Origin of the sequence: Granulicatella sp. 572.rep1_STHE (genome assembly GCF_001073445.1) — a bacterium.
In the GTDB taxonomy this organism is placed as follows: domain Bacteria; phylum Bacillota; class Bacilli; order Lactobacillales; family Aerococcaceae; genus Granulicatella; species Granulicatella adiacens.
On the sequence record NZ_JVBO01000012.1, the window covers coordinates 1 to 48311 of the forward strand.

The 48311-nt window shown below is 37.5% G+C and carries 39 protein-coding genes, 1 pseudogene, 1 riboswitch and 1 other annotated feature; of the genes and pseudogenes, 33 read left to right on the plus strand and 7 right to left on the minus strand.

Translation table 11 applies throughout. From position 1 onward, the window contains the following. Positions 1 to 220: IS3 family transposase (locus tag ADH99_RS01405; protein ID WP_049555916.1), on the plus strand; the 220-nt coding region annotated here is incomplete at its 5' end. A gap of 95 nt (positions 221 to 315) precedes the next feature. On the opposite strand, the gene ADH99_RS01410 is transcribed toward ADH99_RS01405, so the two are convergent. Continuing rightward, positions 316 to 660, minus strand: coding sequence for a hypothetical protein (locus ADH99_RS01410; RefSeq protein WP_049555801.1), 345 nt, complete (start codon positions 658 to 660; stop codon positions 316 to 318). A 230-nt stretch (positions 661 to 890) separates the two neighbouring features. Between ADH99_RS01410 and ADH99_RS01415 the strand changes: the two genes are divergently transcribed. From ADH99_RS01415 to pepF, 16 genes and pseudogenes are all read left to right on the plus strand, one after another. Then, positions 891 to 1217, plus strand: a complete 327-nt coding sequence (locus ADH99_RS01415; RefSeq protein ID WP_005605006.1) for a hypothetical protein — start codon at positions 891 to 893, stop codon at positions 1215 to 1217. Then, positions 1204 to 3168, plus strand: coding sequence for a V-type ATP synthase subunit I (locus ADH99_RS01420; RefSeq protein ID WP_049555800.1), 1965 nt, complete (start codon positions 1204 to 1206; stop codon positions 3166 to 3168). The genes ADH99_RS01415 and ADH99_RS01420 overlap by 14 nt, the downstream gene beginning before the upstream one ends. Positions 3169 to 3185: 17 nt before the next feature. Further along, entirely contained in the window at positions 3186 to 3668 is a 483-nt protein-coding gene (locus ADH99_RS01425) for a V-type ATP synthase subunit K (RefSeq protein WP_005605008.1), read from the plus strand. A 14-nt stretch (positions 3669 to 3682) separates the two neighbouring features. Beyond that, entirely contained in the window at positions 3683 to 4267 is a 585-nt protein-coding gene (locus ADH99_RS01430; protein WP_049555799.1) for a hypothetical protein, read from the plus strand. An 11-nt stretch (positions 4268 to 4278) separates the two neighbouring features. Next, the gene (locus tag ADH99_RS01435) at positions 4279 to 5280 is read left to right on the plus strand and encodes a V-type ATPase subunit (protein WP_049555798.1); all 1002 of its coding nucleotides are present in this window, start codon (positions 4279 to 4281) and stop codon (positions 5278 to 5280) included. After that, positions 5270 to 5581 (plus strand): V-type ATP synthase subunit F, encoded by a 312-nt coding sequence (locus ADH99_RS01440; RefSeq protein WP_049555797.1) that lies wholly within the window; start codon positions 5270 to 5272, stop codon positions 5579 to 5581. The genes ADH99_RS01435 and ADH99_RS01440 overlap by 11 nt, the downstream gene beginning before the upstream one ends. Positions 5582 to 5612: 31 nt before the next feature. Continuing rightward, on the plus strand, positions 5613 to 7394 hold the full coding sequence (locus tag ADH99_RS01445) for a V-type ATP synthase subunit A (RefSeq protein ID WP_049555796.1): 1782 nt from the start codon (positions 5613 to 5615) through the stop codon (positions 7392 to 7394). After that, positions 7387 to 8763: a V-type ATP synthase subunit B gene (locus ADH99_RS01450; RefSeq protein ID WP_005605013.1), complete on the plus strand. Its 1377-nt coding sequence runs from the start codon at positions 7387 to 7389 to the stop codon at positions 8761 to 8763. Before ADH99_RS01445 ends, ADH99_RS01450 begins: the two co-directional genes overlap by 8 nt. Before the next feature lie 5 nt (positions 8764 to 8768). After that, positions 8769 to 9401 carry a V-type ATP synthase subunit D gene (locus ADH99_RS01455; RefSeq protein WP_082160303.1) on the plus strand — a complete coding sequence of 211 codons (633 nt, stop codon included), beginning with the start codon at positions 8769 to 8771 and terminating at the stop codon, positions 9399 to 9401. A 217-nt stretch (positions 9402 to 9618) separates the two neighbouring features. After that, a pseudogene (locus ADH99_RS01460) lies at positions 9619 to 15789 on the plus strand (SpGH101 family endo-alpha-N-acetylgalactosaminidase); the annotation flags it as partial. Between the two features lie 151 nt (positions 15790 to 15940). Beyond that, positions 15941 to 16166: a binding site (T-box leader), on the plus strand. 70 nt (positions 16167 to 16236) lie between these two features. Beyond that, the gene (gene ileS, locus ADH99_RS01465) at positions 16237 to 19026 is read left to right on the plus strand and encodes an isoleucine--tRNA ligase (protein WP_049555795.1); all 2790 of its coding nucleotides are present in this window, start codon (positions 16237 to 16239) and stop codon (positions 19024 to 19026) included. Positions 19027 to 19153: 127 nt separating this feature from the next. Continuing rightward, positions 19154 to 19831 carry a 5-bromo-4-chloroindolyl phosphate hydrolysis family protein gene (locus ADH99_RS01470; protein WP_049555794.1) on the plus strand — a complete coding sequence of 226 codons (678 nt, stop codon included), beginning with the start codon at positions 19154 to 19156 and terminating at the stop codon, positions 19829 to 19831. 1 nt (position 19832) lies between these two features. After that, entirely contained in the window at positions 19833 to 21026 is a 1194-nt protein-coding gene (locus tag ADH99_RS01475) for a toxic anion resistance protein (RefSeq protein ID WP_049555793.1), read from the plus strand. Positions 21027 to 21240: 214 nt separating this feature from the next. Next, a complete protein-coding gene (locus ADH99_RS01480; RefSeq protein ID WP_049555792.1) occupies positions 21241 to 21732 on the plus strand; it encodes a helix-turn-helix domain-containing protein in 492 nt (163 codons plus the stop codon). 14 nt (positions 21733 to 21746) lie between these two features. Then, the gene (locus ADH99_RS01485; protein ID WP_049555791.1) at positions 21747 to 22238 is read left to right on the plus strand and encodes an endolytic transglycosylase MltG; all 492 of its coding nucleotides are present in this window, start codon (positions 21747 to 21749) and stop codon (positions 22236 to 22238) included. 129 nt (positions 22239 to 22367) lie between these two features. Beyond that, positions 22368 to 24161, plus strand: a complete 1794-nt coding sequence (gene pepF, locus ADH99_RS01490) for an oligoendopeptidase F (protein WP_049555790.1) — start codon at positions 22368 to 22370, stop codon at positions 24159 to 24161. 46 nt (positions 24162 to 24207) lie between these two features. On the opposite strand, the gene ADH99_RS01495 is transcribed toward pepF, so the two are convergent. Beyond that, positions 24208 to 25161, minus strand: coding sequence for a type I phosphomannose isomerase catalytic subunit (locus tag ADH99_RS01495; RefSeq protein ID WP_005605031.1), 954 nt, complete (start codon positions 25159 to 25161; stop codon positions 24208 to 24210). Between the two features lie 11 nt (positions 25162 to 25172). Continuing rightward, positions 25173 to 25901 carry a GntR family transcriptional regulator gene (locus ADH99_RS01500; RefSeq protein WP_049555789.1) on the minus strand — a complete coding sequence of 243 codons (729 nt, stop codon included), beginning with the start codon at positions 25899 to 25901 and terminating at the stop codon, positions 25173 to 25175. Between the two features lie 157 nt (positions 25902 to 26058). Between ADH99_RS01500 and ADH99_RS01505 the strand changes: the two genes are divergently transcribed. The 8 genes from ADH99_RS01505 (at position 26059) to ADH99_RS01540 (ending at position 33193) form a co-directional block, all read left to right on the plus strand. Continuing rightward, positions 26059 to 27468 carry a glycoside hydrolase family 1 protein gene (locus ADH99_RS01505; protein ID WP_049555788.1) on the plus strand — a complete coding sequence of 470 codons (1410 nt, stop codon included), beginning with the start codon at positions 26059 to 26061 and terminating at the stop codon, positions 27466 to 27468. A 17-nt stretch (positions 27469 to 27485) separates the two neighbouring features. Then, positions 27486 to 28781: a PTS sugar transporter subunit IIC gene (locus tag ADH99_RS01510; protein ID WP_049555787.1), complete on the plus strand. Its 1296-nt coding sequence runs from the start codon at positions 27486 to 27488 to the stop codon at positions 28779 to 28781. 4 nt (positions 28782 to 28785) lie between these two features. Beyond that, a complete protein-coding gene (locus ADH99_RS01515; RefSeq protein WP_049555786.1) occupies positions 28786 to 29088 on the plus strand; it encodes a PTS sugar transporter subunit IIB in 303 nt (100 codons plus the stop codon). A gap of 1 nt (position 29089) precedes the next feature. Beyond that, positions 29090 to 29410, plus strand: a complete 321-nt coding sequence (locus ADH99_RS01520; protein WP_049555785.1) for a PTS lactose/cellobiose transporter subunit IIA — start codon at positions 29090 to 29092, stop codon at positions 29408 to 29410. Positions 29411 to 29920: 510 nt separating this feature from the next. Next, positions 29921 to 31048, plus strand: coding sequence for a 5-formyltetrahydrofolate cyclo-ligase (locus ADH99_RS10095; protein ID WP_050755079.1), 1128 nt, complete (start codon positions 29921 to 29923; stop codon positions 31046 to 31048). Next, on the plus strand, positions 31041 to 31739 hold the full coding sequence (locus ADH99_RS01530) for a rhomboid family intramembrane serine protease (protein ID WP_005605053.1): 699 nt from the start codon (positions 31041 to 31043) through the stop codon (positions 31737 to 31739). Before ADH99_RS10095 ends, ADH99_RS01530 begins: the two co-directional genes overlap by 8 nt. A 45-nt stretch (positions 31740 to 31784) precedes the next feature. Then, the gene (locus ADH99_RS01535; protein ID WP_005605054.1) at positions 31785 to 32753 is read left to right on the plus strand and encodes an ROK family glucokinase; all 969 of its coding nucleotides are present in this window, start codon (positions 31785 to 31787) and stop codon (positions 32751 to 32753) included. Between the two features lie 59 nt (positions 32754 to 32812). Continuing rightward, on the plus strand, positions 32813 to 33193 hold the full coding sequence (locus ADH99_RS01540) for a rhodanese-like domain-containing protein (protein ID WP_005605055.1): 381 nt from the start codon (positions 32813 to 32815) through the stop codon (positions 33191 to 33193). 43 nt (positions 33194 to 33236) lie between these two features. Here ADH99_RS01540 and ADH99_RS01545 read toward each other — a convergent pair whose 3' ends face one another. Continuing rightward, complete coding sequence (locus ADH99_RS01545; protein WP_005605056.1) at positions 33237 to 34775, minus strand: helix-turn-helix domain-containing protein; 1539 nt, start codon at positions 34773 to 34775, stop codon at positions 33237 to 33239. Beyond that, complete coding sequence (locus ADH99_RS01550) at positions 34756 to 36426, minus strand: sensor histidine kinase (protein WP_005605057.1); 1671 nt, start codon at positions 36424 to 36426, stop codon at positions 34756 to 34758. Before ADH99_RS01550 ends, ADH99_RS01545 begins: the two co-directional genes overlap by 20 nt. A gap of 197 nt (positions 36427 to 36623) precedes the next feature. Between ADH99_RS01550 and ADH99_RS01555 the strand changes: the two genes are divergently transcribed. The 5 genes from ADH99_RS01555 (at position 36624) to ADH99_RS01575 (ending at position 42997) form a co-directional block, all read left to right on the plus strand. Further along, positions 36624 to 37541 (plus strand): ABC transporter permease, encoded by a 918-nt coding sequence (locus ADH99_RS01555; protein ID WP_005605058.1) that lies wholly within the window; start codon positions 36624 to 36626, stop codon positions 37539 to 37541. An 18-nt stretch (positions 37542 to 37559) separates the two neighbouring features. Then, positions 37560 to 38456: a carbohydrate ABC transporter permease gene (locus tag ADH99_RS01560; protein ID WP_005605059.1), complete on the plus strand. Its 897-nt coding sequence runs from the start codon at positions 37560 to 37562 to the stop codon at positions 38454 to 38456. A 10-nt stretch (positions 38457 to 38466) separates the two neighbouring features. Further along, the gene (locus tag ADH99_RS01565) at positions 38467 to 40029 is read left to right on the plus strand and encodes an extracellular solute-binding protein (RefSeq protein WP_049554725.1); all 1563 of its coding nucleotides are present in this window, start codon (positions 38467 to 38469) and stop codon (positions 40027 to 40029) included. 105 nt (positions 40030 to 40134) lie between these two features. Beyond that, a complete protein-coding gene (locus ADH99_RS01570; protein WP_263090887.1) occupies positions 40135 to 40797 on the plus strand; it encodes a DUF624 domain-containing protein in 663 nt (220 codons plus the stop codon). Continuing rightward, positions 40784 to 42997: a TIM-barrel domain-containing protein gene (locus tag ADH99_RS01575; RefSeq protein ID WP_039848728.1), complete on the plus strand. Its 2214-nt coding sequence runs from the start codon at positions 40784 to 40786 to the stop codon at positions 42995 to 42997. Before ADH99_RS01570 ends, ADH99_RS01575 begins: the two co-directional genes overlap by 14 nt. A gap of 88 nt (positions 42998 to 43085) precedes the next feature. Here ADH99_RS01575 and ADH99_RS01580 read toward each other — a convergent pair whose 3' ends face one another. Continuing rightward, positions 43086 to 43742, minus strand: coding sequence for a DUF6287 domain-containing protein (locus tag ADH99_RS01580; protein WP_005605067.1), 657 nt, complete (start codon positions 43740 to 43742; stop codon positions 43086 to 43088). Positions 43743 to 43848: 106 nt separating this feature from the next. Next, positions 43849 to 44004, plus strand: a riboswitch (M-box (ykoK) riboswitch). A gap of 143 nt (positions 44005 to 44147) precedes the next feature. Between ADH99_RS01580 and mgtA the strand changes: the two genes are divergently transcribed. The 3 genes from mgtA to ADH99_RS01595 all read left to right on the plus strand — a co-directional run bounded on the left by mgtA (position 44148) and on the right by ADH99_RS01595 (position 47924). After that, complete coding sequence (mgtA, locus tag ADH99_RS01585) at positions 44148 to 46850, plus strand: magnesium-translocating P-type ATPase (RefSeq protein WP_082160233.1); 2703 nt, start codon at positions 44148 to 44150, stop codon at positions 46848 to 46850. 92 nt (positions 46851 to 46942) lie between these two features. Continuing rightward, positions 46943 to 47371, plus strand: coding sequence for an OsmC family protein (locus ADH99_RS01590; protein WP_053091344.1), 429 nt, complete (start codon positions 46943 to 46945; stop codon positions 47369 to 47371). Beyond that, complete coding sequence (locus tag ADH99_RS01595; RefSeq protein WP_049554723.1) at positions 47364 to 47924, plus strand: GNAT family N-acetyltransferase; 561 nt, start codon at positions 47364 to 47366, stop codon at positions 47922 to 47924. Before ADH99_RS01590 ends, ADH99_RS01595 begins: the two co-directional genes overlap by 8 nt. 43 nt (positions 47925 to 47967) lie before the next feature. Here the strand turns inward: ADH99_RS01595 and ADH99_RS10490 are convergent. Then, the coding region (locus ADH99_RS10490) for a hypothetical protein (protein WP_049555917.1) at positions 47968 to 48311 on the minus strand (344 nt) is incomplete at its 5' end.

The window sequence follows — 48311 nt, forward strand, 5'->3', positions numbered from 1 at the left end:
TCGAAAAGGAAATTGTTATGATAATTGCATTATAGAAACGTTTTTCGCCAGAATGAAGAACGAAATGTTCTATGGTTTGGAAAAGGAATATTCTACCTTTAAGGAATTTCAAACGGCAGTTAAAGATTATATAGATTATTACAATAACAAAAGAATTCAAGAAAAAACAAAATGGATGTCCCCTGTTCAATACAGGGAAACATCCATGCGTTCAGCTTAATTATTAATGTGTCCAGGAATCTGGGTACATATCATGTTTGTGAGTTCCTTTTTCAGTTTAACTGAAGTAGAAAAATACCATATATGGTATTTTTGTTAATCGATTTCCATGCAAGCAACGATTTGTTCTACATTGAGAATATGGGTAATCCCAGTTTCTTGCTCTAAGAAAACAAAGTGATTATTCATTTGGATAGGACTTTTAATCAATCCGTTTTTAGTAAAAGTAATCAAATTCCCAGCCTTGTCATATTTTTCGAAGTGAAGAACAATCGGTGTCTTAAAATAATAACTATGGTGAATTTGTTCCACTACATCAATCAGTGGCATGATAGTTGGTTTAAAGAAGATGTCTCGTTCTTCATATTCTTCTTCAGAAACGTGTAATTTGTTTAATAATGGTTTGATAAATGATGTGAATGGTGTTTTGCGTTGTTCCATTTTCGATACCTCCGAACATTTGTTTGCATATTTATTATACGAACAAATGTTCTAAAAAGCAATAGAAAAGAAAAAAATTTCAAAAAAAAGATGTGTTTCTTCCTATTTATAAAGTTTCATTTTGCCCGAGAATACTGGTAAATTATCGTTTGATACCTAGCAAAAGAAAGTTTATAATGGTAAGGAAAGCATTTTACTATTCGTGAAAACGAATGGATTGGAGGTGTCACATGAGTCAAGAGATTCTAAATTCTGTTTTAGCGATTGAATCTGAAGCGAAAGCGTTGAAGGAAAAATTCGACGAAAAGCTTTCTGAAACGAAAGCAGCAACAGATCAAAGAGTGAATGAAGCAAAATCGAATATGGAACAATCGTTAGAAGTTTACGCTAAGGAGTTGAAAGAAAAAAATCAACAAAAGAGAGTGGCTTTTGAAGCGAAAGTGAAAGAGGAAGAAAAAGCAGAAATTCATGCGTTAACAGAACGTTTCAATAATCTGAAGCAGGATTTAGTTCAGGATACTGTGAAGGAGGTGTTGAAGAGATATGGCGATAGCTAAAATGAATAAAGTCATGTTAATTGCTCCTACAGAAAAGCAAAATGACTTATTAGATGCTATTCAAGAATTACAATCTTTAGAAGTAACCTCGCTAGAACAGGCAAAAGAACTATTTATACAAAAATCCATCGTTTTAAAAGATGCTGATGAACAAGAAGTAAATACTCTTCAACAACAGTTCGAAGGAATTAATGCAGCGATTGCTTTTGTTGAAAAAAATCAAAAGCAACCTTCAATGATTCAAAAGTTAAAAATTGCAAGAGAACAGTTTACACTCTCTGAACTTCAAGAGGAAGTTTCAAAGTGGAATACGGATGAGCTCGTTCAACATGTTGAAAATATTCGTTCTTCTTTACGCAAAAAAGAGGATGAATTAAAAGAACTGAGAGAAAAAGAAACGCTGTTACGTAAGTGGAGTGTTCTTGATTTTTATCCAAAAGATATTTTCAAACATCCTTATACGAAGACAAAGATGGGTGTCATTCCTCAAGCAGTGGATAATGCATACTTAGAAATTTTGAAGAATAGTGATCTGATTTCTGTTCATGAAGTGTATCATACGCGTGAGGAAATCGGACTTCTTGTGACCTATCCAAGAAAGGCACAATTAGAAGCCAAAACAGAACTTGCTAAAGCACATTTCAGTATTGTATGGTACGCCTTTGAGGAAGCTCCTTCTATTGAGTTAAAGAAAAATCTGGAAACGCAAAAAGCCGTTGTTGAGGCTAAAAAGAAAGTGTTAGACGACTTACAAGAAGAAAAAGATCTTCTTCGCAAGTTACAGCTTTCTGCCGAAGTTACCTATAACGAATTACAAAAAGAACAAGCCAAAAATGAATTAGTGAATGGTCAACATGTATTCGTGCTTCAAGGATGGTTAACTACAAGAGCAGTCGATGACGTTGAAGTTCAACTCAAGGAAAAATTAGGAGAAGGCGAATATGTCTTCTTACCACTCGAGATTGCTGAAGAGGAATACGAAGAAGTGCCAACGGTTTTAGAAAACAATGCCTTCTTACAACCATTCGAAAACCTAACAGAAATGTATGGATTACCAAAATACGGAGAATTAGATCCAACTCCTTATACTGCGCCATTCTATCTTGCATTCTTCGGAATGATGGCAGCGGACTTAGGATACGGAGCACTTCTCTGGTTGGGAACATTCATCATGTTGAAGTTCTTCCATTTTGATAAAGGAATGAAACGCAACTTGAAGTTCTTCCACTTATTAAGCTACCCCGTTATGATTTGGGGGATTATATTTGGATCAGCATTTGGTGCGGATTTACCATTCCAGCCACTATCACTCTCAAATGACCTTATTACGATTATGATCTTATCGATTATCTTCGGGGTTATTCAGATTATGGTCGGCTTATCACTAGGGGCTTACTCAAATCTAAAGAAAAAAGCATATGCCGATGCTTACACGAGTCATCTTGGATGGTTAGCCATTATTACAGGTATCATTCTTTATGTATTAGGCTCAATGGTACTCAATATTTCTTGGATTGCGACAATCGGTTCATCGATTGCGATTATCGCAGCCGTTGCGATTGTAGTCGTAACTGTCCTAACGAGCGAAAACAAGTGGGGCGGTTTAGCGAGCGGTCTATATAACTTGTACGGAATTAGTGGATACGTAGCAGACGTCGTGAGTTACACGCGTTTAATGGCTCTAGCTGTATCAGGGGGAAGTATCGCAAGTGCGTTCAATATGTTGGTAGGATTCCTTCCACCAGTTGCACGTTTTACAGCAGGTATCTTCTTAATCGTAGCCTTACAAGGGTTGAATATTTTCCTTTCATTCCTTGGAGCTTACGTTCACGGCTTACGTCTACAGTTCGTTGAATTCTTTGGTAAATTCTACGACGGTGGCGGACACGCATTAAAACCGTTCAAAACATATGAAAAATACGTTGATATGAAACAACAGAAATCAGAATAAATGGAGGAAATATAATTATGACAAACTGGTTAACATTTTTCGCTGAAAATGGTGGAGGGCAAATCTTTGCTGCTCTAGGGATGGCAATTGCCATTATCTTCTCAGGGATTGGATCATCGAAAGGGGTAGGGATTGCCGGTGAAGCAGCTGCTGCCTTAATTAAAGAACAACCTGAAAAATTCGTTCAAGCATTAATCTTACAACTATTACCTGGTACACAAGGGATCTACGGATTTATCGTTGCCTTCTTCATCATGATTAACATGTCAGCTTCAATGACTTTAGCAGCTGGTTTATACTTATTCATGGCAGCTTTACCAATCGCATTCACTGGTTTATTCTCAGGGATTGCCCAAGGTAAAGTAGCAGCAGCAGGTGTACAAATCTTAGCGAAAAAACCTGAAGAATCAACTAAAGGGATTATCTTTGCCGCAATGGTTGAAACTTACGCAATCTTAGGATTACTTGCTTCTATCTTAATTATCATTAACAAAGGTTAAGAGGAGGGGTATTCTTGAAAGATTTAGAGCAACTAAAACAACTTATTCTAGCGGATTTAGAAAAAGAATCAAAGCAGCGAATTGAGGTTGCTACTAAAGAACAAGAAGAACGTATCAATCAAATGAATGCACAATATTCGCAACAAGAAATGGCGAAGAAAACTGCATTAAAACAAGAAGCAAAATCACAATACGAAAAAGAGCAACAGACTATTTTGAACGCAAGTAAAAAAGAAGTCTTGCGCGTTAAACGTGAACTTCTTGAGAGTGTATTTGAGGACGTTCTACAAGTAATGTCTACCTGGAGCGGGGAAACATTACGTCTCTTTATCGAGTCAGCTATTCGCAAATTACCAAAAAAACAACAAACAACACTTACTTTTGGAGAGGAAACTGTTTCTCGTTTGAGCGAGGAAGACAAAACTGCGTTAACTTCGCAATTTAATTTCGTTCACATCGACGCAGCAACTCTTCCAAAGAAAGCAGGATTTGTGTTGAAACAAGAAGGTATCGAATATAACTATTTATTCGAAGCATTAATTGAAGATTTAAAAGAAGAATATTCACCTATCTTAGCTAGAAAAGCATTCATTGGGTAAGGAGGGATGGAATGAATGATTTAGCCTATTCAGGAGTGAATACGACCGTTCGTATTCTTGAACAGCAATTACTGTCCAAGGAACAATTGAATGGGATTCTCGTATCTAAATCCTTACAACAAGCATTAGAAGCCTTGCAAAAGACAAGTTATGAGGTAGATGTACAAGAAGTTCTCGAATCAAGACAGTTCGATCCAGTCTTAGATGCCCATTTGAAGCGCAACTATGATGAGGTGTTAGAACTCATTCCGGATGCATCACTGCTTGATGTATTCTCGATTCGTTACACTTACCATAATTTAAAAGTTCTTCTGAAATCGAAGTTCTCTGGAAAAGACTTAAAGCATTTATGTGTTCCGTTAGGTCGTTATTCTTTCGAAACCTTAAATCAATTAGTCGAAACTCAAGATTCACTCGATGTACCAGATATTATGATTGAAGGTGTTCGTGAAGCGTATGCTGATTTTGAAAACTTTGGCCGCTTAGAAGCTGCCGATGTATTTATGGATCGCTACTATTTCAAACATCTTCGACTCATCGACCGTACTATGAATCAAGAAGTCATCCATCAAATCGTGAACATTATGATTGATTTGGAGAATATCACTATCTTAATCCGTGCTGCAAAGCAAAAACAATCACGCTCATTCTTAATTGGGGTATTGTCTAGCGAAGGAACAGTCGATAAGACATTATTAATCGACGAAGTGCTTGAAAAGGGCACAGGGGCTCTTATTGACCTATATCGTCATGTTCCATACTATGACAAGATTGTTGCGATTTTAGAACAGGAAGAACATCCAGTTTTTGCATTGGAATTATTAAAAGAAGAATTGATTTATCACATTCTAGAAGAAGCAACTTTTGAACCATTTGGACCACTGCCAAGTCTTGCGTATATTCATGCGTTAGAGATGGAAGTGAAAAACCTTCGTCTATTACTGGTTGGTGTGGACAATGAGTTTACTGAAGAACAATTAAGAGAAAGGATGCGACCAGTTTATGTCTCATAAAATTGCCGTAGTGGGCGACAAAGATTCCATCCTTCCTTTTAAAATTTTAGGGTTTGACGTGTATCCTTGCCATGAAGCGCAAAGTGCACGCAAGACGATTGATGAACTTGCTGGAGATCAAGTTGGGATTATTTATGTAACGGAAGCTATTGCTAGTCAGATTCCGGAAACAATTCGTCGTTATGATGCAGAAATTTCACCAGCCATCATCCTTATTCCAAACCATAAAGGATCTTTAGGAATTGGAAAATCAAGAATTCAAGAAAATGTTGAAAAAGCGGTTGGACAAAACATCTTATAACCAACCAATTAAACCTAAGGGAGGTACCTCAGTGAAGATCGGAAGAATCGTAAAAGTATCAGGTCCTCTTGTGACTGCTGAAGGAATGGAAGATGCGAATATTCAAGATATTTGTCGAGTAGGACATTTAGGCCTTATCGGTGAAATCATCGAAATGCGTAAAGATATCGCATCGATTCAAGTATATGAAGAAACTTCAGGAATTGGACCAGGAGAACCCGTCGAAACAACAGGGGAAGCATTATCTGTTGAATTGGCGCCAGGGATTGTATCTCAAATGTTTGATGGGATTCAACGTCCCCTCAATAAATTTAAAGAAGTATCACAAAGTGACTTCTTAGTCCGCGGTACAAACGTGGATCCACTTGACCGTGAAAAAGAGTGGGAATTCATTCCTACACTAGCTGTGGGTCAAGAAGTAGAAGCCGGAGACATTATCGGTTATGTACAAGAAACAAAAGTTGTACAACATAAAATCATGGTGCCTTATGGTGTTAAAGGAAAATTAACGAAAGTGGAAGCCGGAAACTTCAAAATTGAAGATACAGTGTACCAAATTGAAACAGAATCAGGCGTACGTGATTTCAACTTAATCCAACGTTGGCCAGTACGTCGTGGTCGTCCTTATAAAGTAAAGAAAAATACGGAAGTTCCAATGTTAACAGGACAACGTGTTATCGATACTTTCTTCCCAGTAACAAAAGGGGGAGCAGCAGCTGTACCAGGACCATTCGGAGCTGGTAAAACAGTGGTGCAACACCAAATCGCAAAATGGGCAGACGTGGATATCGTGGTATACGTAGGTTGTGGAGAACGTGGAAACGAAATGACTGACGTATTGAATGAGTTCCCAGAATTGATTGACCCAACAACGGGCGAATCGATCATGGAACGTACCATCTTAATCGCAAACACTTCTAACATGCCTGTAGCGGCTCGTGAAGCGTCTATTTATACAGGTATCACGATTGCGGAATACTTCCGTGATATGGGTTATAACGTAGCTATTATGGCGGACTCAACCTCACGTTGGGCAGAAGCGCTTCGTGAAATGTCTGGACGTCTAGAAGAAATGCCAGGGGACGAAGGTTACCCAGCATACTTAGGAAGCCGTATCGCAGAATACTACGAACGTGCTGGACGTGTTGAAACATTAGGTAGCGATGGCCGTGAAGGTACCATTACAGCAATCGGTGCCGTATCACCTCCAGGGGGAGATACTTCAGAACCTGTAACACAAAATACATTGCGTGTAGCTAAAGTATTCTGGGGATTAGATGCAACATTGGCCCAAAAACGTCACTTCCCATCTATGAACTGGTTAACATCTTACTCATTGTATGATCCAGAAGTGGGTAAATACATGGACGAAAACGTTCATGCAAACTGGTCTGAATATGTGCAACATGCCATGAACACTTTACAAGAAGAAGCAAGCTTAGAAGAAATCGTTCGTTTAGTTGGTCTTGAATCATTATCTGAACGTGACCGTTTAACAATGACGATTGCGAAATCTCTTCGTGAAGACTTCTTACAACAAAATGCATTTGACGATGTCGATACATTCACCTCTCGTGAGAAACAATATCGTATGTTAGAACTCATCTTGACATTTGAAAAAGAAGCGCGACGTGCGATGAAACTCGGTTCATACTATGCTGAGATTATCGACGGAACAGAAGATGTGCGTGACCGTATCGCACGTTCAAAATATATTCCAGAATCTGAAATTGCTCGCTTCGATGAAATCAGAGAGCAAATTAAAACAGATATCGAAAAAACAATTCAACATGGAGGGATGACACATGCTTAAAGAGTATCGTACGATTAGTGAAGTTGTTGGCCCTTTAATGATGGTTGAACAAGTCGAAGGCGTTAAATATGATGAGTTGGTTGAAATCCAATTACAAAATGGTGAATTACGTCATGGACAAGTACTGGAAGTAAACGAAGATAAAGCAATGGTTCAAATTTTCGAAGGACCTAGCGGTATCAACATTCGTGATACAAAAGTACGTTTCCGCGGTAAACCATTATCATTAAACGTATCTGAAGACATGATTGGTCGTATTTTCGATGGGATGGGGAACGTCATGGATGACGGCCCAGAAATCCTTCCAGAAGCGACTTTAGACGTAAACGGACAAGCGATTAACCCAGTTTCTCGTGACTATCCGGATGAATTTATCCAAACAGGGATTTCTGCGATTGACCACTTGAACACTCTTGTTCGTGGACAAAAATTACCAGTATTCTCTGGTTCAGGGCTTCCTCACAAAGAGTTAGCAGCCCAAATCGCACGTCAAGCGACTGTATTAAATAGCGACGAAAAATTCGCGGTAGTATTTGCTGCAATGGGGATTACTTTCGACGAAGCAGAATACTTCATGGAAGATTTCCGTAAGACAGGGGCGATTGACCGTTCAGTCATGTTCCTAAACTTAGCCAGCGACCCAGCGATTGAACGTATTGCGACTCCAAAAATCGCATTAACAACAGCTGAGTACTTAGCCTTTGAAAAAGGAATGCATGTACTGGTTATCATGACAGACATGACCAACTATTGTGAAGCGCTTCGTGAAATTTCAGCGGCTCGTCGTGAAGTTCCAGGACGTCGTGGATACCCAGGTTACTTATATACAAACCTTTCTACTATTTACGAACGTGCAGGACGTATCGTTGGAAAACCAGGATCAGTAACGCAAATTCCAATCCTTTCAATGCCTGAAGATGATATTACTCACCCAATTCCTGACTTAACAGGATATATTACAGAAGGACAAATCATTTTGGACCGTGCTCTTGATAAACAAGGGATTCAACCTCCAATTAATGTATTACCTTCATTATCTCGTCTAAAAGATAAAGGTTCAGGTGAAGGAAAAACTCGTAAGGACCACGCCCCAACGATGAACCAATTGTTCGCGGCTTATGCGACTGGTAAACAAGCTAAAGAACTTGCAGTTGTATTAGGAGAATCTGCATTATCAAAAACGGATAAGAAATATGTAGAATTCACAGAACGCTTTGAACGTGAATATGTTGGACAAGGTTTCTACACGAACCGTTCAATCCAAGAAACATTAGACCTTGGATGGGAACTTTTATCAATCCTCCCTCGTACGGAATTGAAACGGATTAAGGATGAGTTATTAGATGAATACCTTCCGGAAGGGGAGTGATTCCTTTGACACGATTGAATGTCAAACCAACCCGAATGGAATTGACGAAATTAAAGCATCGTCTTGTCGTGTCAAAAAGGGGGCATAAACTCCTAAAGGATAAACAAGATGAGTTAATGCGTCAGTTCATCGAATTAATTCGAAAAAATAATGCGTTACGTGATGCGGTTGAAACTCGTCTCGTAGAAGGAATGAAGAGCTTCGTTCTTGCAAAGGCAACATTAGAAGAAGCTTTCATAGAAGAGCTTGTGGCGATTCCACCCCAAAGCGTATCCTTAGATCTTCAAGAAAAGAACATTATGAGTGTATATGTTCCAGAAATGAATTTCACTGTGAAAGATGAAAATGAGGAAAGTGACTTCAAATATGGTTACTTAAACTCAAATAGTGAGATTGATGATTCTGTAGAGCAAATCTCAGATGTGTTAAATGATCTACTAGAGTTGACAGAGATTGAAAAAACTTGCCAACTTCTTGCAGATGAAATTGAGAAAACAAGACGTCGTGTAAACGCCCTTGAATATCGATTGATCCCACAATTAGAAGAAACGATTTACTTTATCGAAATGAAACTTGAAGAAAATGAACGAGCAAGCATTACCCGTATTATGAAAGTCAAAGATATGGGACAAAAATAAAATGAGGTCCTTAGCACTATTTGTGCTAAGGATTTTTTTTGCGTTTAAGTTTTGTTAAATAATAAACAAAATGGAAGCGGTTTAAAAAAGAGCAAAAAAGTATAAGTAAAGAGCAAGAACGTTCATGTGCCAAGATTATTAAAATGCTAAAATTATTTATGGAAACGTTTTTATAATATTAAGGAGGGGTATTATGTATAAACACAAAAATATGGAGAAGAGACAGCGCTTCTCTATAAGAAAGCTCACGGTCGGAACTTGTTCTGTGATTATTGGGGCTTTCTTTTTTGGCACACTTCAACCTGTTTCTGCTACTGAAGTAGCTGGAACAGAAGTCGTTGCAACTGCAACTGAAAATGCGCCAAATCATGAAGCTGTACAAAATACTGAGGAGAAATCAGGGGAAGCGGTATCTGAAGTAACAGCAGCAGACACGCAGACACCTAAGAATAGCTCCGAAGAAAAACCGGTTACGGAAGCTTCTGCCAAGGAAGGTACTGAAGCAACTTCTCAAGGAGGAACTGGAGAAGTAACCAATAAAGAAGAAAAAGCTACTGAAGCAACAGCAACTGAACATGTTGAAACGGGTAAAACTGAAACAGGTGCTAAAGCTGAGGAAGCAAAAGAAAAAGAAGATAAAACAGTAGAGAAAAAATCTGAAGAAGAAAAAGCTGCAACAGCTGCTACTGGAGAAAATAAAGAAGCAACTGAAAAAACAGCTCCAACGAAAGAATGGGATTCTTCTAGTAGAGTAAAAGGGAAAGTAGAGGTTGTTGAAGAAGGTGGCGTTCGTTACAATAAATTAACTTCAACATCATCTAATGACAACGGAGCCAATGAAGCTTTATTCGAAAAACAAGGCTTACAAGCAGATGAAGAAGGAAATGTCAACATTGATTTAACCTTTAAAGCCAATACAGCACCTGCTGAAACTCGATTTGGTGTCTATCTAAAATATAAAGATAATGACAACAATATCTTTGTAGGATACGATAAAGGTGGTTGGTTCTGGCAATACAAAGGACCAGGTGTAAACACTTGGTATAGCAAGACTCGTGTAGAAGCGCCTGCTATTGGTGAAGAAAATCATCTTTCTATTGTTTATAAAAAAGATGGTCAATTAAACGCAACGAATAATGGACAAAACTTATTTAGTACTGAGGTTGTCCCAGAGGCAGTGAAAAATTCTTTAGCGGGTATCAAAAAAGTTTACTTAAAAGCAGGTACTTGGGGATCAGAATTAACTTCAGTATCGATTAAAGCTGATAACCAAGAAAATGTAAGACAAGATAATGAACCAAATAATCCAGTGGATGATGGTCTTGCTAGAAACGACCAAGATGTTCATTATGAAACGCTACAATCTGAAACATTAAAAGCGATTATTGATACTGCGTTTCCACGTGTGAAAGAATATGAATTAGATGGTAAGACATTAACAGGTCAAGTTCAAAAGATTGATAAAATGTCTATCAATGGCGTTTTAGTAAAACCAGAAGTTCAATATCGTAAAATTGACGATAAAACAGCTGAGTATGTGATGACAGTAAGAAATGATGATGAATTCATCAATGCTGAGATTACTGTTAAATTACAATTAGTTGGAAACGAAATGCATTTTGACGTTACTAAAGTAGTCAATAAAAATAACGTTGAAATGGGCAAACCGGTAGACAATGTTCGTAAACTTATTCAAACCATTGAATTCCCTGGAAATACACTTGTTTCAGTAGGCTCTAACAAACAAAATGCCAAATTTGATGGGGCTCAAATGTCTACAAACACTCATAGATCTGGAGATTACCATTTAGATTTACACTCTGGAAAAATGAATGAGTATACTTATGGATTTATGTATGGATTTGTTTCCTCAAATGAATTGTCAGCATCTGTTTGGAGTAACTCACAATTCACTTATCAAGGAAATGACTTTGCACGTCTAACTACTGCATTACAAAGAGTAGAAGGTGTGAACTACTTAGGAATTCAAAGTTCACCTTATTGGTATCAACGTGCTTATAAGAATTTGGTATATCCTGAATATACTTTAGAATTACCAAGTTCAAAAGTTGTTATTACAAAAGATTTAAATAAAGATAATGTCGTGGACTGGCAAGATGGTGCGATTGCATATCGTAATATCATGAACAATCCAAAAGGAGCAGAATCTGTTCCAGATTTAGTCGCTTATCGTATTGCGATGAACTTCGCTTCTCAAGCGCAAAACCCATTCTTAATGACTTTAGATGGTATTAAGAAGATTAATTTGCACACAGATGGCTTAGGTCAATCAATCCTTCTTAAAGGATATGGTAGTGAAGGTCATGACTCAGGTCACTTAAACTATGCAGATATCGGTAAGAGAATTGGTGGAGTTGAAGACTTCAAGAAACTGTTAGCAAGAGCAAGAGAATACGGTGCAAAAATCGGTATTCACGTAAACGCTTCTGAAACATATCCAGAGTCTAAATACTTTAGTGAAGCGATTCTTCGTAAGAATCCAGACGGAACTTACATGTATGGTTGGAACTGGTTAGACCAAGGGATTAATATTGATGCTAGCTATGACTTAGCTCACAACCGTCTCCAACGTTGGAAAGAATTGAAAGAAAAATTAGGAGAAGGACTTGATTTCATTTATCTAGACGTATGGGGAAATGGACAATCAGGAGATAACTCTGCTTGGCCAACTCATATCATCTCTAAAGAAATTAATTCTCAAGGTTGGAGAATGACAATTGAGTGGGGTTATGGTGCGGAATACGATTCAACATTCCAACACTGGGCAGCTGACTTAACTTACGGTGGATATACACTGAAAGGAATCAACTCAAATATCACTCGATTCATCCGTAACCACCAAAAAGATTCATGGGTGGGAGACTATCCAAGCTACGGTGGAGCAGCAAACTATCCATTACTTGGTGGATACAATATGAAAGACTTCGAAGGATGGCAAGGTCGAAGCGACTACGAAGGATATATTCGTAACCTCTTCGAAAATAACATTATGACGAAGTATTTCCAACACTACAAAGTATCTAAATGGATTAATGGAAACCCAGTTGCAATGAGCGACAATGGTCAAAATTATAAGTGGACACCAGAAATGGAAGTACATTTAACAAATGACAAAGGGGACGAAGTGAAAATCGTTCGTCAATCTAATGATCCAAATAGTCCAGATTACCGTAAACGTGTGACGACATTAAATGGCCGTGTCATCGAAAATGGTGGTAGCTATTTAGTTCCATGGAACTGGGATGAAAATGGTAAACCTTTAACAGGTGACAAAGAAAAAATGTACTTCTTTACAAACACAACTGGAACAACAGAATGGACACTTCCTGAAGATTGGACTGGAGATAAAGTATACCTCTATCGTTTAACAGACCAAGGAAAACAAGATGTTGTTGAATTAACAGTTGGCGCAGATCGTAAGGTTCAAATTACAGGGGACGCATACCAACCATATGTACTTTATAAAGCTCCTCAAGGCAAAAAGACAATGGTATGGAGTGAAGGATTACACATCTACGACCAAGGTTTCAACAGTGGAACATTAGATCATTGGGAAAAAACAGGAGATGCAGAACATGCAGAAATTGTGAAATCTCAAGGTGCAAACGAAATGCTTCGTATTCAAGGAAACAAACAAAGAGTAACCTTGAAACAACGATTAACTGATTTGAAACCAAATACGAAATATGCAGTTTATGTAGGGGTAGATAACCGTAGTGATGCTCGTGCAGATATTACAGTTCGCGTTGGCGATAAAGTAATTTCAAATTACACGAATAAATCAATTGCGAAAAACTATGTTCAAGCACATGCTCATAACACATTGAAAAAGAATGCAACAATCGATAATACAAGTTACTTCCAAAATATGTATGTATACTTTACTACAGGGGATGATGTTTCTAACGTAACATTAGAACTTGGTCGTGATGCTGATGAAAAAGCAACTTACTTCGATGAAATTCGTGTGTTTGAAAATAAATCAGTCATGTATGGTGATAACCACGATACAGGTTCTGGTAAATTCAAACAAAACTTTGAAGAGGTGCCTCAAGGAATCTTCCCATTTGTAGTTGGGGATGTAGAAGGGGTTCAGGATAACCGAACTCACTTATCTGAAAAACATGAACCATATACTCAACGTGGATGGAATGGTAAGAAAGTCAACGACGTAATTGAAGGGGATTGGTCATTGAAGACAAATGGTTTATCAGGATATGATAAACTTGTTTACCAAACAATTCCTCAAAACTTCCGCTTTGAAGAAGGTAAAACTTATAAAGTAACTTTCGATTACGAAGCAGGATCTAATGGGGCATACTCATTCGTAATTGGTAATGGAGAAAATAGTCGTCGTAGTAAATTAACAAAATACGATTTAGAAAATACTTGGGAAAAATCTTCAAAACCTAAGAGAGTAAGCTTCTACGTAACAGGTGAAAAAGGTGGAAACACTTGGGTTGGTATTTACTCAAATGCTCGTGGTGCCGATACAAAAGGTGACACAAATAATAACGAAATCAACTTCAAAGGTTATAAAGACTTCATGATGGATAACCTTGAAATTGAAGAAATCAAACTAACTGGTAAGATGATTGTTGATGATGCATTTGAAAAGAACACACCTGTCGTTAACGGAAATTACAAATCTGAATCTCTAAATGCGTATAAAGATGCAGTTGCTGCTCTATTAGAAGCTGAAGATGATATTAGTATTGAAGATGCAAAAGCTTTAGTACAAAGAGTGCAAGAAGCAAAAGACGCTCTTCAAGAAAAACGTACAAGTCCTACTTGGGATGATATTGCCGACGGAGGAATTGAAGCTCCTTATGAAAATGTAGATAATCCTTACTATGCATTTGATAACAATCCAAATACATTGTGGCATACACCATATGGAGTGGATAGCTTAGGACAATCTCTTAAAGTAACATTTAAGAGTCCACTTGAATCAACTCGCTTTGAATATGTACCAAGACAATCTGGTGCAAATGGACGTGTGATGAGCGGAAGTTTAACAGTTATTGATGAAAATGACAAAGAACATCACTTTAGCTTCCAAGGTTGGAGAAATGATGCTAAGACGAAGGTTGTTAACTTTGGTGCTCCAATTAAAGTGAAGAAAGCCATCTTTACTGGTAATGAAACTTATGGGGACTATGGACATATTTCTGCTGCAGAATTACGCTTTGTATTACCAGTGGAAGCCGATACTCCAGTAGATGAGTCAGCGCTTAAAGCAGAAATCGATCGAGTAAGTAAAATTGACCGTAAAGAAGTGAAAGAATACTTAGCTGGACTCATTGCTTATAAAGAAGGACTTGCTGAACAAAATCTATTGACACCAAATGCGGTTCAACGATTAGTGGAAGAGTTGAAAGAAGTGAAGGAAACGGAAGAGCCTCAACCAAATCCGGACCCAGAGAAGCCAACTCCAGATCCAGAGAAACCAACTCCAGATCCAGAGAAGCCAACTCCAGATCCAGAGAAACCAACTCCAGATCCAGAGAAACCAACTCCGGATCCAGAGAAACCAACTCCAGATCCAGAGAAGCCAACTCCGGATCCAGAGAAGCCAATTCCAGATCCAGAAAAACCAACTCCAAATCAACCAAATATCGAATTACCTCTATACGAAACAGAAGGTGTGAAGGTAACGATTGATAAGAAGACAGGTATTGCGAGATTTGAAGACGAAAATGGAGATACTCCAGTAGTTGTTGAAGTTCCAACTAAATACTTGGATAAGAAGATTAAGATGCTTAAGGTTGAAAAAGTAAGTGGAACGATTAAGAGCCTTGACGGAAAAGAATACCAAGCTTATGAAATTACTTTTGCGGCAAAAGATGGAAGTGCTGTAGCGGTAAATGGAGAAGCAAAAGTTACTTTCCCAGTAGATAAAGAAGTGGATAATGCATACTTTGTAACTGATGATAGAGAAACTGCTAGCCCAATTAAATTTACTAAAGGGGAAGCCAATTCTGTAACATTACATGTAGGTCACTTTAGTTTATATGCAGTAACATTTAAAACTGCATCGCCTGCTACACCAAGTAATCCAGTAGTACCTTCTAACCCTTCAACACCAAGTAATCCGACAGCACCAGTGAATCCATCAGCGTCAGATAGTTCTTCTGCTCAAGTAGATTCTGGCACTCAAGCAAATCGTGGTGGTGTAGTAGCTGCAGCAAACGAAGGTGGTAAAACACCTGCAGCTCCTGCTCAACAAGCAAGTGCTAAATCTGAAAAAGAAGCTTTACCAAATACAGGTATTGAGGATGCAACTCCTGGTCTAGTAGGAGCAATCCTAGCTTCACTCGGTGGATTAGGATTAATCTTTACGAAAAAAGGTAAAAAAAGAGAATAGGAAAGAAACAATCATTGCCTATAAGGGCCCACCTAACCAGCCCTTATAATCATGAAAAATAGTCTGCCCTCAAACCGGTTCACAATGTGAGCCGGTTTTCTCCTTTAAAAAAGCAAAATGTTGCAAAATCATTTGAAATAGCGTAAAATTTATCTATTCGATGAAGAGAACAACTTGTATAAATATACTTTGTAGAGAGCCGATTGTAGGTGGAAGGTTGGCAGTCCCTATTTATAACGAGAATCATCTCTTGGAAACTTTTCTGAAATACATGATAGATTAAGAAGGGTCGCTTAAATGGCGTTAGCAATTTACCTAGGCAAATGAATATCATTTGTAAATATGGGTGGTACCGCGGAATTGATTTCGCCCCTGCTGTTTGCAGGGGCTTTTTTATATTTTGCGGAACAATGATTGTAAAAGAAGTCTAATTAAGGAGGAAAATTGATGAAAATGAAGGAAACCTTACAAATTGGGAAAACAGAATTTCCAATGCGTGGGAACTTACCAACAAAAGAAGTAGAATATCAAAAAGAATGGGAAGAAGCTGATGTATACGGACAACGTCAAGCGAAGAATGAAGGGAAACCATCATTCGTTCTTCATGATGGCCCACCTTATGCTAATGGTGCACTTCATATGGGACATGCCTTAAACAAAATTTCAAAGGACTTTATTGTTCGTAGTAAATCAATGAGCGGATTCCGTGCGCCGTATGTTCCAGGATGGGATACACATGGACTTCCAATCGAGCAAGCTCTTGCGAATGCTGAAGGGGTTGACCGTAAAAAATTATCGATTGCTGAATTCCGTAAATTATGTGCGGAATACGCATTACGTCAAGTGGACAACCAACGTGCGGAATTTAAACGTTTAGGGGTTACAGGGACATGGGATAATCCGTACCTAACACTTCAACCAGAATTCGAAGCAGAACAAATTCGTGTATTTGGTAAAATGGCGGAAAACGGCTATATTTACAAAGGGTTAAAACCTATTTACTGGTCTCCATCAAGTGAATCTTCACTTGCCGAAGCTGAAATCGAATATAAAGACGTAGAAAGCCCATCTATTTATGTGGCGTTCAAAGTCAAAGACGGAAAAGGTGTTGTACCTGATGATGCGTCATTCGTTATTTGGACAACAACTCCTTGGACACTTCCAGCAAACTTAGGAATCTTCGTACATCCTGACTATGTATACGCAGAAGTGAAAACTGAAAAAGGTACTTTTGTAGTAGCAAAAGAATTAGTGAACTCACTTGCTGAAACTCTTGGTTGGGAATCAGTGGAAGTAGTAAAAGAATTCCGTGGAAATGAATTGGAATATGCAACAGCATGGCATCCATTCTACGAACGTGAATCACTAGTGATGCTAGGGGACTACGTAACGCTTGATGCGGGTACTGGTTTAGTTCACTCAGCTCCTGGACACGGGGAAGACGACTTCTACTATTCACGTAAATACAACTTAGATGTATTATCACCAGTGGATAACCAAGGTCATTACACGGCGGAAGCTCCTGGTTTTGAAGGAATGTTCTATGCTAAAGCAAATAAAGTCATTACAGACATGTTAGCTGACAATGGTTCATTACTAAAACTAAGCTATTTCGTGCATAGTTACCCACATGACTGGAGAACGAAGAAACCAGTAATCTTCCGTGCAACTCCACAATGGTTTGCGTCAATCGATGCTTTCCGTCAAGATATTTTAGATGTGATTGAAAATGATGTGAAATGGTACCACCCATCAGGTCAAGTCCGTATTTATAACATGGTTCGTGACCGTGGCGACTGGGTAATCTCTCGTCAACGTGTATGGGGTGTTCCACTTCCTGTATTCTACGCTGAAAACGGAGAACCAATCATCACTCCAGAAACAACAGAACACGTTGCTAAATTAGTGGAAGAATTCGGTTCTGACGTATGGTTCGAACGTGAAGCAAAAGACCTATTACCAGAAGGATTTACACATCCAAGCAGTCCAAATGGTACATTTACAAAAGAAATGGACATCATGGACGTATGGTTCGACTCAGGTAGCTCACACGCTGGTGTATTAAGCATTCGCCCAGAATTAACATTCCCAGCTGATTTATACTTAGAAGGATCAGACCAATACCGTGGATGGTTCAACTCAAGTTTAACAACAAGTGTAGCGGTTCATAAACAAGCGCCTTATAAAGCAGTTCTTTCTCAAGGGTTCGTAATGGACGGGGAAGGCAAGAAGATGAGTAAATCTCTAGGAAACGTCATCTCACCTGCAAAAGAGATGCAAACAAAAGGGGCAGACATTATTCGTCTATGGGTATCTTCTGTGGACTATGAATCAGACGTACGTATCAGTACTGAAATCTTAAACCAAGTCTCTGAAGCATACCGTAAGATTCGTAACACAATGCGCTTTATGTTAGCGAACACTACAGACTTCGAACCATCTAAACATGCCGTAGCGTTTAAAGACCTACGTAGTGTGGACCAATACATGATGATTCGTTTCAATGATGTTGTGAAAACTATTGAAGAAGCGTATGAAAGCTACGAGTTCTCAACTATTTACCAAACAGTGATGAACTTCTGTACCGTTGATTTATCACAATTTTACTTAGACTTTGCAAAAGACGTTGTGTATATCGAACATGAAGATAACTACGAACGTCGTGCAATGCAAACAGTCATCTACGATATTTTAGTGAAATTAACGAAATTACTAAGTCCAATCTTAGTTCACACGAGTGAAGAAGTTTGGAAACACTTGAAGGAAGAAGAAGCTTATGTTCAATTAGCTGATTTCCCAGCAGTTGAAAATTACGAAAACAAAGAAGAAGTATTAACACAATGGGCTGAATTCTTCAAAGTTCGTAACACTGCTTTGAAAGCTTTAGAAGAAGCTCGTAACGAGAAATTAATCGGTAAGAACTTCGAGGCAAAAGTAACGCTTTACCCATCTAATGAAGTTCGTGCTTTATTAGAGGGCTTAAACACCAATGTCGCTCAATTATTCATCGTCAGTGAATTAGAAGTGGCTCAAGAAGGAGTTGAAGCTCCATCGAATGCTGTTGAAGGCGAAGGCGTGAAAGTCGTTGTTGAACATGCCAAAGGTGAAACTTGTGAACGTTGCCGTGCTGTGAAGATTGAAGTAGGAACATTAGAAGATGCGCCAACTTTATGTCATCGTTGTGCAGCAATTGTGCGTGAACACTTCCCAGAAGCATTAGTTCCGGAAGCAGAATAGTAAAATTTTAACTGAGACTGAGAAATTCGGCTCAGTTTTTTTGAATAAAAATCATATAAAAATCGGCCTTAAGTACCATGTTTAACAAGATGAGAATGATACAATAATGCTATAAGGAGGGAATGCCATGAAACAGTGGTTTAGACTAATAAAATTGAGCTTTTTTATCTTGTTAACGTATAGATTGGCGGATTATGTGGATGGCTCAATGAAAAAAGGGATAGTAGTAACTGTTTTATTACTTGCCATTTTCTTTTTTGTTCTATTTCCTCGAGAGATGGAGGTTCAATCATTTTTTGAAAAAACAAAGAAACCTTTGAAAAAGACTTCCACTAAAGTACAAGAAGGGTATGAACAATCTGGACTTTCCAAACAGGATATTGAATATTTCAGACAAAAAATGGCGGTCGTAAAAGATCAAATCAACGAAATTGAGGACAATATCCAAGGATATACAAAACTCAGAATTATTGCGAATCGCTATAATACTTCAATAACAATGAAGGATTACTTTAGAGAACTTGTGGCAAATCCAGAGAAATTACCAGATGCAGATTTGTTTGTGCATACTTGTGTACCTTCGCTAAAAGAAATGACCTCAGCTTACCGGAAGATGAGTGAGCAACCCGTTAAAGGAAGTGAAACTTATCAAACGTTGCAAGAATTGGCTGAAAAGATTGAACTCACTTGTGAGAAGTTAGAAGAAGATTATTTACATTTCCAAGAAGATAGAATTCAAAATTCTGAAGCAGAAATGGACTATGTCTCTCGAAAGATTCTAGAAAAAGGTAAAGGAGCAAAATAAAATGACAGAAGAAAAAACTAGCATGGTAGATGCCCTCATTCAAAATCCCTTTGGTGAGGATGTTGTGAAAAATACAAGTTTACAAGATGTTTCGGCTGATTTTCCACAAGAACAAGTGGAACCACAAAAGGCTTTGGTGGATTCATTGCCTGAGAAACAACAAGAACAGGCTCGAGCTTTAGCGAAACAAATCGATGAAAAAAATATGCAAGCCATTATTAGTTATGGTGCGGGAGCTCAAAAGCAATTAGGGGAGTTTTCACATTCAATGCTTGCCCATGTTCAAAATAAAGATACTGGCGAAATTGGCGACACCTTAAATGAATTGATGATGCGCCTCAACGAGACGAATCCACAAGATTTAGTGGCAGAGGACTCTAATATTTTCCGTAAAATTTTTGGACGTGTGAAGAAATCTATTTACGAAATGCAATCGAAATATCAAGAAGTTGGATCTCAAGTGGATAAGATTGCTGTGAAATTAGACCATGAAAAAAATGGCTTATTAAATGATAATTTATCTCTTGAACAGCTCTATCAACGGAATAAAGAATTTTTTGAAGCATTAAGCATCTATATTGCTGCAGGGGAATTGAAAATTGAAGAAATGCAACAACAATTAATTCCTGAAGCCATGAAGAAAGCACAAGAAACTGGAGATCAAATGGATGTACAAACCGTTAATGATTTGCATCAGTTCCTTGATCGTTTGGAAAAAAGAAATCATGACTTGAAATTAACGCGCCAGATGACGATTCAACAAGCTCCACAAATTCGCTTAATTCAAAATACGAATCAAACATTAGCAGAAAAAATTCAATCTTCTATTACAACAACGATTCCTTTATGGAAAAATCAAATTGCGATTGCAATGACATTACTTCGTCAAAAAGATGCGGTTACAGCGCAACGACAAGTGTCTGAAACAACGAACCAATTAATTCAAAAGAATTCGGAAATGTTGAAAATTTCGACGATTGAAACAGCTCGTGAAAATGAACGAGGTATTATCGATTTAGAAACACTTCAAAAGACACAACAAGACTTAATTGAAACGTTAGAAGAAACGATCTTGATTCAACAAGAAGGTCGTCAAAAACGTAGAAAAGCAGAATATGAATTGACACAAATGGAGCAAGAACTTCGAGAAAATTTATTAGTATTAAGTCAAAAAGAAAAACGAATCAATCAATAAATAACGGATTCGGATAAATGAAAAATCTTTACCTTCTCATTCCATTCGGATGAAATAAGGTAAAGATTTTTATTTTTCAGTAAAGTATCGATTTATTTCACATTATGACAAATGCTTAACAAAATGATAAACTCTGCCGTGAACCTTGATATTTTCTCTAACATTATTTAAAATAGGATGAAAGGAAAAAAATATTATTTAATGAGGTGAAAAAATGCACGTATGGGTTGTAGTTCTAGCGTTATTAGCATTAGCAGTATTTTTCTTATTCATTTCACTATTCTTAAAGGATAATCAAAATGAAGAGGAGATTGATGAATTAGCGGAAGGTTTATTAGAATTAAATCGTGAAGTATATTCATTAAAGAAAAAAATTCAAGAATTAGAAGGAACAACTGTTTACAAAGGACCATCAGTTGAGCCAACTTACGAAGAAGCTCGCGCTGCAAAACAAGCAGAAGTTCGTGTAGCTGAAAAACCAGTTTTAGAAGTAGTTCAAGAAACGACTCCTGTTGAAGAAGAAGTAACTACAGTAGAAGAAGTAGCTGTGGAAGAATCTGGTCGTCTACACAATGTAACTAAACAACAAATTATTACATTATTTAGCCATGGAAATTCAGTAGAAACAATTTCTGAGCAATTGAATGTGCCTGTTTCAACAGTACAATTAGTGATTGATAATTATTTTGAAGCAGATGCGAAATAAGGAGGAAGAAGAACATGAGTAAAACGAAATTTCGTTCTTTAGGAATGGGCTTCTTAGTAGCAGCGTTAATTTTAGCATTGGTAACAGTGATTTGGCCATTAGTTCCACAATCATTGAAAAGCCAATTAGATGCAGTGAATTTGCCAATCGTTACTGAAGGAGCAAATGAAGCAAGCTATAAAGCCGCTTACGAATCTTTATTAGCTGAAAAAGAATCAAGTAGTAAAGCATCAACAACAAGTGCTTCAGCTACGACTCAAGCTTCAACAACAGAAGCAGCAACTACTCAATCTTCAAAACCTGTATCTATTACAGTTGAAGAAGGTGAATCATCAAATGATGTTGCTGAAAAATTAGAAAAAGCTGGATTGATTAAGAGTGCCAAAGAATTTGTTGATTACTTAACAACAAATAATATTGCAGAAAACATCTGGACTGGAACTTTCGATATTAAACCAGGAAGTTCTAATGAAGAAATCGCACGTGCTATTGGTGCGTTACGTTAATAAGAAATGCAGAGTGTTACAGTCTCAAGGCTGTAGCACTTTTTTTATTGAAATAAATTAAAATTTTCTGAAAATTAGATGAAAACTATGGTACAATGAAAGTACGATTTTAGAAAGTGAAGTGAGAGTATGATTGAAAGAAGTCAAGTAGATGTAAATCAAACATGGGACTTATCGCATTTGTTTGAAACAGAAGAAGCTTTTAACGAAGCGTTAGAAGACTTAAAAGGAAAAGTAGATGGTTTCCAAAAAGAATACGAAGGAAACATTACAACAGCACATCAAGTGAATGCTGGTTTAGCAACCTACCGTACCTTATTAGAACAACGCGGTAAAATTTCTGCGTATTGCAACCTTGCTGTGAGCGCAAATACAAAAGATAAAGAGGCACAAACACGTGCTGCTCAAACACGTACAGTATTAGCAGGACTAGACGCTAAATTAAGTTTCTTTGAATCTGAATTAAGCCAATTGGATGATGCAGTATTAGAAGAAGCGCGCTTGAATAAAGAAGATGCCTTATATATTGAACGTCTCTTAGAAGATAAAAAGCATTTATTATCAAAAGACGTCGAAGCAACTCTAGCCGCTCTTGGAAATACCTTAGATGCTGGCTACCAAGCGTACAACGATATCAAATTTAAAGATATGCACTTCCCAGATGTAGAAGCAGACGGACAAGTGATTCCGATGACATACAATAGCTTCGAAGGCCGTATGCAATCTGAACCAAATACAGCAATCCGTCGTGAAGCCTTTAAAGTATTTAGCGACACATTACGCAAATACCAACACAGTACAGCTTCAGCATATAACACACAAATTCAAAAAGAAAAAACAATGGCAACATTGCGTGGATTCGATTCAGTGATTGATTATTTATTAGACCGTCAAAAAGTTTCTCGTGAATTATACGACCGTCAAATCGATGTGATCATGGAAGAATTAGCGCCACATATGCGCAAATTTGCACGCCTCATCAAAGAAATTTATCAATTAGATGAAGTACGTTATGAAGACTTGAAACTAGAAGTAGATCCAACATACGCTGCCAAAGTAACGTATGACGAAGCAAAACAATACATCTTAGAAGGGCTAGAACCTCTAGGAGAAGATTACCTCAAGATTATGAAGGAAGCCTTCGACAATCGTTGGATTGACTACGCTGAAACAATCGGTAAACGTACTGGTGCGTTCTGTTCATCACCTTACGGGGCAAATTCATTTATCTTAATGTTCTTTACAGAAGATATGAATGACTGCATGACGTTAGCGCATGAATTAGGTCACGCAGGGCACTTCCAATTGGCGTATAAACACCAAAATATTCTAGATGGTCGTCCAAGTATGTACTTTGTGGAAGCTCCATCTACAACAAACGAATTATTAGTTGAGTTCTACTTGAAGAACAAAGCAGGCGATGACTTACGTATGAAACGTTGGATTATTTCTCAAATGGTCGCTAAAACGTACTACCACAACTTTGTGACTCACTTATTAGAAGCGTACTTCCAGCGCGAAGTATACCGCTTAGTGGATGCAGGTAAGAGTTTAGACGCAGATACGTTAAATGATTTATTTAGAGAAACTCTTGCGAAATTCTGGGGACCAGAAGTGGTTCTTACCAAAGGAGCAGAGTTAACATGGATGCGTCAACCGCACTATTACATGGGACTTTACTCATACACTTACTCAGCTGGTTTAACAATTGGTACACAAGTGGCGAAAATGATTCAAAAAGATGCAAGTTTAGCAAACACTTGGGTAGAAGTATTGAAGATGGGCGGAACGAAGAGCGCAGAAGAGCTTGCGAAAGCAGCAGGCGTGGATGTCTCAACAGATGCACCACTGAAAGATACGATTGCAACCATCGGTGGCTTAATCGACGAAATCGTAGATATTACAAAACAATTGAATGCATAAAAAATTAAGGTCAGCAAGGAAATCCCTTGTTGACCTTTTTTCGTTTTTATTGGTTTGATTGAGACACAATCAGTTGTACAGATCCGTTGATTTGAAGTGTAGGTGTTCCAGAAGGAAGAATAAAGGAATCTGCTTTTTGGATTGGATACTGTGTTCCATCGACTGTGAGCGTTCCTTTTCCGTCTAACACCGTCACAAGATGATAAGTAGAAGAGAGGGCATCGCTGTAGTCGCCGTCGATATCGTATTTCCAAACGGTAAAGAACTTGTTCTCTACAAAAGTCGTTCTTGTTCCCTTGTCAGTCGTCACCACTTGTTGGTTAGTTGTTGGGACACTATGCGGAATCGTTGTGACATCTTTTGTTTGTTGAATATGCAGAGGACGAGGGTTACCAGTGTCGTCAGTGCGTTTGTAGTCATAGACGCGGTAAGTCGTGTCTGAATTTTGTTGCGTCTCAAGAATCACAATACCGCCACCAATGGCATGAATCGTTCCACTTGGAACATCGAAGAAATCGCCCGCTTTCACAGGAACTTCGGTAAATAGGTCGCCCCATGCTTCATTGTCGATTTTCTCTGCAAATTCTTCAGGAGTCATCGCTGTATGTCCATAGACAATTTTTGCGCCTGGCTCTGCTTGTACGACATACCAGCATTCATTTTTTCCATATTCGCCTTCATGTTCCAGCGCATATTCGTCATCTGGATGCACTTGAATTGATAAGTCATCGGATGCATCTAGTAACTTAATCAGAAGAGGGAAGCTTGCTAATTGTTGCCCATTGAAGAGCTCTGGATGGGTTTTATAGAGTTCATCTAATCCTTGTCCTGCATATTCTGCAGGGCTTTTTATCGTTGAAATTCCATTTGGATGCGCGCTAATAATCCACGCTTCTCCTGTTTTCTCAGAAGGGAGAGTGAAATTAAAAAGAGAATTTAGTTTTGTTCCTCCCCAAATTTTCTCTTGAAGAACAGCATTTAAAAAAATTGGTTTTGTCATATTTATGCCTCCTATGATGAATGTCTTAGTGCAAATGAATTAAATTCAAATAGATCGTATCTATGTCGGCTAATCGAGTACTCAAATGGAGTTCCATTATCGAGGTAGGCCACTTGTTCTACTTCAAAGACAGGCTCTGTTGGAAGGAGTTGTAAATAGTCTTGCTCATCTTCTGAACTAGGTGCTGCACGTAAGATTTTAGTAGCACTTGCAATGCGCAAGCCTAATGGACCTTCAATATATTGATAGATGGAGTTTAATAAAACTTCTTCCGTAATCCCTGGAATGACGCTTGTACTCATATAGGTTTGTTCTAATACGTACGGCTTGCCGTCGATGATGCGAAGTCTATGAATATTATAAACAGGACTTTGCACTGGTACTTGTAATTTTTCTGCAAGGAATTCAGAAGCAAACTCTAATTTAAAATGAATAATTTTGGATTCAACAGTAGAGTGTGTATCCTCAGAAATCTTCGTCAGTCCTTTAATATCACGTTCTGGAACGATGAGTTTTCGTTTCGACGTACCACGAGAGAGGACAAATGTACCTTGGCCGCGTTTTCTGAAGATAAGCCCTTCAGAAACGAGTAAGTCTAATGCTTTCTTGACCGTCATTCGACTGCTATTAAATTCTTTCGTTAATGTGATTTCATCGGGTAATTGTTGGTTAATGGCGTATTCGTTACTTAAAATCTTTTCACGAATCGCATGGTAAATCTGTAAATATTTTACGCTCATCGAATGTCATCCTTTCTCTAAACTTAGCTATATTATAACAAATGTAGAATGAATAGGCAAAATCGATTATTCGAATACTATTTATAAATATTGTCTAGACAAATATTTAAATTGTGATATACTATACGTGAAAAAGCTTACAGAAAGGAGGTTAATTATGAAGAAACAATTGAGTTTCCCTCAAGGGTTCTGGTGGGGGGCTGCTTCAAGTGGACCGCAGACAGAAGGACAATTCGATAAGGCACATGAAAATGTGATGGATTACTGGTTTAGAACTGATCCAGAAGCTTTCTTTAATGGCGTCGGTCCAGATATGGCGAGTGATTTTTATCATACGTATCCTGAAGATTTTCGTTTGATGAAGGAGATTGGATTTAATTCATTCCGGACATCGATTCAATGGAGCCGTTTGATTAAAGACTTCGAAACGGGTGAAGCTGATCCAAAGGCTGTGGAATTTTACAACGCTGTTATTGAAGAAGCGAAGAAAAACGATATTGAACTTGTACTGAATTTACATCATTTCGATTTGCCAGTTGAATTGCTTCAACAATATGGCGGTTGGGAAAGTAAACATGTCGTGGACTTATTCGTGAAGTTTGCCAAGACTGCGTTCGAATGTTTTGGCGATAAGATTCATTACTGGACAACTTTCAATGAGCCAATGGTCATTCCAGAAGCAGGATACTTATATGCATTCCATTATCCGAACCTAAAAGGGAAAGGGAAAGAAGCCGTTCAAGTGATTTATAATCTAAATCTTGCAAGTGCCAAAGTGATTCAACTCTATCACTCGTTAGGATTGGATGGCGAGATTGGGATTATTTTAAACTTAACGCCTGCTTACCCAAGAACGGATTCTCCAGAAGATATAGCAGCAAGTCAATTTACAGATGATTTCTTTAACAGAGTCTTCTTGAATCCAGCGGGGAAGGGAACATTCCCTGAAACCTTGGTGAAAAAACTAGAGGAGGACGGCGTGTTATGGAGTCATACTGAAGAGGAATTGCAGCTCATTCAAGAAAATACAGTCGATTTTCTCGGAGTGAATTACTACCATCCAAAACGGGTTCAGGCACAACCGAATCCTGAGGAATATAAAACACCTTGGATGCCAGACCAATACTTTAAAGAATATGAATGGCCTGAACGTCGCATGAACCCATACCGTGGATGGGAAATCTTCCCGAAAGCGATTTATGATATCGCGATGATAGTGAAGGAAGAATATGGCAATATCCCATGGTTCATTAGTGAAAACGGAATGGGTGTGGAAAACGAAGGTCGCTTCATTGGAGAAAATGGAGTCATTGATGATGTGTATCGTATTGAATTTTATGAAGAGCATCTGACTTGGCTACATAAAGCGATTGAAGAAGGTAGCAACTGTTTTGGATATCATACATGGACTGCTTTTGATTGCTGGTCTTGGAATAATGCGTACAAGAATCGTTATGGATTTATTTCTGTAGATTTAGAAACGCAAAAGAGAACCATCAAGAGTAGTGGAAGATGGTATCGCAACGTTAGTGACAATAACGGATTTGAAGTAGAAGTCGAGGAATAAAGAGAGGAGATATTCAGATGAAAAACTCGAAATTTATTGACAAATTTGCCGCGTTTGCTGGTAGATTGGGGAACCAAATTCATTTAAAAACCCTAAGAGATGCATTTGCGACAGTAATGCCATTATATATTTTGGCAGGTTTAATTGTTCTTTTGAACAACACAGTATTTAAGTGGATTTTTGAAGGGGATACATTAACGAAATTCCAATATTGGGGTATTACAATCGCAAACGGTACTTTAAGCATTTCAGGAATTATTATCGCCGTAATGGTCGGTTATTTCTTAGCGAAAAACAGAGATTTTGAAAACCCATTGGCAGCATCAATGCTATCATTAGTTTCTTTAATTGTTATGATGCCAAATACAGTTTCTGCAGTTCCTGATGGTGCAAAGGATGCCGTAAATATTTCAGGCGTTCTTTCATTTAACAACACAGGTACAGGCGCAATGTTTGCAGGGGTTATCGTAGCGATTCTTGCAACAGAACTATTCATCAAATTATCAAGTGTCAAAGCATTACAAATTAATCTTGGTGACAACATTCCACCAGCAGTTGGTAAATCATTCAGCGTATTACTTCCAGTAATGACCGTTATTTCATTATTTGGGGTTGTATCAGCATTATTATTCAACTTATTTGGAACAAACTTAATCTCAATTATTACAGTCTTCATCCAAGAACCAATTCGTCATATTGGTACAAGCTTAATTGGGGTAATCATTATTTACTCTCTAGGAAATATGTTATGGCTATTTGGGATTCACCAAGCCGTTATTTACAGTGCAATTCTAGAACCATTACTATTAATTAACATTACAGAAAACATCACTGCAGCAAACAATGGACAAGCGATTCCACACATCATCAACTTATCTCAAGTTCAAACATTTGCTTTAATGGGTGGTAGTGGATCTACATTATGTTTATTAGTTGCAACATTCTTAGTAAGCCGAAATGCTGCTTCTAAAAACGTAGCTAAATTATCATTTGGACCTGGACTCTTCAATATCAATGAACCTGTATTATTCGGTTACCCAATCGTTTACAACATTTCATTAGCGATTCCATTTATCGCAGTTCCAGCTCTTGGTATTTTAATCAGCTACTTAGCAACAGTTGCAGGCTTCATGAGCCCAGCATTTGTACAAGTTCCTTGGACAACACCAGTCTTCTTAAATGCATGGTTAGCAACAGCAGGGGACTTCAGAGCAGTTCTCGTTCAATTAGTCATCTTTGTACTTGGAGTTCTTCTATACATTCCATTTATCAAAGTTCATGACAAAGTTGTGGAACAAGAAATGAAGGGATAAGATTATGAAACAAATTTTATTAGTATGTAATGCAGGCATGTCGACAAGTATGCTCGTTAAAAAAATGCAACAAAGTGCGACTGAACGTGGAATTGAAGTTTCTATCGAAGCAAAATCCATTACAGAAGCGAAAAAGAATATCCATGAAGCAGATGTTATTCTCATTGGACCACAAATTCGTTATGAGTTGCCTGCAGTAAAAGAAATCGCAGGGGATATTCCAGTAGAAGCCATCGATATGCGTGACTACGGAATGATGAACGGTCCAAAAGTATTAGACCAAGCACTTACATTGATAGGAGAATAAAATGACAGAAGAAATGGAACTCATCTGTTTCCAGCTGATTGCCAATAGTGGTGCAGCCAAATCCTCTTTTGTAGAAGCGATTCAATTGGCTAAAAAAGGTTTTTTTGAAGACGCAAATGTAAAACTTGTGGAAGCAGAAGAAGCCTTCGTCGAGGCGCATAAAATTCACGCAGAGCTGATTCAAAAAGAAGCAGGCGGAGAAAAAACAGAATTCTCATTATTGTTCATGCATGCCGAAGACCAAATGGCTTCAACGGAATTAGTTCAATTGTTAGCTCAAGAGTTGATTGAGCTTTATCGTGAAAGACACGAACAAAAGTGATTTAGAAAAACACAGATTAGCATTTCTGCTAATCTGTGTTTTTTATTGACTTTCCTTCTTAGAAAGAAAAGATTCCGGAGAAGCTTACGGATTCTATAATAGCAGTAACGTGAAGAGCATCGAATGTAAGGGAGAAAGAGTTTACTTCGTAGTTAAAAACTTTATAAAGGTAGACGCAGTAGCTGATTGAATCAAGCTTCATCACTTGTGATTCGCTTAATTCTAATCAGCCTTGCGGGGGTAAGANTACAAAGCAAACAGGACTCACACTGTGAGTCCTGTTTTGTCTTTGGTCTTACTCCCGTTTGAAGCTTCGAAGGTGTAAGACTTTGGCTTACACCGGTGCAACGTTACAGCTATTATGAAGATATCCGTAAGACTTCGAAGGAATCTTTTTCTATGTTGAGAAGAGACAATCATAATAAATAGAATCATTAAGAAATGCCTAAATCCTTTTAAATCGCGTGAATTCAATGATAAAATAAACTGACATCAACCATGGAGGAACGTATGGAAGACAAAAAATTATTGATGAATACATATACAGGTCGCGTGTTTAATCCGCTTGAAATGGTACCAGACAACGTAGCCATTGAAGATATCGCGCATGCCTTAAGTATGATATGTCGAGGAAATGGACATCTTCGTTTCTTTTATTCAGTAGGATTGCATAGCATTAACTGCGCACAAGAAGCTATTGCTAGAGGATACCAAACAGGAACGGTCCTTGCGTGTCTATTGCATGATGCGACAGAAGCTTATATCGCTGATTTAATTCGTCCTGTGAAAAATCAGTTGCCAGAGTATGAAGTAATTGAAAATAACTTATTTGAAGTGATTAAAGAGAAATTCTTCTTGCAACATTTAGAAGAAAAAGAATGGACAAAAGTGTGGGCGATTGATCATGAAATGCTCTCTAATGAATTGCCTGTGATTTTAACGGACGAACCAATCATGGAAAAAGCGCCATTACTCAGCAGTCCAATTTTGGAAGAAAGAAGCATGCGCGCGGTAGAACTCGAATTCTTGAAGTTATTCACAGAACTCTTTGAGACGTATCAAAAAGACGTGAAGAACTTGAAACGCGCTCAGCAAAAGAGAATACTCGAAGAAATGACTCCAGGGAAACGACGCGCAGAAGAAAGACGGGTAGTAGAGTGGCTGAAAGGAATGCCACAATGGATTGAGGCTAAAACAATCGCTGTAACGATGCCAATGAGAATTGAATTTCAATTAGACTTGGTCGTTCAAGAGGCTAGAAGTGCAGGTAAAAAAGTTTTTGCTCCAGTCACAATGCCCGATAAGACATTAGTGTTTGTAGAGTGGAATGAACAAACAACCTTTAAACGTACGTCGTATGGAGCCCTAGAGCCAGTGATTGATAGCGCGCATCCGCTATTTGAAGCCAAAGATTTAGATTTAGTGATTGTTCCTGGATTACTGTATAGCACTAAAGGAGATCGTATTGGATTTGGCGGTGGCTATTACGATAGAACCTTGCAAAAGGTGGACGATTATCGTATTCTCTCGCTAGCATATACAACTCAGGTGACTCCTGTTGTCGACTGGCCAGTATTTGAAACGGACATTCATATTCCAACGATTATTACAAGTGAAGGAGTGGTTCGAGATGTTTAAAATCAATCCATGGAAATTAGAACGCATGAAGCGCAATTTCAACGAGAGCTTCAGCTTTACTTATTTATTTTTAGCGATTCAAGCAGCATTATTTATCGTAATGACGCTTGCAGGTGGTAGCACGAATGGACAAGTTCTTGTTAATTTCGGGGCGAAATTCAATCCGTATATCATTTATCAACATGAATATTATCGGTTTCTCACCCCAATTTTCTTACATATTGGATTGGAACATATTTTATTTAACAGTGTTTTCTTATATATGATTGGCCGTCAGATGGAATATGAAATTGGTCACTGGAGATTCCTTGTGGTATATCTGTTATCAGGAATCATGGGAAACCTGGCTAGTTTTGCTTTTTCATCAAGTATATCTGCGGGGGCAAGTACGGCACTCTTTGGACTTATGGGAGCTGTAGTTTATTTATCACGAAAACACGGCTACATTCGTTCTTTTAGGCAAATGGGAATGCAATACGCAGGACTTATCGTTATCAATATTGTCCTTGGATTTATTAATTCAGCCGTCGATAACTATGGGCACTTAGGAGGACTCGTTGGTGGATATTTAGTGATGTTGGCGATTAGCTTTAGAGGCGACCGCCTGACAAAACCTGCTTCACGCATTGCTGGAATTGTAGCGTATTTTGTCATCGCATTTTTACTATTTTGGCTAGGAATGAAAAGATAATGCTGTTATAATGAAAGCATATACAAGTTTCATGGAGTGAATACAATGGAAAAGAAAATTATTGGTATTGATTTGGGCGGAACGTCCATCAAATTTGCGATTATTTCACTTGAAGGTGAAGTTCAACAAAAATGGTCGATCCCTACAAATATTTTAGACGAAGGAAGTCATATTGTAGAGGACATCATTGAGTCGATTCGTCATCGTTTAGAATTATTAGGACTAACAAATGAAAACTTTGCTGGAATCGGGATGGGTTCTCCAGGTGTTGTGGATAGAGAAAATGGTACAGTGATCGGTGCCTACAACTTAAACTGGAAAACATTACAACCATTGAAAGAAAAAATCGAAGGAGCACTCAGCCTTCCGTTCTTCATTGATAATGATGCCAACGTAGCAGCATTAGGTGAAAAATGGATGGGTGCTGGTGGAGACCAGCCAGATGTAACCTTCTTTACACTTGGAACAGGTGTTGGTGGTGGGATTATCGCTGAAAATCGCTTGATTCATGGTGTTGCTGGTGCTGGTGGAGAACTTGGACATATTACGGTAGATTTTAGTGACCGACCTTTTGCATGTACTTGCGGTAAAAAAGGCTGTCTTGAAACCGTGGCAAGTGCAACAGGAATTGTGAACTTAGCGCGTCGTTATGCCGACGAATATGCAGGCGATTCAGAATTAAAAGCAAGAATCGATGATGGGCAAGATGTCAGTGCTAAAGACGTATTTGATTTGGCTAAACAAAATGATCCTTTAGCCTTAATCGTGATTCGTCATTTTTCTAAATATTTAGGAATTGCATGTTCACATGTTGCCAATATGTTAAATCCATCATTCATCGTCATTGGTGGTGGAGTGAGCGCAGCAGGAGAGTTCTTGCTAGAAGGCGTTCGAAAAGAATACGAACAATTAGTTTTCCCACAAGTACGCGAAACAACACATTTACGTTTAGCTGAACTTGGGAACGATGCAGGAGTCATTGGAGCAGCTTCTTTAGTGCTTTTGAAAGATTAAAAGAAACATGATACAATATCTCTTGTCTGATTAAATATTTATTAAAGGAGTTAAGTCTCATGTGGTATATCGTTTGGGCTTTATTTATGGCCTATGGAATTTATTTATTTGTATTAATCTGGATGCGTCAATCATCTGCTAAAGTAGTGAGTGCAGAAGAGTTTGGTAAAGATTTACGCCACGGGCAATTGATTGATGTCCGTGAAAAAGATGAATTTAAAGCTGCTCATATTTTAGGAGCGCGTAACATTCCATATTCTCAATTTAAAGAACGTTTCATGGAATTGCGTAAAGACCAACCAATCTATTTGTATGAAGAGGGCGTTTCTATTGCAGGTCGTTGTGCCTATCGTCTAAAGAAAAATGGATATACAAATATCTTTATTTTAAAACATGGTTTTGAAGCATGGAATGGAAAAGTGAAAAAAAGAGAAAACTAATATGAAAAGAGCTAGTTCATTTGAACTAGCTCTTTTTTATTATTTAATCTGTATGCTGTTTTCTGTAGTCCCCAGGAGAAACACCAATTTTCTCTTTAAAGATTTTCGTGAAATAAGAGTAATTATCATATCCGACTTCAGAGGCTACTTGTGCAATAGGCGTTTTCGTTTCTGATAGTAATTCTTTAGAAGCATTGATGCGTTTATCCGTAATATATTTGACCAAAGTTTCACCTGTTTCTTTCTTAAAGATTCGAGCTAGGTGATCCGCGCTAAGATAAACCATATCAGCCAAAGTGCTTCGGCTTAAGTCTTCTTTGTAGTGATGGTCGATATATTCGATGATACGTTGGATGCTATTTTTTTGATTCTCTGCATCTGTTACGAAATTTCTCGCATGAGACCAATAGTAAGTGAAGTATTCCCCAAAAGATTCAATCGAATGAAATTTTCTTTGGAATAGAAAATCATGCTGAGCATTTTGAAATAGCTTATGTGCTGAAATCCCGTTTTGGTCTAAGTAAATCCCGATTTGTTGCGTCCAGTCCAGATGTAACTTTTGTAAGATGACTTTTGGTATCATTCCGTTTGAAATATAGTGTAAGAGACTCTTTGTTAATTCGGATTCGTCTAATGAATCCGAGAAGGTGATGGAGTTGATTGCAACTTCTTTTTTCTGTAAAACGTCAACGTCAGAAGAAACTGGGATAATAGTATTCCAATAAGGAACTTGTTGCCCTGTTGCTGAGTAGAGTTCTTTAACCTCTTGTAAAATAGTTTTACATTGGAAGCAACTTTTGAACGTTAAAATTGAATTGCGATGTAATTTATTCAGAATTTCTTGTTGGATTTTTCTTGCAAATTCCTCACTATTGATAGAACTATCCACTCTAAAGAAGCAAACGTAATGGTCGACAAGACCTTCCATCTTAAACATGCTTGCTAGTTGATACCTCTCATTAGAAAAGGCTTGTAATACCTTTCTTAATTGAGAGGTCCATGATGGGATTTCCGGAGCGTAATCTGCCTCACTAATATTTAATGTAATCACGCCTGTTAGAAAATACTGATGTTCCTTTAAATTTAAATTCCGCTTTAGAAGTTCAGATTGCAGTTCTTCCAGACGGTGAATGCGTGGTTTTCTTAAATATTCAAACCAGAAATTGTTTTCAGTTTGGAACGCAGTTTCGTGTGAGGCTTGTGGACGCTGCTCTGTAATCTTATCAAGTGCTTTTTGAATAATAAACTCTAATTTTTCGAAGTTAATCGGTTTTAAGTAGTATTCAAAACTTTGCAATTCAATTGCTTTTTGTGCGTAGTTGAAATCTGCATAGTTCGTTAAAAAAATAGTTTTGATATCGTAATTTTCATTTCTCACCCAAGAGAGCAGTTCAAGACCACTTCCTTGAGGCATCTCAATATCGCTAATCATTAGGTGAATAGGATTTTCTTTAATGATTGCTTGAGCCTGAGAGAGACTGTTAGCCACATAGACGTTATTGATTTTTAATCGATCCCAACGGATTTTTTCACGTAACGCTTCGATGATAAAACGGTCATCATCAACGAGTAGTATATTCATTAGAATCTCCTTTCAACTCTTTATAAGGAACTAGAACATCAATTCTGGCACCGCTTGTGTCGTTATTTTCAAACGTAATTGTATAATCATTCGAATATAAAAGATTGAGTCGTTCAATCGCGTTTGTAATCCCAATATGGTGTCCGTCTTCAGATATTAATGATTCCATATTTTTAAGTTTGCTTAGAATTTCCCTCGAGAATCCTGGGCCATTGTCTTTAACACAAATCTCAATATAAGGCTTCTCATCAACTATTCGTTTTTGAAGAGAAAGGTTAATGACGATTCCATCTTGGAAAGAGAAACCGTGCTTAATCGTATTCTCAACAAATGTCTGAAGTAAGAGAGAAGGGACCAATGCATTGTGTAGTCTTTCGTCGAATGTTAACGCAAAATCGATATGATTCCCATAACGAATGCGCTGAATCTCCAAGTAGTCTTTAATATGTTGGATTTCTTTCTTGAGCGGTGAGAAGTCTTGATCCACCATAAAGAGGTATCGTAAGTAGTCAGATGTTAAAATAGTTAACTCTTCGATTTCTTTATAGTTCTTCGTTTGAAGCATACTGTGAATCATAGAGAGCATATTTAAATAAAAGTGAGGGCGAATTTGACTCTTTAAGTAGTTAAGTTCGACCTTTTTTAATTCCAACTGAGCATGGTACTCACGGATTTTTAACTCTTGCATATCGAATAGTACTTGGCTCAATTTATCATTTGCAGTATCGATTTCCAAAATCCCTTCAGAAGAAGTAATGTCATATATCGATGTTGATTCATCGATGCGTAAAAGACGATCTGTTAAACGTGTAATCGGGTTCAACATTCTGTTTCGAATGAATATAATCAACACAAGAGAAGCTATCGCAATGAGAATTGGAACAATGGCGATCAAGACTTCAAAAAGAACGATGCTCTTAAATACATCTGTGTAGTCAACTGCTACATAAATATCAAAAGGTAGTTGAGTCCGTTCGCTATCAGCCTCAATCAAGTGAGTTGAAGGCGATAAATTCTTTGGCTCTTTTAATGATATTTGTCCTTTTTTTCCGATATTTAGTTTTCTAAGTGGCGTTAGAATGTCATCTGCTGAGATAATTGCCATAATTGTTTTCTCTTTATAATGAACGACTTTAATTAAGTATTCCGTATCATTAATAATAATGGGTTGCCATTTACGGTCGTCAGTATTATTTCTAAACGAATTGATATTGTTTTTTAAATATAAGTAATCTTGATAGGGAATATAGAGAGTGGATGCACTCAGAAAATGATGCGTACCTTCTGTAGCTACTAAAAACGACATATGCGTTTCGTGTTGGTATTCATAATCATTAAAAGTTGTCTGTACTTTTCTAACGGTTTGCTCATAATCCATGTAACTTTGTGGCTCATTCAGCTCTTCTAATCCCTCATCGTGTGTGATGGTTGAATACAAAAAGCGTTCGACGGAACGCATTTCATCATTAAGTCCATTGGCGTAAATCTCAATAGAACTCGTCAACTGTTGAATATTTTGATTCTTAATAAAATCTCTTGTGGCATTGCTGACAAAGAGACTAATCACTGTAATGAGGATAAGAAGGACTAATAATACTTGAAAGAAAAATTTAAAAGAATGTCTTTTAGATAGAATACTATGTAGTTTCATAACTATTACCTCACTTCTCAAGTATAACACTATCACAAAAGTTGTCAAAAAACGATATGAATTAAGAAGATGTCGGAAAAGTGATATAAATATTTGAAATATTGTCTGAATAGTGAATACTTCTTATCGAAATAATGATATAAAGAAAGCGTTTTATTTTATAAAATAATGACAGATATTTAAACAGGAGGGAAATTATGAAAGATTTAACCACATTACAAAAAAGAAGAATAAAAAGCAACATTCCTTTATATGTGCTTCTATTTCCTTCAATTATTTTACTTATAATGTTTGCATATATCCCAATGTTAGGGCTTGTAATTGCTTTTAAAGATTACTCACCAGCTAACGGAATTTTAAATAGCCCGTGGGCAGGATTTAAATATTTCACCCAATTCTTTAAATCAGTTCAATTCGGAACAACGATGATGAACACATTAAAGATTTCAATTTATAGCATTCTCGTGGGGTTTCCATTACCAATCTTACTAGCGCTCTTATGTAATCAAATAAGAACAGGAAAATTCAAAAAGGTCTTTCAAGTAACCACCTATCTACCGCACTTTATTTCAACAATGGTTATGTGTGGGATGATCATTTTATTCTTATCACCAAATAGTGGGTTACTTGCTAATATCTTTAAATCACTTGGATGGACGATGCCGAACTTATTAGCAAAACCAGATAGTTTTGCTGGCGTTTATGTATGGAGTGATGTTTGGCAACACATTGGGTGGGACAGCATTATTTACTTAGCAGCTTTATCTGCCATCGACCCAACGTATTACGAAGCAGCTACGATGGACGGGGCTAGTCGTATACAAAAGATTCTCAACATTGACTTGCCATTACTTTTACCAACAGCAATGATTCTATTGATTTTAAGAGCCGGTAGCTTATTGAGTATCGGTTTTGAAAAAGTATTACTATTACAAAATCCATTGAACTTAGCTGGAAGTGAGGTGATTTCGACTTACGTATATAAAGTTGGGATGATTAACTTCCAATACAGTTACTCTACAGCAATCGGATTATTCAATACTGTAGTCAACTTAATCATTCTTTTATCTGTCAATTGGTTTTCTAAACGATATACCAAAACAGGACTATTTTAAAAGGAGGGTGGTCTTACCGTGAAATGGTTTAAGGTTTCAAGAAAATCAAAATCAGATTTGTTTTTTGACGTATTGATTTACGGTTTTGCAATCTTGTTAATATTATTAATCGTATACCCATTGTGGTTCGTTGTGATTGCTTCTTTTAGTAATCCTGCTGATGTAGCCAATGGTAAAGTATGGTTCATTCCCCATGAATGGAAATTAGATGGATACCTTCGGTTAATTGAACAACCACTGTTCTTAAGAAGTTATCTCAATACGATTTTATATACAGTAGTTGGGACTTTATTTGCTCTACTAATCAATATCCCTGCTGGATACGCATTATCTAGACGTGACCTACTCGGTAAAAAATGGATCAGCGTTCTCTACATTGTTCCAATGTTTGTTTCAGGTGGATTGATTCCAATCTACTTAACAGTGAAGAGTGTAGGACTTGTCGATTCATTCTGGGTAATGGTGATTCCATTTGCAGTATCTTCTTATAACATCATCGTTGCAAGAACATTCTTCAATAACAGTATCCCAGAAGGAATGTGGGAAGCCGCTCAAATTGATGGATGCGGAACGATTCGTTATTTCTTCAAAATCGTGGTTCCTTTATCAAAAGCTATTATTGCAGTAATTGGTTTATGGACAGCAGTTGGTATTTGGAACTCTTGGTTCAACGCTTTGATTTATTTAACGAAAGAAGAATTGCAACCATTGCAATTAATTTTAAGACGATTATTAATTAGTAATCAAATGATGCAATCTCAGGCAACAGGGGAACTTGCATCCGAGCTTCGTATTAAAGCCGATATGATGAAATATGCAGCGATTGTAATTTCAACGGCTCCAATTATGTTGCTTTATCCATTTGTCCAAAAATATTTCAATCAAGGTGTTATGATTGGTGCTCTAAAAGAATAGGAGAGATATTATGAAAATCAATAAAATGAAGTATATGTTTTTAGCAGCAGCTACACTTATTGGACTAGCAGCTTGCTCAAATTCAACAACCAAGTCGAATGACGAAAAATCAGATCAGAATACTTATAAAATTACAACAGTTAGATGGTCTGACTGGGGTGAAGATTACCATAAAGGATTTATTGATGATTCTGCAAAAGAAGCTGGTATTCAAATTAACTGGGATACTCTTATTGCAGCAGATTGGACAGATAAAAAATCTGTTTTAATTGCAAGTGGTGACCTACCTGATGCATTCTTAGGTTCAAACGCATTTACGGATGCTGAAATTGCTCAAAACCAATCTTTATTCATTCCTCTAGAAGATTTAATTAAAGAAAATATGCCTAATTTAACGAAGGCAATGGAAAAAGAACCAAGATTAAAAGCGATGATTACATCTCCTGATGGACATATTTATAGTCTTCCTAAGAAGTTACCAATGCGTCCGACAGTAGCAAACCAACTATTTATTAATAAAAAATGGCTTGATAATTTAGGGTTAAAAGTACCTGAAACTTATGATGAATTAGTAAAAGTTCTTCAAGAATTCAAAGATAAAGACGCAAACGGTAATGGAGATCCAACGGACGAAATCCCATTTGGTTCAGGTAACTTTGACCCAACATTTTCTTATATCATGCCATTTAATAACCGCTTAGGTGCAGATAATACTTATGAAATGTCTGTTAAAGATGGAAAACCTGTATATCTTCGTACAGAAGAAAGTTATAAACAAGGGATTGCAGCAATGCATGAAGCATACAAGAAAGGGTTAATTGACCCTGAAATCTTCACTGAAGATTCATCTATGAGTGTTGCAAAACGTATGGATAAATCAGTATCTAGAGTAGGTGTTTCAAGTGGTTGGACTGCTGATGCTACATTTGGCTTACATGCAAGCGAATATGTTCCTTTACCAGCGATAAAAGGTCCTGATGGAAAAGGGTATGTTTCTTCAGACCCAGATCACTACAACTATGGACGTAATGAATTGTTAGTGACAACAAAAGCTAAGGACCCTGCTAAATTATTACAATGGTTCGATAAATTCTATACTGATGATGCAAGTATCCAAAACTTCTATGGTTCATTTGGAATTGGTACTGAAAAAGATGGCGACAAATATAAAGTATTACCTCCAAAAGACGGTAAATCTGCCGATGAATTTGCTTGGATTAATTCTCTTCGTGACTTTGGACCTAAGTATGTGAGTGATGATATCAACAATCGTGTTGAAATCGACCAAACTCAAGGTGACGGTTTGAAATTGAAGATGGACCAAGAATTAAAACAATATGCTTTACCAGCATACCCTAATGTAACTTATTCTCAAGAAGAACTTAACCAATTAGCTTCTCTATACGTAAGTATTAATTCTTACGTTAAACAACAAGCTTCTAAATGGGTAGTTGATGGCGGAATTGAAACAGAATGGGATTCTTACTTAGCAAATCTTAAAAATATGGGATTGGATGAATTCATCAAGATTCAACAAGACGCATATGACCGTTATCAAAAAGAAGTTAAATAATCACAATTTAACTAATACCCCAACTGAAACGTTTAAAATACAATGAGTAGAGGGAGCGAGATTGAAGAAAAATCTTTCTCGCTTCCTTTTTCTCATATAGGTACGGTGATTTCATTGCAAAAACTATTTCGAATAGATGGGCCACTCGTTAGAGGGCTAACGCTCATTACCAATTTGATTCTATTGAACACATTATTTATTATCACAAGTATTCCTTTGGTGACGATGGGAGCATCTGTGACATCTCTAAATACGATGTTACATCGGATTTTAAAGGGCGATGATGGCGATATTATTTATCATTATTTTCGCATTTTTAAATCCAACTTTAAGCAAGCTACTGTCATTTGGGCAGCTCTCGTGCTACTTGGAGTTCTACTATTTTTGAACTACAGTATTTTTTCGAATACAAACTTCTTGAATGGATATGGATTATTGCTTCTAGCGCCAGTTGGAATGCTTGTGATATTAGGCGTTGCCATTCTCTTACCCTATATCGGATTATTTGAAAATAGTTTAAAAGCCAGTGTTATCAATAGCATTTTCGTTTGTATTTTAGATCCGTTACGAGCAATTCTATTGATTCTATTTAACTGCGCTGTAGTGTACATGAGTGTGAATACACCGGAGAGATTATTGACGGCAATTTACGTTTTCACTTTTGGGGGATTTGCAATCTGGGCATTATTAAATGTAAAAGTAACGAGTAAAATGTTTAAAAAGGCATATAAATTAAGCAATGGAGGTAAACAAGATGAAAATTTTTAAAGGAGATTTTTATCGTATCAGCGTTCTAACAGATAAACTCATTCGGTTAGAATATTCAAATAATGGGCAGTTCGAAGATAGACATACGCAATTAATCCAAAACAGAGACTTTGGAGAGGTAGAGGTTGAAGCAACAGAAACACCAGAGTTATTAGATATTAATACGAACTTCTTCCGTTTGCGCTATAACAAAGGCGAATTCAATAATCAAAATCTATTTATTGCATTAAAGGGTCAGTTCTTTATTTTCGGAAGCCGATGGTACTTTGGTGAACCAATTGAAACATTAAAAGGAACAACGAGAACCCTTGACCAAGCGAACGGAGCTATAGAATTAGAAGATGGTATTATTAGTAAGAGTGGTTATGCCATTTTAGATGATTCGAATGGATTTATCAGTGACGAAAAAGAAGGTTTTATCAAAAAAGAAAGCGAAGTGGACCTTTACGTCTTTGCTTATGGTCACGACTATAGAGGAGCAATTAGAGACTTTTATCATTTAACAGGTGCAACTCCATTATTGCCACGCTATGCCTTAGGAAACTGGTGGAGTCGTTATTGGGCGTATACTGCCGACGAGTATTTAAGTCTCGTTGAACGTTTTGAAGATGAACAAGTTCCGCTTGCGGTGGGCGTGTTAGATATGGACTGGCATATCACGAAGATTCCAGAACGCTTCGGTAGTGGGTGGACAGGATATTCTTGGAACCGAGAACTCATTCCAGAGCCGGAAAAATTATTAAAGAAACTGCATGATAAGAAATTAAAACTTTCTCTAAATGTCCATCCAGCTGATGGTATTCGAGCGTATGAAGATGCGTATCCAGCTGTTGCAAAACGTCTAGGATTAGATGCAGCCAGTGAAGAAGCTGCTATTTTTGATATTGCAGATCCACGTTTTAGAGAATCTTACTTTAAAGATGTTCATTATCCATTAGAAGAACAAGGGGTTGATTTCTGGTGGATTGACTGGCAACAAGGAACGCAAGGGGTACAAGATCCATTGTGGTTATTGAATCATTATCATTATGTCGATAATTGTAAGAGAAAAGATGGCGGATTAATCTTGTCTCGTTATGCTGGACCAGGAAGCCATCGTTATCCAGTTGGATTTTCTGGAGACGCTTTTATAACTTGGGAGTCTCTTAAATTCCAACCTTATTTTACATCAACAGCGTCTAATATTGGTTATAGCTGGTGGAGTCATGATATTGGCGGACATATGGGCGGTTATTATGATGAAGAATTACAAATTCGCTGGTTACAATATGGCGTCTTTAGTCCGATTACACGACTTCATAGTACTAATAGTCCATTTAATAGTAAGGAACCATGGTTCTTTACGAAGAATACAGCAGAAATCATGAAGCATTATTTACGTCTAAGACACCAATTACTTCCATATCTCTACACGATGAATGTGGCAACGCATGAAGAGGGCGCACCACTTGTGAGTCCGATGTACTATTTCTATCCTGAAAATGAAGAAAGTTACCGTGTGCCAAATCAATACTTCTTCGGTAGCGAGTTAATGGTTGCTCCAATCACAGAACCAATGAACAAAGATTACCAATCCGCAAAAGTTCAAGTATGGTTCCCTGAAGGAAAATGGTACGACTTCTTCACGGGAAGAGAGTATGCAGGAGAAGTAGTGCTTGATATTTATCGAGATATCGAATCAATTCCTGTATTTGCCAAGGAAGGGGCGATTGTTCCATTAGATGGTTCTGGTGTGAATATGGGGGTAGATTTACCTGAAGTTATCGACTGGTATGTCTTCCCAGGAACCCATCATTCATTTGATATGGTGGAAGACTTAGATGGCGCTCGTTGTGTAACGACATTATCTGTTGATTGGAATTTAGGTACTATCCAATTAACTGTTGAAGGGGAAACAGGCATCCTTCCAGTAAACAGAATTCACCGTGTTCATGTTCAAGGAAGCCAAGATGTTGTCGTTGAATTGGAAAATAAAAATGCGACTGTTGAGTTTACAGTGGGCGAAAAACAAACGGTAAATCGAAACGAGGCGATCTTCCAAGTACTCAAGAATGCGCACCTTCCATACGAAACGAAAGAACACTTATATCGTCGATTAGTCAATGCTAAAGATGCGAATGAAATCATTAATATCTTACATCATGAAGATGACGAATTAAGAGGACGATTGCTAGAAATCTTATTTATAAGTGAACCATAACAAAAAACGGGTACTTCCAATAGGAGGTATCCGTTTCTCTGTGTTAAAAAAACACTGCATTCATTCGTTGAATACAGTGCTATATAGATTAATCCACTTTGTAATACATCATGTTTTTAACGGTTTTGCCATCAGTAACTGTTTGTGTCCCGAAAATACGATCTTTTGAAATGTCCGATTGATCTTTTTCACCAGGAAGTAAGCCATAAGTCAATTCTACATTTTGGGGAATGAAGGAGAATACCGCACCTCCAACAAAAGTATTCTCATTGTTTTCCGGAACCATAATCCAGTTGAGAAGCCCTTCTTGGTATTGTTGTTTAGTAATTCCAACTTTCAAATCACCATGGCTACTTGAAATTTTTCCTTCTTTGTCGATGTGAATTTCCCAACCAGCTGAGTTTCTCCAAGTTCCCTCTACGCTTCGGAAGTCTCCTTGTTTTATTGCTTGAAGATCCATTGAGGATGGTTTTGGTTGCTCCGCTGGGATAACAACTTTTTCAGTAGATACAGTTTCTGGAACTGGTACGGTTGCTTCTTTTTGTTCTATTGTTGTTGAAACCACAGTAGTAGGTTCCGCTGTAGTACTAGTTTTGGTTTGTTTTGTAGTTGATGTACTGGACGTTCTAGTAGTTGTGGATTGAGTTTGTGTTTGAGTTGTTGTGTTCGAGTCTTCTTTCTTTTGGAAAAGTGAACAGCCCCCTAAAGTAAGAGCTATCAAGAATGATTCTATCAGTTTCTTCATTGAAATCCCTCCATTTCTATTCCATTATACTACTAATAAGTTTGAATATATATACTTTTCTGAAATGCTTTCTTTGACAAATATTATTTTTAATGTTACTTTGAATATAATAAATCGGTAGGTGAGACTACCATGGAGATACGGATGACTACCGCAAAATAGTGGAGACACTATTCGCTGGTCAGCAGCCTCTGTCGTGAAGGCAGAGACTAATGTCATTTCATCGCTCCATGATGTTAAAGCTTGGACGAGAATATAAGAATTGTTTATTTAGTAAGCATCTTGTCGCGTCTAAGCTGTGACAAGGTGCTTTTTCATTTGCCAGAAATTTTTAGAAAGAGGGTGATCATATGCCAGGACCGGAGAGTCAAACGAAACAAATCAATGAGCGAAGGGAAGAGTGTGATGATCACCCGGAGCTTCGCCTATATTAAAAACGAGGTGAAGACTATGAAAACAGCAAAAGAAAGAATCGATTTAGCATTGATGAATCCAATGGCAGAGGTCCTAGAAGCGTTAGGCACATCTGTAAAAGGACTCACTGAAGAACAAATAGAAACACTCCGTGAAACATATGGAGAAAACAAAATTACAAAGGCTAAAGAAGATCCAATTTGGAAAAAGATTTATGAATCGATTATCAATCCATTTACGGTAATTCTATTAGTGATCGCGGTAATCTCATTATTCACGAATGTGATTCTAGCAAAACCAGGTGAAGCAGACCCAACAACTTCCATCATTATTGTGGTGCTCGTGGCTGTGTCAGGAACGATTCGTTTTGTTCAAGAAATGAAAAGTGACAAGGCGGCTAGTAACTTATCTAGTCTAATCGTCAATACAGCAACGGTTATTCGAGATGGCGAACAGATGGAAGTTCCGATTGAAGATTTAGTAGTTGGAGATATTATTAAATTAAGCGCTGGGGACATGTTACCAGCGGATGCATTATTATTAGAAACACGTGACTTCTTTATCCAACAATCCACCTTGACTGGTGAAAGTGAATCTGTTGAGAAAAAATCAATCTGGGTTCCAGATGAAGAAGAAAAGAAAAAACAAGCACTCGAGAGCGAACGATTTGTGTTTATGGGCTCAAACGTTGTCAGCGGTAGTGCTTTAGCAGTTATTTTAGTCACAGGGAATGATACGATGATTGGTCGTATCGAAAAAACACTTAATACTTTCGAAGAACAAACAAGTTTCGAGAAAGAAATGAATAAAATCTCATGGCTCTTGATTCGCTTAATGCTTGTCTTAGTACCAGTTGTATTCTTGATTAACGGATTAACAGACGGCGACTGGTTAGAAGCAGGGGTATTTGCCTTAAGTGTTGCCGTGGGATTAACTCCAGAAATGTTGCCAATGATTATTACAGCCAGCCTTGCAAAAGGGGCAGTGATCATGGCCAAAGAAAAAGTGATTATTAAAAAATTAAATGCCATTCAAGATTTAGGCGCTATCGATATTCTCTGTACTGATAAAACAGGTACGCTCACACAAGATGAAATTATTCTTGAATACCCATTAGATATTCACGCAAATCTAGATATGGGCGTATTGAAAATTGCGTATTTAAACAGCTACTTCCAAACAGGACTTAAAAACTTATTAGACCGTGCCATCATTACACGTACAGAAAAAGAAGCCGACGAACACGAAAATCTACAAAATTTAGCAACACGTTACCAAAAGATTGATGAGTTGCCATTTGACTTCGAACGTCGTCGTATGAGCGTTATCGTGAAAGAAGACGATGAAGCAGTGCTCGTAACAAAAGGAGCGCTAGAAGAAATGCTTAGCATCTCTACTCATGTAAAAGACGGAGATGTGGTTCACCCAATTACGGATGAAATTCGCGAATCCATCCTAGAAGCAGTGAGCAGCTTAAACGAACAAGGGCTTCGCGTCCTTGGTGTGAGCCAAAAGAAATATCAAGATATTCACCATGCCTTCACGGTTGAAGATGAATCCAATATGATTCTAATGGGTTACTTAGCCTTCCTTGACCCACCAAAACCTTCTGCAGCTCCAGCGATTCAAGCGTTGAAAGAACATGGGGTAACAACGAAGATTCTTACAGGGGACAATGAAAAAGTAACGCTAACGGTCTGTGAAAAAGTAGGACTACCAGTAGATAAAGTCTTACTTGGTACAGAAATTGAAGATATGAGCGATGAAGAATTAGCAGCAGTTGCTGAAGAAACAACCATTTTTGCAAAACTATCTCCAGAACAAAAGGCACGCATTATTCATTTACTAAAAGCAAAAGGACACAAGATTGGTTACATGGGCGACGGTATCAATGATGCGCCATCCCTAAAAGTGGCCGACGTTGGAATTTCTGTGGATAGTGCCGTGGATATTGCTAAAGAAGTTGCAGATGTCGTTTTATTAGATAAGGACTTACTCGTTCTTGAAAAAGGATTGATTGAAGGTCGTAAAGTCTATGCGAATATGACAAAATACATCAAGATGACTGTTTCTTCAAACTTCGGAAACATCTTCTCAGTATTATTCGCAAGTATCTTCTTACCATTCTTACCAATGGCTCCAGTTCACTTAATCGTTTTGAACTTGATCTATGATTTAAGCTGTGTGGCATTACCGTTTGATAATGTTGACGCAGATTTCTTAAAACAACCACGCGCATGGACAGCAAGTTCCATCACACGATTCATGGCTTGGTTTGGACCAACGAGTTCTATCTTTGACATCATTACCTTTGCAGTGATGTTCTTTGGAATTGCACCAATGATTACTGGAAGCAGTTATGCGTCATCTACGAATCCAGCATTCTTCTTGATGGTTTTCCAAACTGGTTGGTTCATCGAATCTATGTGGTCTCAAACGATGGTGATTTATATGTTACGTTCACCAAAATTACCATTTGTACAATCAAAACCAGCGTTCTCATTGCTAGTGACTTCTTTATTCGCTTTATTCGTTGTAACGGTTCTTCCTTACACACCACTAGCAGGTCCATTAAAACTTGCACCGCTAAACGGACTATACTTCCTTGCATTAATTCTCATTATCGCAGGATACATGTTCCTCGTAACGGTTGTTAAAAAAGCGTATATTAAAAAATACAATGAATGGTTATAAACCCAAAAGAGCTATCGTAACAAGTTGTTATGATAGCTTTTTTTGTTACAAATGTGCTATTCTTCAATCATAAAAACATTAGGGGTGATTTTATGGAAAAAATTATTTATACTACAACAGCTGTGAACGTAGATGCGTTAAATGGGAAATCATTTATTGAGGGAAATGGTGATAAAAATTGGGAAGTCGAAATTTCATCTCCTTTAAGCGAAAAAAAAGGAACCAATCCTGAGCAATTATTTGCACTGGCTTATGCTACTTGTCTAAATGCTTCCATTGGCATTGTTGAAAAAGGTTTGAATTTAGAACATCAATGTAGAGTCGAAGTGAGAGTGGATTTAACAAAAGATCCTGTTGGAGAAGGGTATTTATTCTTACCTTCAGTTCGAGTTTTAATGCCAACAAGGGAAGAAAAATTAGCTAAAGAAATTCTAGAGGCTGCTGAACGTGTATGTCCTATTCAAAAACTACTACAAGGAGTTAATGTTCCTCCTGTGGAATTAGTAACAGTGAATGGGTAATACAAATATAAGAGTTGCAACAGTAGAGGATGCTCGTTATATTCAAGAAATTTATGCACCATATGTCTTAAATACTGCCATAACGTTTGAAGAAGTACTTCCTAGTGTAGAGGAATTTCAAGAGCGTATTGCTAAAACATTGGAGTCTTTTCCTTATTTAGTTTTAGAGGAGGGGGAAGAGATTGTTGGTTATGCATATGCTGGAAGATTTTCTCAAAGGGCAGCATTTGACTGGTCAACCGAGGTTAGTATCTATATCAGCCTCGATCATCAAAGAAAAGGTTTTGGCAAGTTATTATATACAGAACTTGAAAAACAACTATTGAAATTAGGCTATCAAAACATATACGCTTGTGTAGCAGTGCCAGAAGTAGAGGATGAGTATTTAACGAATAATAGCTTGTTCTATCACCAATACTTAGGGTTTAAAGAATGTGGACGTTTTGAAAATTGTGGTTGCAAGTTTAATCGGTGGTATCATATCGTTTGGTTACAAAAACATGCTGCTAAGAAAATTCCCGCAGATCGTCCAAAAAAGTTTGAAGGCTTATAAAAACAATACCACATCAACAAATCTGTTGATGTGGTATTGTTTTTTATCTAAAATGATTGATTTTTTGTTTAAAAAATACCCAGCAGCATTTATAGGATTCGTCGTTCATTTTTAGCTTACTGTACAATTGATATTTCGGTCTCCACCAACGAAGTTTACCTCCAGAAAAATGTTCTAAAAACTCTGAAAAAGGATGGTCATAAGGTTCTTTTGGTAAACCACTACAAAAGATAGAAAAATACCCAGATAGTTTTCCAAAAGCAACTCCAATTTCTCCTTTAGTCCAATTGGAGTGTCTTAAAACTCCCTCGACATGAGAATGAGGAGTTTTGTTTAAATATTGTTCAATGCGCAAATTCCATTGATGAGATAAATCGAGGGAATCAA

Excerpts from the sequence above, each read along its gene's own strand:
- ADH99_RS01410 (WP_049555801.1), bottom strand. The coding sequence starts at position 660 with ATGGAACAACGCAAAACACCATTCACATCATTTATCAAACCATTATTA.
- ADH99_RS01415 (WP_005605006.1), top strand. The coding sequence starts at position 891 with ATGAGTCAAGAGATTCTAAATTCTGTTTTAGCGATTGAATCTGAAGCG.
- ADH99_RS01420 (WP_049555800.1), top strand. The coding sequence starts at position 1,204 with ATGGCGATAGCTAAAATGAATAAAGTCATGTTAATTGCTCCTACAGAA.
- ADH99_RS01425 (WP_005605008.1), top strand. The coding sequence starts at position 3,186 with ATGACAAACTGGTTAACATTTTTCGCTGAAAATGGTGGAGGGCAAATC.
- ADH99_RS01435 (WP_049555798.1), top strand. The coding sequence starts at position 4,279 with ATGAATGATTTAGCCTATTCAGGAGTGAATACGACCGTTCGTATTCTT.
- ADH99_RS01440 (WP_049555797.1), top strand. The coding sequence starts at position 5,270 with ATGTCTCATAAAATTGCCGTAGTGGGCGACAAAGATTCCATCCTTCCT.
- ADH99_RS01450 (WP_005605013.1), top strand. The coding sequence starts at position 7,387 with ATGCTTAAAGAGTATCGTACGATTAGTGAAGTTGTTGGCCCTTTAATG.
- ileS (WP_049555795.1), top strand. The coding sequence starts at position 16,237 with ATGAAAATGAAGGAAACCTTACAAATTGGGAAAACAGAATTTCCAATG.
- ADH99_RS01470 (WP_049555794.1), top strand. The coding sequence starts at position 19,154 with ATGAAACAGTGGTTTAGACTAATAAAATTGAGCTTTTTTATCTTGTTA.
- ADH99_RS01475 (WP_049555793.1), top strand. The coding sequence starts at position 19,833 with ATGACAGAAGAAAAAACTAGCATGGTAGATGCCCTCATTCAAAATCCC.
- ADH99_RS01480 (WP_049555792.1), top strand. The coding sequence starts at position 21,241 with ATGCACGTATGGGTTGTAGTTCTAGCGTTATTAGCATTAGCAGTATTT.
- ADH99_RS01485 (WP_049555791.1), top strand. The coding sequence starts at position 21,747 with ATGAGTAAAACGAAATTTCGTTCTTTAGGAATGGGCTTCTTAGTAGCA.
- pepF (WP_049555790.1), top strand. The coding sequence starts at position 22,368 with ATGATTGAAAGAAGTCAAGTAGATGTAAATCAAACATGGGACTTATCG.
- ADH99_RS01495 (WP_005605031.1), bottom strand. The coding sequence starts at position 25,161 with ATGACAAAACCAATTTTTTTAAATGCTGTTCTTCAAGAGAAAATTTGG.
- ADH99_RS01500 (WP_049555789.1), bottom strand. The coding sequence starts at position 25,901 with ATGAGCGTAAAATATTTACAGATTTACCATGCGATTCGTGAAAAGATT.
- ADH99_RS01505 (WP_049555788.1), top strand. The coding sequence starts at position 26,059 with ATGAAGAAACAATTGAGTTTCCCTCAAGGGTTCTGGTGGGGGGCTGCT.
- ADH99_RS01510 (WP_049555787.1), top strand. The coding sequence starts at position 27,486 with ATGAAAAACTCGAAATTTATTGACAAATTTGCCGCGTTTGCTGGTAGA.
- ADH99_RS01515 (WP_049555786.1), top strand. The coding sequence starts at position 28,786 with ATGAAACAAATTTTATTAGTATGTAATGCAGGCATGTCGACAAGTATG.
- ADH99_RS01520 (WP_049555785.1), top strand. The coding sequence starts at position 29,090 with ATGACAGAAGAAATGGAACTCATCTGTTTCCAGCTGATTGCCAATAGT.
- ADH99_RS10095 (WP_050755079.1), top strand. The coding sequence starts at position 29,921 with ATGGAAGACAAAAAATTATTGATGAATACATATACAGGTCGCGTGTTT.
- ADH99_RS01530 (WP_005605053.1), top strand. The coding sequence starts at position 31,041 with ATGTTTAAAATCAATCCATGGAAATTAGAACGCATGAAGCGCAATTTC.
- ADH99_RS01535 (WP_005605054.1), top strand. The coding sequence starts at position 31,785 with ATGGAAAAGAAAATTATTGGTATTGATTTGGGCGGAACGTCCATCAAA.
- ADH99_RS01540 (WP_005605055.1), top strand. The coding sequence starts at position 32,813 with ATGTGGTATATCGTTTGGGCTTTATTTATGGCCTATGGAATTTATTTA.
- ADH99_RS01545 (WP_005605056.1), bottom strand. The coding sequence starts at position 34,775 with ATGAATATACTACTCGTTGATGATGACCGTTTTATCATCGAAGCGTTA.
- ADH99_RS01550 (WP_005605057.1), bottom strand. The coding sequence starts at position 36,426 with ATGAAACTACATAGTATTCTATCTAAAAGACATTCTTTTAAATTTTTC.
- ADH99_RS01555 (WP_005605058.1), top strand. The coding sequence starts at position 36,624 with ATGAAAGATTTAACCACATTACAAAAAAGAAGAATAAAAAGCAACATT.
- ADH99_RS01565 (WP_049554725.1), top strand. The coding sequence starts at position 38,467 with ATGAAAATCAATAAAATGAAGTATATGTTTTTAGCAGCAGCTACACTT.
- ADH99_RS01575 (WP_039848728.1), top strand. The coding sequence starts at position 40,784 with ATGAAAATTTTTAAAGGAGATTTTTATCGTATCAGCGTTCTAACAGAT.
- ADH99_RS01580 (WP_005605067.1), bottom strand. The coding sequence starts at position 43,742 with ATGAAGAAACTGATAGAATCATTCTTGATAGCTCTTACTTTAGGGGGC.
- mgtA (WP_082160233.1), top strand. The coding sequence starts at position 44,148 with ATGATCACCCGGAGCTTCGCCTATATTAAAAACGAGGTGAAGACTATG.
- ADH99_RS01590 (WP_053091344.1), top strand. The coding sequence starts at position 46,943 with ATGGAAAAAATTATTTATACTACAACAGCTGTGAACGTAGATGCGTTA.
- ADH99_RS01595 (WP_049554723.1), top strand. The coding sequence starts at position 47,364 with ATGGGTAATACAAATATAAGAGTTGCAACAGTAGAGGATGCTCGTTAT.